This window comes from Streptomyces sp. NPDC049040 (assembly GCF_043197715.1).
Taxonomy (GTDB): domain Bacteria; phylum Actinomycetota; class Actinomycetes; order Streptomycetales; family Streptomycetaceae; genus Actinacidiphila.
Genome location: NZ_JBICTO010000011.1, coordinates 129,630 through 185,552, shown reverse-complemented (window position 1 = coordinate 185,552; position 55,923 = coordinate 129,630). Strand labels below are relative to the sequence as shown.

General features: G+C 73.2%; 51 protein-coding genes and 1 riboswitch (2 of these 52 running past the window's edge). Of the genes, 13 read left to right on the top strand and 38 right to left on the bottom strand.

Annotated elements, in window-relative coordinates:
• The 8 genes from ACGFMP_RS25930 to rimP all read right to left on the bottom strand — a co-directional run.
• Positions 1-1,827, bottom strand: the beginning of a protein-coding gene (locus ACGFMP_RS25930) for a trypsin-like peptidase domain-containing protein (RefSeq protein WP_393675380.1). Its footprint begins 1,923 nt before the window's first position; only the first 1,827 of its 3,750 coding nucleotides appear in the window; it begins with the start codon at positions 1,825-1,827; its stop codon lies off the left edge, out of view.
• Positions 1,828-2,311: 484 nt separating this feature from the next.
• Positions 2,312-3,208, bottom strand: coding sequence for a tRNA pseudouridine(55) synthase TruB (truB, locus tag ACGFMP_RS25925; protein ID WP_393675379.1), 897 nt, complete (start codon positions 3,206-3,208; stop codon positions 2,312-2,314).
• Positions 3,205-3,714, bottom strand: a complete 510-nt coding sequence (rbfA, locus tag ACGFMP_RS25920) for a 30S ribosome-binding factor RbfA (RefSeq protein WP_393675378.1) — start codon at positions 3,712-3,714, stop codon at positions 3,205-3,207. The genes truB and rbfA overlap by 4 nt, the downstream gene beginning before the upstream one ends.
• 34 nt (positions 3,715-3,748) lie before the next feature.
• A complete protein-coding gene (locus ACGFMP_RS25915; RefSeq protein ID WP_393675377.1) occupies positions 3,749-4,042 on the bottom strand; it encodes a DUF503 domain-containing protein in 294 nt (97 codons plus the stop codon).
• A 114-nt stretch (positions 4,043-4,156) separates the two neighbouring features.
• The gene (gene infB / locus ACGFMP_RS25910; RefSeq protein ID WP_393675376.1) at positions 4,157-7,303 is read right to left on the bottom strand and encodes a translation initiation factor IF-2; all 3,147 of its coding nucleotides are present in this window, start codon (positions 7,301-7,303) and stop codon (positions 4,157-4,159) included.
• A gap of 164 nt (positions 7,304-7,467) precedes the next feature.
• Positions 7,468-7,749: a YlxR family protein gene (locus ACGFMP_RS25905; RefSeq protein ID WP_393675375.1), complete on the bottom strand. Its 282-nt coding sequence runs from the start codon at positions 7,747-7,749 to the stop codon at positions 7,468-7,470.
• Positions 7,750-7,852: 103 nt separating this feature from the next.
• A complete protein-coding gene (gene nusA / locus ACGFMP_RS25900) occupies positions 7,853-8,884 on the bottom strand; it encodes a transcription termination factor NusA (RefSeq protein WP_393675374.1) in 1,032 nt (343 codons plus the stop codon).
• A 2-nt stretch (positions 8,885-8,886) separates the two neighbouring features.
• The gene (gene rimP, locus ACGFMP_RS25895; protein WP_393675373.1) at positions 8,887-9,453 is read right to left on the bottom strand and encodes a ribosome maturation factor RimP; all 567 of its coding nucleotides are present in this window, start codon (positions 9,451-9,453) and stop codon (positions 8,887-8,889) included.
• A gap of 113 nt (positions 9,454-9,566) precedes the next feature.
• On the opposite strand from rimP, the gene ACGFMP_RS25890 reads away from it, so the two are divergent.
• Genes ACGFMP_RS25890 through ACGFMP_RS25880 form a run of 3 tightly spaced genes read left to right on the top strand, consistent with a single transcriptional unit; the run spans position 9,567 to position 11,508 of the window.
• The gene (locus ACGFMP_RS25890; RefSeq protein WP_393675372.1) at positions 9,567-10,094 is read left to right on the top strand and encodes a hypothetical protein; all 528 of its coding nucleotides are present in this window, start codon (positions 9,567-9,569) and stop codon (positions 10,092-10,094) included.
• Positions 10,091-10,510, top strand: coding sequence for a ferritin-like domain-containing protein (locus ACGFMP_RS25885; RefSeq protein WP_393675371.1), 420 nt, complete (start codon positions 10,091-10,093; stop codon positions 10,508-10,510). The genes ACGFMP_RS25890 and ACGFMP_RS25885 overlap by 4 nt, the downstream gene beginning before the upstream one ends.
• 47 nt (positions 10,511-10,557) lie before the next feature.
• Positions 10,558-11,508 carry an aminoglycoside phosphotransferase family protein gene (locus ACGFMP_RS25880; protein WP_393675370.1) on the top strand — a complete coding sequence of 317 codons (951 nt, stop codon included), beginning with the start codon at positions 10,558-10,560 and terminating at the stop codon, positions 11,506-11,508.
• A gap of 12 nt (positions 11,509-11,520) precedes the next feature.
• Here ACGFMP_RS25880 and ACGFMP_RS25875 read toward each other — a convergent pair whose 3' ends face one another.
• From ACGFMP_RS25875 to ACGFMP_RS25845, 7 genes are all read right to left on the bottom strand, one after another.
• Positions 11,521-12,054: a GNAT family N-acetyltransferase gene (locus ACGFMP_RS25875; protein WP_393675369.1), complete on the bottom strand. Its 534-nt coding sequence runs from the start codon at positions 12,052-12,054 to the stop codon at positions 11,521-11,523.
• Positions 12,055-12,204: 150 nt separating this feature from the next.
• Complete coding sequence (locus tag ACGFMP_RS25870) at positions 12,205-13,050, bottom strand: GNAT family N-acetyltransferase (RefSeq protein ID WP_393675368.1); 846 nt, start codon at positions 13,048-13,050, stop codon at positions 12,205-12,207.
• A gap of 133 nt (positions 13,051-13,183) precedes the next feature.
• On the bottom strand, positions 13,184-14,338 hold the full coding sequence (gene ispG / locus ACGFMP_RS25865) for a flavodoxin-dependent (E)-4-hydroxy-3-methylbut-2-enyl-diphosphate synthase (RefSeq protein WP_393675367.1): 1,155 nt from the start codon (positions 14,336-14,338) through the stop codon (positions 13,184-13,186).
• A 99-nt stretch (positions 14,339-14,437) separates the two neighbouring features.
• Positions 14,438-15,754 carry a M50 family metallopeptidase gene (locus ACGFMP_RS25860; RefSeq protein WP_393675366.1) on the bottom strand — a complete coding sequence of 439 codons (1,317 nt, stop codon included), beginning with the start codon at positions 15,752-15,754 and terminating at the stop codon, positions 14,438-14,440.
• The gene (dxr, locus tag ACGFMP_RS25855; RefSeq protein ID WP_393675365.1) at positions 15,751-17,004 is read right to left on the bottom strand and encodes a 1-deoxy-D-xylulose-5-phosphate reductoisomerase; all 1,254 of its coding nucleotides are present in this window, start codon (positions 17,002-17,004) and stop codon (positions 15,751-15,753) included. The genes ACGFMP_RS25860 and dxr overlap by 4 nt, the downstream gene beginning before the upstream one ends.
• Before the next feature lie 90 nt (positions 17,005-17,094).
• Complete coding sequence (locus ACGFMP_RS25850) at positions 17,095-19,017, bottom strand: acyl-CoA dehydrogenase family protein (protein WP_393675364.1); 1,923 nt, start codon at positions 19,015-19,017, stop codon at positions 17,095-17,097.
• Positions 19,018-19,132: 115 nt separating this feature from the next.
• Positions 19,133-20,587, bottom strand: a complete 1,455-nt coding sequence (locus ACGFMP_RS25845; protein ID WP_393675363.1) for an aldehyde dehydrogenase family protein — start codon at positions 20,585-20,587, stop codon at positions 19,133-19,135.
• Between the two features lie 221 nt (positions 20,588-20,808).
• On the opposite strand from ACGFMP_RS25845, the gene ACGFMP_RS25840 reads away from it, so the two are divergent.
• Positions 20,809-21,279: a CU044_2847 family protein gene (locus ACGFMP_RS25840; protein WP_393675362.1), complete on the top strand. Its 471-nt coding sequence runs from the start codon at positions 20,809-20,811 to the stop codon at positions 21,277-21,279.
• Positions 21,280-21,575: 296 nt separating this feature from the next.
• Here ACGFMP_RS25840 and ACGFMP_RS25835 read toward each other — a convergent pair whose 3' ends face one another.
• Together ACGFMP_RS25835 and ACGFMP_RS25830 are read right to left on the bottom strand one after the other, a co-directional pair.
• Entirely contained in the window at positions 21,576-23,132 is a 1,557-nt protein-coding gene (locus ACGFMP_RS25835) for a PucR family transcriptional regulator (protein ID WP_393675361.1), read from the bottom strand.
• 100 nt (positions 23,133-23,232) lie between these two features.
• The gene (locus ACGFMP_RS25830) at positions 23,233-25,371 is read right to left on the bottom strand and encodes an ATP-binding protein (RefSeq protein WP_393675419.1); all 2,139 of its coding nucleotides are present in this window, start codon (positions 25,369-25,371) and stop codon (positions 23,233-23,235) included.
• Between the two features lie 277 nt (positions 25,372-25,648).
• On the opposite strand from ACGFMP_RS25830, the gene gabT reads away from it, so the two are divergent.
• Entirely contained in the window at positions 25,649-26,980 is a 1,332-nt protein-coding gene (gabT, locus tag ACGFMP_RS25825; protein WP_393675360.1) for a 4-aminobutyrate--2-oxoglutarate transaminase, read from the top strand.
• A 410-nt stretch (positions 26,981-27,390) separates the two neighbouring features.
• Positions 27,391-28,056: a phosphatase PAP2 family protein gene (locus tag ACGFMP_RS25820; RefSeq protein ID WP_393675359.1), complete on the top strand. Its 666-nt coding sequence runs from the start codon at positions 27,391-27,393 to the stop codon at positions 28,054-28,056.
• Here the strand turns inward: ACGFMP_RS25820 and ACGFMP_RS25815 are convergent.
• Complete coding sequence (locus ACGFMP_RS25815; protein WP_393675358.1) at positions 28,015-29,523, bottom strand: CoA-acylating methylmalonate-semialdehyde dehydrogenase; 1,509 nt, start codon at positions 29,521-29,523, stop codon at positions 28,015-28,017. The genes ACGFMP_RS25820 and ACGFMP_RS25815 overlap by 42 nt on opposite strands.
• A 173-nt stretch (positions 29,524-29,696) precedes the next feature.
• Positions 29,697-30,146 carry a hypothetical protein gene (locus ACGFMP_RS25810; protein WP_393675357.1) on the bottom strand — a complete coding sequence of 150 codons (450 nt, stop codon included), beginning with the start codon at positions 30,144-30,146 and terminating at the stop codon, positions 29,697-29,699.
• Between the two features lie 243 nt (positions 30,147-30,389).
• Here ACGFMP_RS25810 and ACGFMP_RS25805 point away from each other — a divergent pair, with 243 nt between their 5' ends.
• Positions 30,390-31,448 (top strand): adenosine deaminase, encoded by a 1,059-nt coding sequence (locus tag ACGFMP_RS25805; RefSeq protein WP_393675356.1) that lies wholly within the window; start codon positions 30,390-30,392, stop codon positions 31,446-31,448.
• On the top strand, positions 31,439-32,155 hold the full coding sequence (locus tag ACGFMP_RS25800) for a glycerophosphodiester phosphodiesterase (RefSeq protein WP_393675355.1): 717 nt from the start codon (positions 31,439-31,441) through the stop codon (positions 32,153-32,155). Before ACGFMP_RS25805 ends, ACGFMP_RS25800 begins: the two co-directional genes overlap by 10 nt.
• A gap of 63 nt (positions 32,156-32,218) precedes the next feature.
• Here ACGFMP_RS25800 and ACGFMP_RS25795 read toward each other — a convergent pair whose 3' ends face one another.
• Positions 32,219-33,652 (bottom strand): gamma-aminobutyraldehyde dehydrogenase, encoded by a 1,434-nt coding sequence (locus ACGFMP_RS25795; RefSeq protein ID WP_393675354.1) that lies wholly within the window; start codon positions 33,650-33,652, stop codon positions 32,219-32,221.
• Between the two features lie 220 nt (positions 33,653-33,872).
• On the opposite strand from ACGFMP_RS25795, the gene ACGFMP_RS25790 reads away from it, so the two are divergent.
• The 4 genes from ACGFMP_RS25790 (at position 33,873) to ACGFMP_RS25775 (ending at position 37,570) form a co-directional block, all read left to right on the top strand.
• A complete protein-coding gene (locus ACGFMP_RS25790; RefSeq protein WP_393675418.1) occupies positions 33,873-34,340 on the top strand; it encodes an Lrp/AsnC family transcriptional regulator in 468 nt (155 codons plus the stop codon).
• A gap of 188 nt (positions 34,341-34,528) precedes the next feature.
• The gene (locus ACGFMP_RS25785) at positions 34,529-35,257 is read left to right on the top strand and encodes an ABC transporter ATP-binding protein (protein WP_393675353.1); all 729 of its coding nucleotides are present in this window, start codon (positions 34,529-34,531) and stop codon (positions 35,255-35,257) included.
• A 55-nt stretch (positions 35,258-35,312) separates the two neighbouring features.
• Positions 35,313-36,431: a hypothetical protein gene (locus tag ACGFMP_RS25780; protein ID WP_393675352.1), complete on the top strand. Its 1,119-nt coding sequence runs from the start codon at positions 35,313-35,315 to the stop codon at positions 36,429-36,431.
• Positions 36,432-36,457: 26 nt separating this feature from the next.
• Positions 36,458-37,570 carry an LOG family protein gene (locus ACGFMP_RS25775; protein WP_393675351.1) on the top strand — a complete coding sequence of 371 codons (1,113 nt, stop codon included), beginning with the start codon at positions 36,458-36,460 and terminating at the stop codon, positions 37,568-37,570.
• 24 nt (positions 37,571-37,594) lie between these two features.
• Here the strand turns inward: ACGFMP_RS25775 and ACGFMP_RS25770 are convergent, their stop codons facing one another.
• The 10 genes from ACGFMP_RS25770 to rpsB form a co-directional block, all read right to left on the bottom strand.
• Entirely contained in the window at positions 37,595-38,074 is a 480-nt protein-coding gene (locus ACGFMP_RS25770) for a VOC family protein (protein ID WP_393675417.1), read from the bottom strand.
• 148 nt (positions 38,075-38,222) lie between these two features.
• The gene (locus ACGFMP_RS25765; RefSeq protein ID WP_393675350.1) at positions 38,223-39,275 is read right to left on the bottom strand and encodes an ABC transporter ATP-binding protein; all 1,053 of its coding nucleotides are present in this window, start codon (positions 39,273-39,275) and stop codon (positions 38,223-38,225) included.
• A complete protein-coding gene (locus ACGFMP_RS25760; RefSeq protein ID WP_393675416.1) occupies positions 39,272-40,879 on the bottom strand; it encodes an ABC transporter permease in 1,608 nt (535 codons plus the stop codon). Before ACGFMP_RS25760 ends, ACGFMP_RS25765 begins: the two co-directional genes overlap by 4 nt.
• Positions 40,880-41,012: 133 nt before the next feature.
• Positions 41,013-42,122 (bottom strand): thiamine ABC transporter substrate binding subunit, encoded by a 1,110-nt coding sequence (locus tag ACGFMP_RS25755; protein ID WP_393675349.1) that lies wholly within the window; start codon positions 42,120-42,122, stop codon positions 41,013-41,015.
• Positions 42,116-42,245: riboswitch (TPP riboswitch) on the bottom strand. Its footprint overlaps the gene before it by 7 nt.
• 77 nt (positions 42,246-42,322) lie before the next feature.
• Positions 42,323-43,444: a 23S rRNA (adenine(2503)-C(2))-methyltransferase RlmN gene (gene rlmN, locus ACGFMP_RS25750; protein ID WP_393675348.1), complete on the bottom strand. Its 1,122-nt coding sequence runs from the start codon at positions 43,442-43,444 to the stop codon at positions 42,323-42,325.
• Between the two features lie 54 nt (positions 43,445-43,498).
• Positions 43,499-44,497 carry a phosphatidate cytidylyltransferase gene (locus tag ACGFMP_RS25745; protein ID WP_393675347.1) on the bottom strand — a complete coding sequence of 333 codons (999 nt, stop codon included), beginning with the start codon at positions 44,495-44,497 and terminating at the stop codon, positions 43,499-43,501.
• 76 nt (positions 44,498-44,573) lie between these two features.
• Positions 44,574-45,131 (bottom strand): ribosome recycling factor, encoded by a 558-nt coding sequence (gene frr, locus ACGFMP_RS25740; RefSeq protein ID WP_393675415.1) that lies wholly within the window; start codon positions 45,129-45,131, stop codon positions 44,574-44,576.
• Between the two features lie 114 nt (positions 45,132-45,245).
• Entirely contained in the window at positions 45,246-46,025 is a 780-nt protein-coding gene (pyrH, locus tag ACGFMP_RS25735; protein ID WP_393675346.1) for a UMP kinase, read from the bottom strand.
• Between the two features lie 188 nt (positions 46,026-46,213).
• The gene (gene tsf, locus ACGFMP_RS25730; protein ID WP_393675345.1) at positions 46,214-47,050 is read right to left on the bottom strand and encodes a translation elongation factor Ts; all 837 of its coding nucleotides are present in this window, start codon (positions 47,048-47,050) and stop codon (positions 46,214-46,216) included.
• Between the two features lie 111 nt (positions 47,051-47,161).
• On the bottom strand, positions 47,162-48,088 hold the full coding sequence (gene rpsB, locus ACGFMP_RS25725) for a 30S ribosomal protein S2 (RefSeq protein ID WP_393675344.1): 927 nt from the start codon (positions 48,086-48,088) through the stop codon (positions 47,162-47,164).
• A gap of 265 nt (positions 48,089-48,353) precedes the next feature.
• On the opposite strand from rpsB, the gene ACGFMP_RS25720 reads away from it, so the two are divergent.
• Positions 48,354-49,022: a murein hydrolase activator EnvC family protein gene (locus ACGFMP_RS25720; RefSeq protein ID WP_393675343.1), complete on the top strand. Its 669-nt coding sequence runs from the start codon at positions 48,354-48,356 to the stop codon at positions 49,020-49,022.
• Between the two features lie 68 nt (positions 49,023-49,090).
• Here ACGFMP_RS25720 and ACGFMP_RS25715 read toward each other — a convergent pair whose 3' ends face one another.
• The 8 genes from ACGFMP_RS25715 to lepB (ACGFMP_RS25680) form a co-directional block, all read right to left on the bottom strand.
• Complete coding sequence (locus ACGFMP_RS25715) at positions 49,091-49,672, bottom strand: TetR/AcrR family transcriptional regulator (RefSeq protein ID WP_393675342.1); 582 nt, start codon at positions 49,670-49,672, stop codon at positions 49,091-49,093.
• Between the two features lie 30 nt (positions 49,673-49,702).
• Positions 49,703-50,539, bottom strand: a complete 837-nt coding sequence (whiG, locus tag ACGFMP_RS25710; protein WP_393675341.1) for an RNA polymerase sigma factor WhiG — start codon at positions 50,537-50,539, stop codon at positions 49,703-49,705.
• 283 nt (positions 50,540-50,822) lie between these two features.
• A complete protein-coding gene (gene dprA, locus ACGFMP_RS25705; RefSeq protein WP_393675340.1) occupies positions 50,823-52,067 on the bottom strand; it encodes a DNA-processing protein DprA in 1,245 nt (414 codons plus the stop codon).
• Complete coding sequence (locus ACGFMP_RS25700; RefSeq protein ID WP_393675339.1) at positions 52,067-53,704, bottom strand: YifB family Mg chelatase-like AAA ATPase; 1,638 nt, start codon at positions 53,702-53,704, stop codon at positions 52,067-52,069. The genes dprA and ACGFMP_RS25700 overlap by 1 nt, the downstream gene beginning before the upstream one ends.
• Positions 53,704-54,066, bottom strand: a complete 363-nt coding sequence (locus ACGFMP_RS25695; RefSeq protein ID WP_393675338.1) for a YraN family protein — start codon at positions 54,064-54,066, stop codon at positions 53,704-53,706. Before ACGFMP_RS25695 ends, ACGFMP_RS25700 begins: the two co-directional genes overlap by 1 nt.
• A gap of 202 nt (positions 54,067-54,268) precedes the next feature.
• Positions 54,269-54,595 carry a DUF2469 domain-containing protein gene (locus ACGFMP_RS25690; protein WP_033173060.1) on the bottom strand — a complete coding sequence of 109 codons (327 nt, stop codon included), beginning with the start codon at positions 54,593-54,595 and terminating at the stop codon, positions 54,269-54,271.
• 92 nt (positions 54,596-54,687) lie between these two features.
• On the bottom strand, positions 54,688-55,449 hold the full coding sequence (lepB, locus tag ACGFMP_RS25685) for a signal peptidase I (protein WP_393675337.1): 762 nt from the start codon (positions 55,447-55,449) through the stop codon (positions 54,688-54,690).
• Between the two features lie 33 nt (positions 55,450-55,482).
• Positions 55,483-55,923, bottom strand: the 3' portion of a protein-coding gene (lepB, locus tag ACGFMP_RS25680) for a signal peptidase I (RefSeq protein ID WP_393675336.1). It continues 456 nt past the right edge of the window; 441 of the gene's 897 nt are visible here — the last part of the coding sequence; its start codon lies off the right edge, out of view; its stop codon occupies positions 55,483-55,485.

Genomic DNA, 55,923 nt, shown 5'->3' with positions numbered 1-55,923 from the left:
GCCGGCGGCCGGGGCGGCGAACCAGCGGTGGACCAGGGCGTGCAGGGCCGTGCCCAGGTCGAGGTGGGCGGCCTGCAGCCAGTCGGCGGCCTCCTCGTGGGCGAAGCGGTAGCCCGCGCCGGCGGGGACGAGCAGGCCCTCGGTCAGCACCGCGGAGGCCCAGCCCGTGCGCCACGGGAAAAGCTCCTCGAAGGCCTCCCGGTCCAGTTCGCCCTGGCCGGGCCCGAGGCAGCGCCGGGCGGCCTCGTGCACCTGGCCCGCCACCCGCGCGGCCAGCCGGCGCACCCCGGTGCCGCGCACCGGCGGTTTCGCGGCGGCGGCCAGCCGGACGGCGATCCGCAGGCACACCAGGTCGAGGTGGGCGGAGAAGACCTCCGCCCGTGAGGGTGACCCGTCGGCGCCCTCGGGGACTGCCGCGCGCACCTCGGACAGCAGCCGCAGCGTGAGCGGGTGCGCCTCGTCCGCGCCCCCCAGCACGCCCTCGGGCACGCCGTACCGCTCGCGGGCGGCCGCGGCCTGTGCCGGCTCCAGGTCGCCCAGCCGCACGCACGGCGGCAGCGGGGGGCCGCCGTCCCGCGGGGAGTCGGCCGCGGGCCCGTAAAGCAGCCGGGCGGGCAGCAGCCGGCCCGCCTGGTCCCAGAATTCCGGCCGGCAGGCGATGACGAGCCGGGCGGCGCCCGCGCGCAGCCAGCTCGCGGTGCCGGCGGTCCAGTCGGGGAGGGCGTGCGCGAGCACCGGGGGCATCTCCTCCGGTGTGTCGAGCACGATCAGCAGCGGTCGCCCGGCGGCGCGGGCGAGGTCGGCGACGGCGTCGGGCGAGGCGTAGAGCGGCTCCGCTGTGGTGGCGGCGCCGACGATGCGGGCCGCGGTGCGCAGTGAGCGCTCCACCGCGTCCTTGATGCCGCCGTCGGCGGGGCGCAGTTCCGCGCCGCGCAGCCAGACGGTCGGCGCGGGGAGCGAACCGCGGGCCCGGCGGCCGGCGAGCCGGGCCAGCTCGGTGCTGCGGCCGGTGCCGGGCTCGCCGACCAGTGCGAGGACCAGCGGGGCGCTGTCGTCGCGCGGGGCGAGGAAGTCCCGCAGGGCGTCGGCGATGGCCGGGCGGACGACGGGTTCCCGCCACTCGGCGGGGCCTGCGGCGGTGCCGACCGAGGTCGCGGTGAGCTGGAGTGCGCCGGCGAGGTTCAGGTGCGGCCCGTAGCCGGGCACGGTGGCGGCATTGCGCGCCAGCAGGTCGGCGAGCGCGCGCGGGGTCTGCGCGGGTCGCAGCGGCAGTGCGAACCCGGCTGCCCGGTGGCCTGCGTGCAGCGCGGTCGCGACGACGCCGATGACCGCGCCGGTCGCCGCGTCGACCACGGGCGCGCCGGACACCTGCGGTGGGACGCGGCTCATGTCGGCGCCGTCCAAGGCGAGTTCCCAGACGTCGTCCAGCAGGTGGAAGCGGTCGGTCGCGGTGTAGGTGACCGTGGCGGTGCCCAGCACCGTGCCCTCGGTACGGTGCGGCAGCCGCACCCGGATGCGCCGCTCGGGATGTGCGGGGCCGCCGGGGGCGACGGGCAGCGGGGGCACGCTCAGCCCTTCGGTGGCCACCAGGGCGAGGCCCTGCTCGGGGAGTGCGGTGATGGCCGCCGCCTCGACCAGGCACAGCTGCCCGCCGGGTGCGTGCAGGACGAGGCGGGCGAGGCCGTCGACCGCCTCGTGGCTGGTCACCATCGTGCCGTCGCCGTCGGCGAGGAAGCCGGTGCCTCGGGGGCGGCCGGCCAGGTCGCAGATCCGGACGAAGGCGTCGTCCGGTCCGTCGCCCGCCGCGCCCCGTGCCGCAGCCGCCATTCGGGCACCTCCCCCACTGCCGCGCCCAATTCGTCCCGCTTCGACGGTAGTGGGGCGATGATCGCCGCGCCTAGATCACGAAGGGAGAGCGCCCCCTCGTACGCCCACCCTTCACTCCGAGCGCCCCGCCACCCGGGTGACAGTCGCCATGGGGTCTGTCCTGGCGGTTTGCCGATACGCGTGGCCGGCACGCGTGACCTGTACGCGTGGCCTGTCGCGCGCTTCCCGCGCCGCGGCAGGGAGGCCCGCCGACATCGGCGGCAGGTGATCCCAAGGAACGTTGCGGAAGGGCGCGGCACGGCCCGACGACCCGGCAGCCGAACCGCCACCGCGCGGCGGGACCCGCCGGGGGCGCGGGAGAGCGCGGCGAGCCGCACCGGCGCCGCGGGCCACCGCAAGGAGGCAACCCGCGGCAGCGCTCGGCCCCCGAGGCGCGGGCCACGCCGTGACGATGCCCCGCAAGGCCGTACCCAGGGCGGTGCGGCTACGCCGGGAAGCCGGCGACGATGCGGGCCTGGCCTGCGTTCGACTCGATCAGGGCGAGGAGCCGGCCGTCGGGCCCGAAGACGGCGTGCGGGCCGGGGACGAGCTCCGGGGTCCGGATGCGCACCCCGTGCCCCAGCAGCTCGGCCTGCTCGGCGTCGACGTCCCAGCGGGGGAAGGCCGCGGCCGCGGCGTCCGCGATGGGGAGGACCGCGAAGTCCTCGGCCAGCTGCTCCAGCGTGCGGGCGCCGTCCAGGTCGTAGGGCCCGACCCGGGTGCGGCGCAGGGCCGTGAGGTGGCCGCCGACGCCGAGCCCGGCGCCGAGGTCGCGGGCCAGCGCCCGGATGTAGGTGCCGGAGGAGCAGACGACCGTGACGTCGAGATCGAGGGTGTCCCCGTCCCCCGGCCGCACGTCCTGGACGGTGAAGGACGAGACCGTCACGGGGCGGGCCGCGAGCTCGAAGTCCTCGCCCTCGCGGACCCGCGTGTAGGACCGCACGCCGTCGACCTTGATCGCGCTGACCTTGGACGGCACCTGCTGGATGGGGCCGGTGAGCGCGGCGATCCCTGCGTCGACGGCCTCCCGCTCGAGCGCGGCGACGGCGCCGGCCGGCGCCGTCGCGGTGACGTCGCCCTCCGCGTCGTCGGTGACGGTGGTCTGGCCGAGCCGGATGGTGGCGGCGTACTCCTTCTCGGTCAGCGCGAGGTGGCCGAGCAGCCTGGTGGCCTTCTCCACGCCGATGATCAGCACGCCGGTCGCCATCGGGTCGAGCGTGCCCGCGTGGCCGACCCGCCGGGTGCCGGCCAGCCGGCGCATGCGGGAGACGACACCGTGCGAGGTGAGCCCGCCGGGCTTGTCGACGACGACGAGCCCGGAGGGGGTTGCGGTACCGGTCATGCGGGCGACGTACCGCCCTTGTCCTCGCCGGGCCCGCCGGCCTCGCCGGCCTCGTCATCGAGGGCGTCGTCGAGCTCGCCGTCCTCGTCCGCGGGCTTGCGGTAGGGGTCCGCGTCGCCCGCGTACTGCGCGTCGGTGGCGGTCTTGCGGACCTCCTCGTCGGCGGCGCGGGCCTTGGCCAGCAGGTCGTCGATGGTCCGGGCGTTGTCGGGCAGGGCGTCGGCGACGAAGGCCAGCGTGGGGGTGAAGCGCACCCCGGTCTGCCGGCCGACCTCGGAGCGGAGCACTCCCTTGGCGCTCTCCAGCGCCGCCGCCGAGGCGGCGCGCTCCTCGTCGTCGCCGTAGACCGTGTAGAAGACCGTCGCCTCCCGCAGATCGCCGGTGACCCGGGTGTCGGTGATCGTCACATAGCCCAGCCGGGGGTCCTTGATCCGCCGCTGGAGGGTCTCCGCGACCACGACCCGGATGCGGTCGGCCAGCTTGCGCGCCCGCGCGGTGTCGGTCATCGTCTTCTTCTCTCTGTGTCCTGGGTCGTTCGTCTCAGTCGTCGTCGCCGTGGATGCGCTGCCGAGCGGACAGCAGCTCCACTTCCGGACGGGCGATCATCCAGCGTTCGCACCGGTCGAGTACGTCCTTGAGGTGCCCGAGCTCTCCCGACACCACCGCGATTCCTATCTCGGCCCTGCGATAGAGGTCCTGGTCGCCGGTCTCCGCCACGCTGACCCCGAACTTCCGGTGCAGCTCGGCGACGATCGGACGGACCACGGACCGCTTCTCCTTCAGGGACCGTACGTCACCCAGGAGCAGGTCGAAGCACAATGTGCCTGCATACATGGGTACGACGTTACAGGCGACGGCCGGGGCCGATCGACGGGATTTCCCCGCCGACCGGCCCCGGCCCTGGCCTGCGCCCGGCCGTACGGGATCCCGTACGGCCGGCCTGCGGCGTCAGCCGCGCGGCTTCTCGCGCATCTCGTACGTCGCGATGACGTCGTCGATCTTGATGTCGTTGTAGTTGCCGAGGTTGATACCGCCCTCGTAACCTTCACGGATCTCGGTGACGTCGTCCTTGAAGCGGCGCAGCCCCTCGATGTTGAGGTTCTCCGCGATGACCTTGCCGTCGCGGAGCAGCCGTGCCTTGGTGTTGCGCTTGACCTCGCCGGAGCGGACCAGCACACCGGCGATGTTGCCGAGCTTGGAGGAGCGGAAGACCTCGCGGATCTCCGCGGTGCCCAGCTCGACCTCCTCGTACTCGGGCTTGAGCATGCCCTTGAGCGCCGCTTCGATCTCCTCGATGGCCTGGTAGATCACCGAGTAGTAGCGGACGTCCACGCCTTCGCGTTCGGCCATCTGCGCCGCGCGGCCGGCCGCGCGGACGTTGAAGCCGATCACGATGGCGTCGGAGCCGGTCGCCAGGTCGATGTCCGACTCGGTGACCGCACCCACGCCGCGGTGCAGGACGCGGATGTCGACCTCGTCGCCGACGTCGAGCTGGAGCAGCGAGGACTCGAGAGCCTCCACCGATCCGGACGCGTCGCCCTTGATGATGAGGTTGAGTTCCTGCACCAGACCGGCCTTGAGTGCCTCGTCCAGGTTCTCCAGGGAGAACCGCACGCCCTTGCGGGCGAAGCGGACGTTGCGCTCGCGGGCGGCGCGCTTCTCGGCGATCTGACGGGCCGTGCGGTCCTCGTCGACGACCAGGAAGTTGTCGCCTGCGCCGGGCACGTTGGTCAGACCGAGGACGAGCACCGGAGTCGACGGGGTCGCCTCCTCCACGTTCTCGCCCTTGTCGTCGAGCATGGCGCGGACGCGGCCGTACGCGTCGCCGACGACCATGGTGTCGCCGACCCGCAGGGTGCCGCGCTGGACCAGGACGGTCGCCACGGCGCCGCGCCCCTTGTCCAGGTGGGCCTCGATCGCGATGCCCTGTGCGTCCTGCTCCGGGTTGGCCCGCAGGTCGAGCGAGGCGTCCGCGGTGAGGATCACGGCCTCGAGCAGGCTGTCGATGTTCAGACCCTGCTTGGCGGAGATGTCGACGAACATGGTGTCGCCGCCGTACTCCTCGGCCACCAGCCCGAACTCGGTGAGCTGTCCGCGCACCTTGGTCGGGTCGGCGCCCTCGACGTCGATCTTGTTGACCGCGACCACGATCGGCACCTCGGCCGCCTTGGCGTGGTTCAGCGCCTCGATCGTCTGCGGCATCACACCGTCGTTCGCCGCGACCACCAGGATCGCGATGTCGGTGGACTTCGCACCACGGGCACGCATGGCGGTGAACGCCTCGTGACCGGGGGTGTCGATGAAGGTGATCGCGCGCTCTTCACCGTTGACGTCGGTGGCCACCTGGTAGGCACCGATGTGCTGGGTGATGCCGCCCGCCTCGCCCGCGACCACGTTGGTCTTGCGGATCGCGTCGAGCAGGCGGGTCTTGCCGTGGTCGACGTGACCCATGACGGTCACGACCGGCGGCCGGGAGACGAGCATCTCCTCGCCGCCCTCGTCCTCGCCGAACTCGATGGAGAACGACTCGAGCAGCTCGCGGTCCTCCTCCTCCGGGCTGACGATCTCCAGCACGTAGTTCATCTCGCCGGCCAGCAGCTCCAGGGTGGAGTCCGAGACCGACTGGGTGGCCGTCACCATCTCACCGAGGTTGAGCATCACCTGGACGAGCGACGCCGGGTTGGCGTTGATCTTCTCGGCGAAGTCGGTGAGCGAGGCACCGCGCGACAGGCGCACGGTCTGGCCGTTGCCGCGGGGCAGCAGCACGCCGCCCACGGACGGGGCCTGCATGGCCTCGTACTCCTGGCGCCTCTGACGCTTGCTCTTGCGGCCGCGCGCCGGACGTCCGCCCGGGCCACGCCCGAACGCGCCCTGCGTGCCGCCACGGCCGCCCGGACCACCGGGACGCCCGCCGAAGCCGCCGGGACGGGGGCCGAAGCCGCCGCCACCGCCGGGGGCGCCGCCACCGGGACGGGGACCGCCGAAGCCGCCGCCGCCACCACCGGGACGACCGCCGCCACCGGGACCCGCGGGACGGCCGGCGAAGCCGCCGCCGCCGCCGGGACGCCCGCCGGGGCCGCCACCGGGACGTCCGCCGGGACCGCCGGTGCGGCCGCCGGGGCCGCCACCCGGGCGACCGCCCGGGGAGGGGGCGGGACGCTGCGGCATCATGCCCGGGTTGGGACGGGGACCCGCGGACTGCGGACGGGGCATGCCGCCCGGCGAGGGACGGGCACCGCCCGCACCGCCGGGACCGCCCTGGCCGCCGCCGGGACGCGGGGCGCCACCGGGGCGCGGAGCGCCGCCGCCGGGACCCGCGGGACGCGGGGCACCGCCCTGGCCGCCGCCGGGACGCGGCGCGCCACCGGGGCGCGGCATGCCGGTGGAGCCGGACGTGAAGGGGTTGTTGCCGGGACGCGGGCCCGCGGGCCGTGCGCCGCCGGGCCGTGCGGCGCCACCCTGGCCGGGCGCGGGGCGCCCGCCCTGGCGGGGACCGCCGTCGCGCTGACCTGCGTCGCGCTGGCCGGAATCGCGCTGGCCTGCGTCGCGCTGACCTGCGTCGCGCTGGCCGCCGGCCGGAGCCGGGCGGGCGGGACGCGGGCCGGGGGTGGCGGAGCCGGGCCTGGACGGCTGGCTCGCCGGGGGTGCGGCGGGCGGCGCCTGGAACTCCGCGGCCGGCACGGGTGCGGCCGGGGCGGGCTTGGGCGCGGCCGGAGCCGGCTTGGGCGCGGCGGGACCCGGACGCGGGCCGGGCGCCGGCGTGGAGCCGGTGCTCGGCGCGGCGGGGGCCGCGGGGGTGACGGGGCCGCCGGCCGCCGGCTTGGGTGCCGGGGCAGCGGGACGGGCCGGCGCACCCGGGGTGGGGGCCGGCCTGGCGGGGACGCTCTTGCGGGGTGCCGCCGGCTTCGCAGCGGACTTGCCGGCGCTGCCACCGCCCGGTCCCTGGAATGCGTCGGTCAACTTGCGGACTACCGGCGCCTCGATCGTCGAGGACGCAGAACGGACGAACTCGCCGAGTTCTTGGAGCTTGGCCATGACGACCTTGCTCTCGACTCCCATCTCTTTGGCGAGTTCGTAGACCCGGACCTTAGCCACTTCGCTCCTTTTAGGTCCGGGGTGATCGTCCGCCGGACCGTCGCTACTTCATGGGCGTACTCATCGCGTACTCATCGAGTGCTCATCGCAATCTCGACCTACTTCCATCTCGCGAGGTACCTGATCGCACGGGGCTGGCCCGTGCCGTACTTCTTCTTGCCTTCTTACGGGGCTGCCTGCTGCTCGACAAACCGGCGTACTTCCGCGGTATCGGGCGTCACCTGGCCTCGGAAGGCCCGGCCGAACGCCCGGCGGCGGACCGCCAGGTCGAGGCAGGCAAGGGCGGGATGCAGATACGCACCCCGACCGGGCAGCGTACCGCGATGATCGGGAACGCACACATCCCCACTCATCACCACACGCAGCAGATCGCTCTTGGCCGCTCGCTGACGGCAGCCGACGCACGTACGCTCCGGGCATGCTGGCGACAGCGTCCGACCAGACACTCTTCAGTCTACCTCCCCGCGCGGACCTCACTCCTTCGAGTGTGCCGACGCACGGTTGTTCGTTTGATGTGAGCCGGGGATTCGGCCACACGTAGGTCAGGTTTCAGCCTTCCGGACGCGCCTGCACCGGTGACCTGGGGGCGTCCGGAGCCTGATCGGCGTCCTCGGTGTCGGGGCGGATGTCGATCCGCCACCCGGTGAGCCGGGCGGCGAGCCGGGCGTTCTGCCCCTCCTTGCCGATGGCCAGTGACAGCTGGTAGTCGGGCACCGTGACCCGCGCGGAGCGGGCGGCGGCGTCAACCACCTCGACCCGGGACACCCGGGCGGGGGACAGCGCGTTCGCCACCATCTCGGCCGGGTCGTCCGACCAGTCCACGATGTCGATCTTCTCGCCGTGCAACTCCGCCATCACCGCGCGCACCCTTGCGCCCATGGGGCCGATGCAGGCGCCCTTGGCGTTGAGCCCCGAGCGGGCCGACCTGACCGCGATCTTGGTGCGGTGACCGGCCTCGCGGGCGATCGCCTCGATGACGACGGAGCCGTCGGCGATCTCGGGCACTTCGAGCGCGAAGAGCTTCTTGACCAGGTTCGGATGGGTGCGCGACAGCGTCACGGAGGGGCCGCGCACACCCTTGGCGACCCGTACGACATACGTACGCAGCCGGATGCCGTGCTTGTACTCCTCGCCGGGCACCTGCTCCTGCACCGGCAGGATGGCCTCCAGCTTGCCGATGTCGACCAGCACGTTCTTGGGGTCCTTGCCCTGCTGGACGACACCGGTCACGATGTCGCCCTCGCGGCCGGCGTACTCCCCGAAGGTGATGTCGTCCTCCGCGTCCCGCAGCCGCTGGAGGATCACCTGCTTGGCGGTCGACGCGGCGATCCGCCCGAAGCCGGAGGGGGTGTCGTCGAACTCGCGCGGCTCGGCGCCCTCGGCGACCTCCTCGGGGTCCTCGGTCGCCCACACGGTCACGTGTCCGCTGGTGCGGTCGAGCTCCACCCTGGCCCGCCGGTGGCTGCCCGGCTCGCGGTGGTAGGCGATCAGCAGCGCCGACTCGATGGCCTCGACCAGCAGCTCGAACGAGATCTGCCGCTCCTGCACCAGGCCCCGCAGGGCCTTCATGTCGATGTCCACGGCTACGCCTCCTCTGTGGTCTCGTCGGTGTCGATGTCCTGGCTGTCGCCGTCGTCCGTGCCGCCGTCCGCGAGGTCGTCGTCGGGCTCGCCGGCCTTGCGGTTGAACTCGACCTCGACCCGGGCCTTCGCGATCTCCGCGAAGTCCGCGCGGGCGGGCTTGGGCTTGCGGCCCTTGACGCCCGGCACCTCCAGGTCGAGACCCGTCTCGTCCACCGCCATGATCCGTGCGATCAGCTCGCCGCGCTCCTCGAGCGTCAGCTTCACCAGCCGTCCGGCGTTGCGCCGGAAGTGCCGGGGTTCGGTCAGCGGCCGGTCGGTGCCGGGCGAGGTGACCTCCAGGAGGTACTCCGTCTCGCCCATCACGTCCGAGTCGTCCAGTGCCTGGGAGACCGAGCGGCTCAGTGCGGCCACGGCGTCCAGTTGCACCCCGTCCTCGGAGTCCACGACGACCAGCAGCTGGCGCCGCCGGCCCGACGCGGTCAGCGTGACGTCCTCCAGGTCGAGACCGGCCTCGCCGGCAAGCGGCTCAAGCAGCGCGCGCAGCCTCTCGCTCTGGGTGGTGCTCATCCGGGTGACTCCTCGGCCGCGTGTGCTGTTGTGATGGAAGGTCGCGTGTAAGGGCAAGGCTACCCGAGCCGGGGCAGCGCACCGCGCCACGCAGGCACCCGTACACTCCCCCCATGATCCCGGAGGCGGCCGCTCGACTGAGCAGGCGGAGTGTGGTGGCGGCAGCGGTCGTGACGGTCGGCGCCGGATGTGGCAAGGGTGCTGACGGACCGTCGGGCGACCGGGCGGACAAGGCGCCCGCGGTGCTTCCCGGGGTCGCGGAGCAGGCGCGGGCGGTTCGGGACAGCACGGAATTGATCGGGCGTTACGACGCCGCGGCCGCGGCCCACCCCTCGCTCGCCGCCCGGCTGCGGCCGCTGCGGGCGGAGATCGTCCGGCACATCCAGGCCTTCGGCGGAACGCTTCCCGCCACGCCCGCGCCGGCCGCGACGGCGCCCCCCGCGACCGCCGCGCGGGCCCTGTCCGGCCTCGCCGCCGCAGAACGCGCCCTGGCCGACCGCAGGGCCGCCGCCGTCCTGACCGTGCCGGGCGAGCTGGCCCGGCTGATGGCCTCGGTCGCGGCGGCCGGCGCCGGTCACGCGGCGCTGCTCGGCACCGTGTCAGGCGGCAAGCGAAAGAACGAGGGGACGGGCGGGGAATGAACGCGGTCATCGACGCGGTGCAGGCGGCGCTCGCCGCGGAGCACGCCGCGGTCTACGGCTACGGCGTCGTCGGGGGCCACCTGACGGGCAGCAGGCAGGCCGAGGCCCGGCAGGGCTACGACGCCCACCGGGCCCGCCGCGACGACCTGATGCGTACCGTCGCCGACCTCGGCGCCTCCCCTGTCACCACCGCGGCCGGCTACGAGCTGCCCTTCCCGGTCACCGACGCGGCGTCCGCGGTGCGGCTCGCGGTCCACGTCGAGGAGCGGGTGGCGGGCGCCTACGGCGACGTGGTGCGCGGCACCATCGGCGACCTGCGGCGGGACGCGACCGGTGCGATGCGGGACGCGGCGGTGCGAGCCGTGCGCTGGCGCGGCGGCAGCGTAGCCTTCCCGGGTCTGGCGGAACGCGGCTGAGCGTCGCTGCCGGGCGCAACGGGCCGCACGGAGGGCAGGGCACAGCGATGGGTTCAGCAGCGCACCACGGGCGGCCCGCCGCCGCGGACCTCCGGCCGCCGGAGCGGCTGGTCCGCACCGTCACCGCTTGGGAGGGCGAGGCGGGCCTGCGGTGGCTGGCGCGGCTGCCGGACCGGGTGGCGGACTGCCTCGGACGCTGGGGTCTGACCGTGGAGCGGGTCGTCGCCGCCGGCGGCCAGATCAGCATGATCGTGCTGGTCCGCGACGCGGAGGGCGAGCCCGCCGTGCTCAAGGTCGGCATGGTGAACCGCGAGACGGAGCAGGAGCACGCGGCCCTCGCGCACTGGTCGGGGCGTGGCGCGGCACGCCTGCTGCGCGCGGAGCCTGCCGAGGGCGCGATGCTGCTGGAGCGGTTGCGGGCGGACGTGTCGCTGCGCTCGCTCGCGGAGCCGAAAGCGATGCTGGAGGCCGAGGCGGTGCTCCAGCGGCTGTGGGTGCCGCCGGCCGAGGGGCACCCCTTCCGCTCGGTCGAGGGCGCGACCGCCGAGCTGGCCGCCCTGCTGCGGGAGCGGCGCGCGGAGCCCTACGCGGCGGACGCCGGCCCGGTGATCGACGAGGCGCTCGCGGCGCAGGCCGAACTGGCGGGCTCGGCGGGGTCGGTGGAGTGCGTGCTGCTGCACGGCGACTACCACCACGGCAATGTGCTGGCGGGCGAGCGGATGCCGTGGCTGGCGATCGACCCCAAACCGCTCGTCGGTGAGCGGGCCTACGACCTGGCGTGGCTGGCCAGGGACCGGCTCGCCACGCTGGCGGCGCAGCCCGGTTCGCGGGCCACCGCAAGGCGGCGGATCGCGAAGCTGGCCGAGGCGCTGGAGGTGGACGCCGGGCGGCTGCGCGGCTGGTCGGTCTTCCGCGCGGTGGAGGCGGGCGTCTGGTGCCTGTCGGTGGGCGCCAGGGAGGACGGCGAACTGCTGCTGGAGTTCGCGAGTTGGCTGTAGCCGGCGGCTGGGTCAGCGCAGCAGGGGCAGCGGGGCGCCCATCACCGCGTACGGGCGGGCGGCGCTGGGGAAGTGGACCGGGCGGGCCAGGTCGCGGTAGCCCAGGGCGTGGTAGAGCCGCCGGGCGGGGGTCTCGCCGTCGATCGCGGACAGGATGCTGCGCGGCTCGGTGGCGGTGTCGGTGATCCCGGTGATCAGCCGGCGCCCGATGCCGTGGCCCTGGAAGTCGGGCAGCACGTGCAGTTCGGTGATCACGAAGGAGTCGTCGAGCCAGTCGTCGTTGCCCTCTCGGCTCAGATACGGCTGCACGACGCTCGACCACCAGTGCGTACGGTCGTTGGGCAGCCCGTAGACGAACCCGACCAGCCGCCCCTCCGCCGTCCTGGCCTCGAGCGCCCGCGCCCCGCGGCCGGCCAGGTGGCGCAGCACGATCTGCCGGCGGATCGCCACTTCCTCGGGTCCGAGCCCGAAGGCGAGCGCCTGCACGGCGAGCGCCTCGTCGACGTGCGCGGCAAGATCGCCCGTCCCGACCACCACGTTCTCCATGAGCCGCGAGACTACTGCTTCTTCAACCTCTCCCGCCTCCGGGCGCCTTCCCTCCGGAGTCGGCGGTCGATCGTGCGCGGCCGCTCTCCCCCTGGGCTTCACCTGCGTCGTGTGGATCTCCGCGGCGTCGCGACGCCCGGCCGGCAGGCCCTAGAAGAGAACGCTCATGAAGGCGCCGACCTCGGTGAAGCCGACGCGCTGGTAGGCGGCGCGGGCCGGGGTGTTGAAGTCGTTGACGTAGAGGCTGACCACCGGGGCGACGTCGCGCAGGGCGTAGTGCAGGACGGCGGCCATGCCGGACTCGGACAGCCTGCGGCCGCGGTGGGAGGGGGCGACCCACACGCCCTGGATCTGGCAGGTGTGCCGGGTGACGGCGCCGATCTCCGCCTTGAAGACCACCTCGCCGTTCTCGATCCGGGCGAAGGCCCGCCCGGTGGAGACGAGTTCGGCGACCCGGGCCTGGTAGAGCAGGCCGCCGTCGCCGGCCAGCGGCGAGACGCCGACCTCCTCGGTGAACATCGCCACGCAGGCCGGCATGATCACCTCCATCTCGTCCTTGCGCACCCGGCGCACCCCGGGGTCGGGCGCGATGTCGGCGGGCAGCGACCTGGTGGTCATCAGCGGCTGGTGGCGGCGGATCTCGCGGGCCGGGCCCCAATGCGGTTCGAGCCGGGACCACAGGTCGGCGGTGGCGTCGGCCGGGCCGACGATGGACGAGCAGCGGCGCCCCGACCTGCGGGCGCGTTCTGCGAACGCGGCGACCGCCTCGGGGGTGGCGCAGATCGGGACCAGGTTGGCGCCGGCGTAGCACAGGGACGTGAGCCGGCCGGCCGCGTACCAGCCCCACATCTCTCCGCCGAGCCGCCACGGGTCGAGCCCTGCGACGTTGACGCGGGAGGTGACGAAAGCGTTGGCGACCGGGTCGCTGTGCAGGACGGCCAGCGCCGCGTCGAGGTCACCGGGTTCCAGGACGCGGGCAGTCGAGTGGGTCAGCACGTGGACGCCTCACCGTCTTCGCCTTCTGGGCCGCTCGTGCAGGCGGGGGATGGTCTGCGCACTTTACCTCGCACGGCTGTGCCACGCCCCGCGCCGGTGGTTCCCGGACGCGGGGCAGACCGGAATCGGTCGGTCAGGAGACGCTCACCTGGGGTTCGCCGGAGGCCACTCCTGCGTCCTCCATCTGCTCGGCCAGCTTCATGGCCTCCTCGATCAGCGTCTCGACGATCTTCGACTCGGGCACGGTCTTGATGACCTCGCCCTTGACGAAGATCTGCCCCTTGCCGTTGCCCGAGGCGACGCCGAGGTCGGCCTCGCGGGCCTCGCCGGGGCCGTTGACGACGCAGCCCATGACGGCGACCCGCAGCGGCACCTCCATGCCCTCGAGACCCGCGGTGACCTCGTCGGCGAGCTTGTAGACGTCGACCTGGGCGCGGCCGCAGGACGGGCAGGAGACGATCTCCAGGCGGCGCTGGCGCAGGTTCAGCGACTCCAGGATCTGGATGCCGACCTTGACCTCCTCGGCCGGCGGTGCGGACAGCGAGACCCTGATGGTGTCGCCGATGCCCTCGGCGAGCAGCGCGCCGAAGGCGACCGCGGACTTGATGGTGCCCTGGAAGGCGGGGCCCGCCTCGGTCACGCCGAGGTGCAGCGGGTAGTCGCACTTCTGGGCGAGCAGCCGGTAGGCGGCGACCATGACCACCGGGTCGTTGTGCTTGACGGAGATCTTGATGTCGCGGAAGCCGTGCTCCTCGAAGAGCGACGCCTCCCACAGCGCGGATTCCGCCAGCGCCTCGGGGGTGGCCTTGCCGTACTTCTCCAGCAGGCGGCGGTCGAGCGAGCCGGCGTTGACGCCGATCCTGATCGGGGTGCCCGCGTCGGAGGCGGCCTTGGCGATCTCCCGGACCTTGTCGTCGAACTGCTTGATGTTGCCCGGGTTGACCCGGACCGCGGCGCAGCCGGCGTCGATCGCGGCAAAGACGTACTTCGGCTGGAAATGGATGTCGGCGATGACCGGGATCTGGGACTTCCTGGCGATGGTGGCCAGGGCGTCGGCGTCGTCCTGGGTCGGGCACGCGACCCGGACGATCTGGCAGCCGGAGGCGGTCAGCTCGGCGATCTGCTGGAGGGTGGCGCCGATGTCGGAGGTCCGCGTGGTGGTCATGGACTGGACGGACACCGGGGCGTCGCCGCCCACGGCGACGGTTCCCACCTGGATCTGACGGCTCTTGCGGCGTTCGGCGAGCTTGATCGGAACATCCGGCATACCGAGCGAAATCGCGGTCATCTGCGTTGCTTCCCCAAGGTGTGACACAAGTCCCGACGAGGGCGGGCTCCGCTTCGAGGTTACGGCACCCGCCCCACGTCTCTCACTCGGCTCAGGGCATTACGAACTGAGTTTGACCGGGTTGACCACATCGGCGATCAGAACCAGCAAGGTGAAGGACACGAAGATTCCGGCCACGACATAGGCGACCGGCATGAGCTTGGCCACGTCGAAGGGCCCGGGATCGGGCTTGCGGAAGACCCGGGCGGTGTGCCGCCTGATCGACTCCCACAGCGCGCCTGCCACGTGGCCGCCGTCCAGCGGCAGCAGCGGCAGCATGTTGAACAGGAACAGCGACAGGTTGAAGCCTGCGACGAGCATCACCATGGTGGCGATCCGGTCGATGGCCGGCTCCTTCAGCGAGAAGACCTCGCCGCCGACCCGGGCCGCGCCGACCACGCCCATCGGGGAGTCCGCCTTGCGCGGGGCGCCGTCGAAGGTGGCCCGCCACAGGTCGGGGATGCGCTGCGGCAGCCGCAGCAGCGAGTCGAGGCCCTGCCTGGCCATGTCGCCCATGTGGCCGACCGAGCTGGTGAAGCCCTGCGGCTGGATGTGGCTGGCCGGGCTGAAGCCGAGGAAGCCCGCGGTCACGGTGCCGTCCTGGACCTCGCCGTGGCTGTCGGTCTTCGCGACGACGTTCTTGGTGATCACCGGGTGCAGGGTGACCCGCTTGCCGGCCCGCTCCACCACGATGACGGCGGGTCCCACGCCGGTCCTGATGTCCTTGGAGAGGTCGGCCCACCCGTCCACCGGCTTGCCGTTGAACTCCAGGAACTTGTCCCCGGGCCGGAAGCCGGCGGTCTTGGCGGGCGCGATCGGATCGGCGGCCGTGCAGGGGTTGTCCGGGTTGCGCTTGGCGGTGTCGGCCTGCGAGATCACGCAGTCGCTGATCGAGCCGACGACCGTGGTCTGCTGGGCGATGCCGATGCCCATGAAGACCGAAAGGGCCAGCGCGAAGGCCAGGATGAGGTTCATGAAGGGCCCGGCGAACATCACGATGACGCGCTTCCACGGCTTGCGCGTGTAGAACAGCCGCGTCTCGTCGCCCGGCTGGAGCTCCTCGAACGCGGCGGAGCGCGCGTCCTCGATCATGCTGCGCCAGGGCGAGGTGGAGCGGGCGGTGATCCGGCCGTCCTCACCGGGCGGGAACATCCCGATCATGCGGATGTAGCCGCCGAGCGGGATGGCCTTGAAGCCGTACTCCGTCTCGCCCTTCTTGCGCGACCAGATGGTGGGCCCGAAGCCCACCATGTACTGCGGCACGCGGATCTTGAACAGCTTGGCCGTGGAGAGGTGGCCCAGCTCGTGCCAGGCGATGGAGACCATCAGACCCACGGCGAAGACCACTATGCCGAGGATCGTCATGAGAGCGGTCATACCCCTGCTGCCTCCGATGCCTGCGCCAGTTCCACGGCCCGGGCGCGCGCCCAGGCCTCCGCTTCGAGGACGTTCTCGACCGTCAGCGAAGTTCCCGGGTCGGGTGTGCCGTGTTCCTCGACGACCCTCGCGACGGTGTCCACGATCCCGGTGAACGGCAGCCGGCCGGCGAGGAAGGCGTCGACGCACTCCTCGTTGGCGGCGTTGAACACCGCGGGTGCGGTGCCCCCGAGGCTACCGACATGGCGGGCCAGTGCGACCGACGGGAAGGCGTCGTCGTCCAGCGGGAAGAACTCCCATGTCGACGCCTTCGACCAGTCGAAGGCCGGCGCGGCGTCCGGCACCCGGTCGGGCCAGCCCAGGCCGAGCGCGATCGGCATCCGCATGTCGGGCGGGCTGGCCTGCGCGATCGTGGAGCCGTCGACGAACTCCACCATGGAGTGGATGTAGGACTGCGGGTGCACGACGACCTCGATGCGGTCGAAGGGCACGTCGTAGAGCAGGTGCGCCTCGATCACCTCGAGGCCCTTGTTGACCAGTGTCGCCGAGTTGACGGTGATCACCGGGCCCATCTCCCAGGTGGGGTGGGCCAGCGCGTCCTCCGGGGTGACCCGGGCAAGCTCCGCCCTGGTGCGGCCGCGGAAGGGGCCGCCCGACGCGGTGACCAGCAGCTTGCGGACCTCCTGGCGGCGGCCGCCCAGCATCGCCTGGAAGAGCGCGGAGTGCTCGGAGTCGACGGGCACGATCTGGCCGGGCTTGGCGAGGGCCTTGACCAGCGGGCCGCCGGCGATCAGCGACTCCTTGTTGGCCAGGATCAGCACCCGGTCGGCGCGCAGCGCGGCGAGCGTCGGCCGCAGACCGATCGAGCCGGTGATGCCGTTGAGCACGGAGTGGCACTCCAGCGCCGCGGCCTCGGTGGCGGCGCCGGGCCCCGCGATGATCTCGGGCAGCGTCGCGCCGGGCCCGTAGAGGCCGGCCAGGGCTTCGCGCAGCGGGCCGACGGCGGCCTCGTCCGCGACGGCGACGGTCCGCACCCGGAGCCGGTGGGCCTGCTCGGCGAGCAGGGCGACGCGACTGCCGGCGGCGGAGATCGCGGTGACCCGGAAGCGGTCCTGGTTGCGCAGCACCACGTCGATGGCCTGGGTGCCGATCGACCCGGTGGAGCCGAGGATCACGATGTCGCGAGGGCCGTCCACCGGATCGCCGGTGACATACGGGCGGTAGTGCGGGTCTGCGAGGGCATCCGTCATGGGCCCATTGTGTCGTGCGCGGGCCGTGCGCCGTCCACTGCCCCGCAGGGGCGTCGGACGGCGCACGGGTGCGTCAGGGCGGTGGCAGGGCTAGTGGACGGGCCGGTGCACGTTGGTGGTCTGCGAGGGGCCGGGCTCGGCCTCCGCGATCCACGGGCCTTCCCTGCTCGGGTCGACGATGCCCGCTTCCAGCCACTCGTCGGAGCCGCGGAGCACCGCCTTGGTCAGCGCCCGGTCGGCGCTGTCGGTGTTGGTCCACAGCCGGTCGAAGAGCTCGTCGGTGCGGACCCGCGCCTGCCGGCAGAAGGTGTCGGCGAGCTGCCGCGCCTCCGGCCCGTGGTCGCTGGACGCCCCGAGGTGCTGGGCGCGTACGCAGGCCGCGCTCATCGCGAACAGCTCGGCCCCGATGTCCACGATGCGGGCGAGGAAGTTCTGCTTGGTCTCCATCCGGCCCTGCCAGCGCGACATGGCGTAGAAGGTGCAGCGGGCCAGCTTGCGCGCGTTGCGCTCCACGTACCGCAGGTGGGTGGCGAGGCCGTCGAACTCGGCGTACGCGTTCGGCAGCTGCCCGGGTCCCGCGACCAGCTTGGGCAGCCACTTGGCGTAGAAGCCGCCGGCCTTGGCGCCGGCCCTGGCCTTGTCGCCGAGGGAGGCGTCGGGGTCGATGAGGTCGCCTGCCACCGACAGGTGGGCGTCCACGGCCTCCCGCGCGATCAGCAGGTGCATGATCTCGGTGGAGCCCTCGAAGATCCTGTTGATGCGCAGGTCGCGCAGCATCTGCTCGGCGGGTACTGCCCGCTCGCCGCGGGCGGCGAGCGAGTCGGCGGTCTCGAAGCCGCGGCCGCCGCGGATCTGGACCAGCTCGTCGGCGATCAGGCAGCCGGCCTCCGAGCCGTAGAGCTTGGCGAGCGCCGCCTCGATCCGGATGTCGTTGCGCTCCTCGTCGGCCATCTGCGAGGACAGGTCCACCACGGCTTCGAGCGCGAAGGTGGTGGCGGCGATGTAGGCGATCTTGGAGCCGACGGCCTCGTGCTCGGCGATCGGCCGGCCCCACTGCTCGCGGGCCGCGGACCACTCCCTGGCGACCTTCAGGCACCATTTGGCGGCGCCGACGCAGCCCGCGGGCAGCGAGAGGCGGCCGGTGTTGAGGGTGGTCAGGGCGATCTTCAGGCCGGCGCCCTCCGGGCCGATCCGGTTCGCGGCGGGGACCCGGACCCGGTGGAAGCGGGTGACGCCGTTCTCGATCCCGCGCAGCCCCATGAAGGCGTTGCGGTGCTCGACGGTGACGCCTTCGGCCGCGGCCTCGACGACGAAGGCGGTGATGCCGCCCTTGTGGCCCTCGGAGGCGGGCACCCGGGCCATCACGACCAGCAGGTCGGCGACGACGCCGTTGGTGGTCCACAGCTTCACGCCGTCCAGCACGTAGTCGTCGCCGTCGGGGACGGCGGCGGTGGCGAGTCGTGCGGGGTCGGAGCCGACGTCGGGCTCGGTGAGCAGGAAGGCGCTGATGTCGGTGGTGGCGCAGCGCGGCAGGAACGCCTGCTTCTGCTCGGCGGTGCCGAACATCTTCACCGGCTGGGGTACGCCGATCGACTGGTGGGCGGACAGCAGGGCGCCGACCGCGGGGCTGGCGGTGCCGACCATGGCGAGCGCCTTGTTGTAGTACACCTGGGTGAGGCCGAGACCGCCGTAGGCGGGGTCGATCTTCATCCCGAGCGCGCCCAGCTCCTTGAGGCCCAGGATCGTCTCGTCCGGGATCCGCGCCTCGCGGTCGATCCTGGCGCCGTCGATCGAGGTCCTGCAGAACTCCCGCAGCCGGGCGAGGAACTCCTCGCCCCTGGCGGCAGCCTCCGGTGCCGGGACCGGGTACGGGTGGATCAGGTCGAGGCGGAAGCGGCCGAGGAAGAGCTCCTTGGCGAAGCTCGGCCTGTGCCAGTCACGCTCGCGGGCGGCCTCGGCCACCTGGCGTGCTTCGCGTTCGGAGACCTTTCGTGCTGCGACGGGTGCGGACACGGTTGCGTCACCTCCGGGTAGCCGGTTACCGACCGGTGCTACCAGTCCGTACTACCCGATTTCCGCCGACCCCACCAGACGAGCCGTCAGCGGTCGGCGCTTCCGCCGCCCCCGGTCACAGGTCCAGGCCGGTGAGAACCAGCACCCGCTCGTAGGTGTAGTCGTCCATCGCGTACTTCACGCCCTCGCGGCCGCTGCCGGAGTCCTTCACGCCGCCGTAGGGCATCTGGTCGGCCCGGTAGGAGGGCGCGTCGCCGATGATCACGCCGCCGACCTCGAGCTCGCGGTGGGCGCGGAAGGCCAGCCGGATGTCGTGGGTGAAGACGCCCGCCTGGAGGCCGAAACGGGAGTCGTTGACGGCCGCGAAGGCTTCCTCTGCGCCGTTCACCCGATGCAGTGACAGGACGGGGCCGAACGCCTCCTCGGTGGCCAGCACCGCGTCGGCGGGCAGGTCGGCCAGTACGGTCGGGGCGTAGCTCGCCCCGTCGCGGGTCCCGCCGGCCAGCAGTTTCGCGCCCTTGCCGACGGCGTCGTCCACCCACTGCCCCACGCGTATCGCCGCCGATTCGCTCACCAGCGGGCCGACGTCGGTGGCGTCGTCGGCCGGGTCCCCTGTGACCTGGTCGCGGACCTTCGCGACGACGCGCTCGGCCAGGGCGTCGTAGACGGCCGTGTCGGCGATGACCCGCTGCACCGAGATGCAGGACTGGCCGCCCTGGTAGTTGGCGAAGGCGGCGATCCGGGCCGCCGCCCAGTCCAGGTCGGCGTCCGACGACCAGTCGGCCAGCACCACGGCCGCCGCGTTGCCGCCGAGTTCGAGGGTGACGTGCTTGCGCGGCACCGAGTCCGCGATGGCGTACCCCACGGTGTCGGATCCGGTGAAGGAGATCACCGGCAGCCGCGGGTCCTGCACCAGAGCGGGCATCCGGTCGTTGGGCACCGGCAGGACGCTCCAGGCGCCGGCCGGCAGCCCCTCGGTCTCGGCCAGGATCCCGCCGAGCAGCAGCGCGGTCAGCGGGGTCGCGGGCGCGGGCTTGAGGATGATCGGCACGCCGACCGCCAGAGCGGGGGCGACCTTGTGCGCCACCAGGTTCAGCGGGAAGTTGAACGGCGCGATGCCCAGTACGGGGCCGCGCCCGAAGCGCCGGGTCAGTGCGAGCCGCCCCACCCCGCCCTGGTCGGTGTCCAGCCGCTGCGCCTCGCCCGAGTTGAAGCGGCGGGCCTCCTCCGCCGCCCAGCGGAAGACCGACACCGCGCGGCCGACCTCGCCACGCGACCACTTCAGCGGCTTGCCGTTCTCCGCGGTGATGAGCCGGGCGATCTCCTCCGCCCGCTCTGCCAGCCGCTTCGAGACGTGGTCGAGCGCGGCGGCCCGCACATGCGCGGGCGTCGCCGAGAGCTCCGCCTGCGCCGCCACCGCCGCGGCGACCGCCTCCTCGACCTGCGCGTCGTCCGGCACGCTCGCCCGGGCGACCAGGGCGCCGTCCCAGGGGCTCGTCACGTCGAAGGCGTCCGTCCCGGTGGCCTGGCGGCCCGCCAGCCAGAACGCGTACGGAGCTGCGGTCGTCACTGTGGTTCCGCCCTTCAGTCGCGGGTGTCGCTCCCCGCCACGGTAGGCACCGGCCAGGACCGGCCACGTTGTCCACGGCGGAGTGCGCGTGCGCCCGGGTGCTACGGAATGGCCAGCACCGCCGCGGACGTCGCGGGAAAGGGGGTGGCCGCGTCCGGAACCGCCCCCGGGTGACGGTCCCCGGCCCTATCCTGGCGCCCCGGCACGGGGAGGGGACGGGGATGGCGCAAACGGTCACGATCGCACTGGACGACGGCTCGACGGTGGAGGCGGAGATCGTCGGTGAGGTGCCCTTCCAGCACCCCGACGAGACCGGCGGCTACGACGACGTCGGCGTACGCGCCAGGGCCGCCGCGATGGGCTCCGCGGTCACCCTGACCCTGGAAGGGGTACGGGACACCGTCCGCAGCATCGGCCGCTGGGCCGCGCAGACCGTCACCGAGGGCGGCGCCGCCGGCTCCCCCGACGCCTTCGAGGTGGAATTCGGCCTCAAGCTCGCCGTGAAGTCGGGCCAGCTGCTCGGCATCATCGCCGAGGCGGGCACGGAAGCGGGCCTGACCGTGCGCCTCTCCTGGGACCTCGCCTCCCGCCGCGCGGCCGCCCCCCTCCCGGGCCCCGACACCACGGCCGGCACCGACACCGCAACCGGCCCGGCCGGTCCGGAGGCCACCGGCGGCCCGGTGGCACCGTAGCGGTCCCGCGGCGCCGCGGGGACCGGCCGGCGTACGTCGGGCACGCCCTGCCCGGCCAGGGCAACGGAAGCGCCCCCGAGCGGCATGGAGACGCGCCGTAGCGCGGCCTTCGCCCGCCGGGCCCCGGGCGCGGCGGGCGAAGGCCGGGCGCGTGGAAGGGGGCGCACCCCTGTGGTGGGACACGCGAGGGTCACCCGCCGGGCCAGCGGTCGGCCCACCGGGGCGTATGGGCCACCCGGCGGCCCGGCCGCGGCGGCCCCCGGCACCCTCGGCGCGGGCGCCGCGGGGCGCGGGCTTCAGGCGCCGGGCTCGGCCTCGGCTGCGGTCTTGAGGGCCAGCCACAGCTCCATCCGCACATCCGGGTCGTCGAGGGAGCGGCCGAGGATCTCCTCCACCCGCCGCATGCGGTAGCGCAGGGTGTGCCGGTGCACGCCGAGGTCGGCCGCGGCCGCGTCCCACTGGCCGTGGTGCGAGAGCCAGGCGTGCAGCGAGGCGACCAGGTCGCCGCGCGAGGTGGCGTCGTGCTCGCGCAGCGGCCGCAGCAGGCCCTCGGCGAAGGCCTGTACGGCGTCGTCGGCGAGCAGCGGCACCACGGAGCCGGCCCCGACCTCGCCGTGCTCGACCAGGTTGCGGCCCCTGCGGACCGCGACGGCCAGCGCCCGCTCGGCCTGCCGGTGCGCCTCCGGCACCTGCTCGGGTGTCACGGCCGCCGACAGCCCGGCGGCGAGCGCGTCCTCGGCCTCCGCGAGGTCGGCGGCCGCGGCCAGCGCGGTGGCGTCCTGCGCGGCCAGCACGATCAGCCGGTCGCCCTCGTGGATGGCCAGCAGCGGGTCGCCCGAGCGGGCGGCGGCGGATTCGACGTGCTCCGCCAGCCGGGTCAGGGCCTCGGGGCCGCGCTCTGCGTCGGAGGGTTCGGCGATCAGCACCCGCACCGGGTGGTCGAGCAGGGTGCGGTAGAGCGCGCCCGCGACGCTGCGGGCGTGTCCTGCCTCACCGGCGAGCAGCATCCGCAGCAGCGCGGCGGCCAGCCGGGCGTGCGCGTCCTGGAGGGTGCGGGACTGTTCGAGGGAGAGCGTCAGCAGGGCGACGGCGGCGTGCACGACGTAGCGCGCCGAGGTGTCGAGGCGCTCCTCGGTGCCGACGGCGAGATAGCCGCGCGGGCGGCGCCCGGTGCCGAGCGACTGGATCTCGACCCGGTCCTCGCTGCCCGACGGCCCTGCCACGGCGGCGCCGGCCGGCCCCTGGATGCCCCGCATCCGGTCGATCTCGCCGGCCAGCCGGGCGGCGCGGCGGCCCGCCCAGTCGGGGGCGGCGGCCAGGACGGTGCCGGAGGAGTCATAGAGCGCGGCCCAGCCGTCGAGGTGTGCGGCCAGCCGGGCCAGCAGCGCAGCGGTGCCGTCGGGGGCGAGCGCGGCCCTGGTGAGCTCCCGCTGGGCCTCGAAGCCCGCGGTCACCGACTTGTAGCGGTCGGCCGCGAGAGCCGCGGAGACCGTCTTGCTGATCGCGATGAAGGGTGTCCTGCGGGGCACTTCGAGCAGCGGCAGGCCCGCCCGCTCGGCCGCTGCCACCAGAGTGTCCGGCACCGAGTCGTGCCCGACGCCCACCCCGAAGCCGAGCCCGACGACCTTGGCCGCGGTCAGCCGGCGCACGTAGCCGCGGACGGCCTCCTGGTCGCGGACGTCCAGCTTGAGCCCGGTGGTCAGCAGCAGCTCGCCGCCCTCGAGATAGGGCCCCGGGTCGTCCAGTTCGCTGGTGTGCACCCAGCGGACCTCCGGGTCCAGCCGGTCCTTGCCGGCGAGGACGGTCAGCTTGAGCGCCGAGTGGTGCACGAGGGACGCGAGGGTGAGCGGCATACGGACCAGATACCGGCAATCGCTGGATTCTTGGCCGACCGGGAGTGGTCGCCCCCCTCAATTGTGCCGCACCGTCCATCCCGCTCCGCTCGTCGGCCCCTCACCCCCGCAGGTCCAGCAGGATCGGCGGCGCGTGCTCGCCGGTCGTCGCGGTCAGCGACAGCACCGCGTGCCCCGCGGGCACCGCGTGCGCCAGGTCCGAGGCGGACCACCGCTCCCGCTCCACTTCCCTGACGGTGACCGACTCGGTGGTGACCGCTTCGCCGGTGAACAGCTTCCGCACCCCGCGGCTCAGCCGCCGCGGCAGGCCGCCGGACTGGTCGGGGGTCCTGGTGATGTCCCGGGTCTCGACCCAGGTGGTCCCCCAGGCCTCGGCGAAGCGCTTGCCGTCCCAGGTGGTGACCCCGGACATCGCCATCCGGCAGCCCATCGCGCCGAGCAGTGCCGTCCGCAGTTCCTCCGGTGCGTCGTCCAGCGTCCGCAGGGCCATCACGACCCCGGCATTCGCCGAGCGCAGCCGTGCGAAGCCGCGTACCGACTCAGGGGTGACCGTGTGGGCGGCGTCGTCCAGCACCAGGCAGGCGAAGAGCGAACGGTCCCGCCGCGCGACGGCTGCGGCCGTGAACTGCGCGAGCACCAGCCGGACCAGGATCCTGGCGGCTTCCGCGTGGCCGTGCCTGGGCAGGTCGATGCGCACCCGGATCGGGTGTTCCAGCGCGCGCATGGAGAAGGGCCGGGTGCGGCCTGTCACGTCGAAGAACCCGGCGAAGGCGGGCCGGTCGAGCAGCGAGACGCGGTCGGCGAGCAGCGCGCCGATGTCGCCGCGCTGGGCGGTCTGCCGTTCGCGGGCGTTCAGCTCCCTGACCATCCCCGGGGCTCCCGCGGCGTCCAGCGCGTCGCGCAGGGCGGCGAAGGCGTGCGGGGTGCCGTCGAGCAGTTCGCGCAGCTCGGGGATGGCGGGGAAGCGGCCGCGGGCGGCGAGGAAGGGGCCGAGGATCTGGCTGAGTGCGGTCGCCGCCCTGCGGACGTCCCCGCTGCCGCCGCTGTGTGCGTCGACCAGCGCCTCCGCGAGGGTCCCGGCGGCCGCGTCGGGGTCGTCGGTGCCGTAGAGGTCGAGGTCGTAGCGGGACGCCGGGTCGGCGAGCGAGATGACCACGTCGTAGGCGTCGGCGGGGCCGAGGTCGCTTCCCGCGGTGCCGACCGCGACCACCGCCGCCTGTCCCGCCAGTGCCTGGAGGCACAGCGACTCCGCGGCCGGGCGGACCACCTGGCGGGTCTTGCCCGAGCCTGACGGCCCGACCACCAGGAGCCCGGTGCCGAGGAGTGTCGGGTCGAGGGCGATGCCGGACCCGCGGTGCTGGTAGGGGTTGCGCTCGTCCTCGATGCCGCGGCCGATCCGCACCTGCCGGGTCAGCAGGTCGTGGGGCGCGCCGCGGTGGGGCACGTCCCGGGCGCCCGAGGGGTGGCCGCAGGCCTCTCCCCCGTCACGCAGCACCCCGTCGGTGAAGGCCTGCAGCCTGCCGGGGTCGGCCAGCACGTCGGCCCACGCCCGGCGGATCCTGGTGTAGTCGACGTCGTTCATCCGCCCGGTGCGCACCTCGGCGGCGAGCCGGTCGGCGAGCGCGTGCTGTTGCGCCGCCCGCAGTTCCGGCCACTCGACGAGGTCGGGGACCCCGGCCTCCGCGGCGGCGGGCCCCTCGGGTTCGTCGACGAGCCGGCCGAGCGCCGGTGTCACGAAGCGCCGCCACACCTGGCCCCAGTTGCCGATCCTGGCGCAGACCCAGGCGAGCGCGAGGGTGCACACCCACGCCCAGACGCGGGTGACGACGTTGAACGCGTTGGTGTCGCCGCCGGCTCCGCTGCGCCAGTGGTCGGGCGTGACCCATATCGCCGGCCAGATCCAGAAGTCGAAGTAGCCGTCCCTGAACATCGACCAGACCAGCAGTCCGACCAGCAGGCTCAGGAGCGCACCGCCGAGCAGCCGCCTGGCGGGCAGCTGCTTGGGATCGGGCTTGGGGCGCGGCCGGTGCCCGAAGCCGTAGATGCCGGGTGCGTCGGCGGCGCGCGGGGTGCGCAGCCAGATCTCCAGGGCGGAGGCAGGCGGCGCCTTGGCCGGCATCGGCGGGGGCACGGTGGGCCGGGGTACGGGGCTGGTGGGCCGGGGCGGCGCGGACGGCTGGCCGGGCGGGCCGGTGCCGGGCCGCCCGTGGCCGTAGCGTTGCGTGCCCTCGTGATCCATGGCATCCATGGCGCGTCTGCCCCTCGTCGCCGCCGATGCGCACAATGTAGTCGAGCCGCTACACCCAAAGAAAGGATCTTGGCCGGACGCCGGCCCCCGCACGCGGGTGTCGGGGTGGTGGGGGCGAGGCCCGCCGAGGCGGGTGGCACTGTCCGTTCCGGCGAAGACCCGCCGGGCAGTGTGACCGTTCGGCGTATGCGGGTGGTGGGCGGGGCGGCCTAGCCTCGTGGGAGGTCCGGATGGAGCAGGGTCGAGCAGTTCGAGGAGAATGCCCGTCATGAGCGAATTGCCGCAGGAGCGCAGGCTGGTCACCGCCGTGCCGGGGCCGCGGTCGCAGGAGTTGATGGCCAGGAAGTCCGCCGCGGTCGCCGACGGGGTCGGGGTGACGCTGCCGGTGTTCGTGCGGCGTTCCGCGGGCGGGATCGTCGAGGACGTGGACGGGAACCGGCTGATCGACTTCGGGTCGGGCATCGCCGTGACGTCGGTGGGGAACAGCGCGCCCGCGGTGGTGCGCCGCGCCACCGAGCAGCTGGCCGACTTCACCCACACCTGCTTCATGATCACCCCCTACGAGGGCTATCTGGAGGTCGCCGAGCAGCTGAACGCGCTCACCCCCGGCGACCACGCCAAGAAGTCCGCGCTGTTCAACTCCGGCGCCGAGGCGGTGGAGAACGCGGTGAAGATCGCCCGCGCCCACACCAAGCGCCCGGCGGTGGTCGTCTTCGACCACGGCTACCACGGCCGCACCAACCTGACGATGGCACTGACGGCGAAGAACATGCCGTACAAGGAGGGCTTCGGCCCCTTCGCCCCCGAGGTCTACCGGGTCCCGCTGGCCTATGGCTTCCGCTGGCTGACCGGTCCCGAGCATGCGGCGGAGGAGGCCGCGGCGCAGGCCATCGACATGATCACCAAGCAGATCGGCGCCGAGCACGTGGCGGCGATCGTGATCGAGCCGATCGCGGGCGAGGGCGGTTTCATCGTGCCGGAGAAGGGCTTCCTGCCCCGGATGGCGCAGTTCGCGAAGGACAACGGGATCGTCTTCGTGGCGGACGAGATCCAGACCGGCTTCTGCCGGACCGGCCAGTGGTTCGCGTGCGAGGACGAGGGCGTGGTGCCTGACCTGATCACCACCGCCAAGGGCATCGCCGGCGGGCTGCCGCTGGCCGCGGTCACCGGGCGGGCGGAGATCATGGACGCGGCCCACTCGGGCGGCCTCGGCGGCACCTACGGCGGCAACCCGGTGGCGTGCGCGGCGGCGCTGGGGGCGATCGAGACGATGAAGGAGCTCGATCTGGCCGCGCGGGCGCGGCGGATCGGCGAGGTAATGACGCCCCGGCTGCGGGCGTTGCAGGAGAAGTACCCGGCGATCGGCGAGGTCCGCGGGCGCGGCGCGATGATCGCGGTGGAGCTGGTGCGGCCCGGCGGCACGGAGCCCGACCCGGCCCTGACCGCGAAGGTGGCCAAGGCGTGTCATGCAAACGGCCTTGTGGTGCTCACCTGTGGGACGTACGGGAACGTACTCCGCTTTCTGCCGCCGCTGGTCATCGGGGAGGATCTGTTGAACGAGGGTCTCGACATCATCGAGGAGGCCTTCGCCGCGGCGTGAGCGACGGCAGGAGGCGGGGGCTCGTGAAGAACGTGTGGGGGCCTGATGGCGGAGGGGTGATCGGGCGCCTCGCGCCCCTCGCGGTGACGTACGGTTTCACCAGAACACCCCGCTCGTGGGCGGCTCCGCAGGAGGCGACCACGGGTGACAACGGGCCGGTGATTCCCCATCACCGGCACGGCAGTGCCCTCGCGCACGAAACCGCCGGGTCCGATGGTGGCCCCGGCACACCTCGCCGATCGGCCGACCGCCCGTCCCACACCCCCCGGGACCTGCGGCACGGCGATCGACATGGCCGCCCCGGAACCATTCCCCCTGTTCCGGGGCGGCGCTCTGCTGTCAGGACCCTGGCCGCGCTCGCCGCGCTCTTCGCCCTCGGCGCCGCCCTTTTCGTCACGCTCACCTGGCAGGTGTCGGTCGACGGTCCCGTGGTGGACCGGGACTGGGCGGTGCTCGGCTGGTTCCGCGACGCCTCGGCGGCCCATCCGGCGCTGACCGGCCCCGCCCAGGTGCTGTCGGACATCGGGAACGTGCAGGTCGCGGTGCCGCTGCTGCTGGCCGCCGTACTGTACGCGGGGGTGCGCGGCCGGGCGGCCCGCCTGCCGCTGTGGTGGCTGCCGCCGCTGACCGCAGCCGTGGCCATGGCCGCGGTGCCGCTGGTGGTCGGCGGTGTGAAGTCGGCGGTGGCCAGGCCCGCGCCCGGCAAGGTGCATCTGGGCCCCAACGGCTACGCGGGCTTCTTCCCCTCGGGTCACACCGCGACCTCGTCGGTCGCGATCGGCGCGGCGGCGCTGCTGGTGCTGCCCTTCGTCCGGCACGCGGTGCTGCGCTGGACGCTGGCCGCCGCCGCGGTAGTGCTCGCCGCCGCCGTGGGCGCCGGCCTGGTGTGGCACGGCTACCACTGGCCGCTGGACGTGGTGGCCAGCTGGTGCCTCGCCTGCGCCCTGCTGTCGGCGGTCGCGGCGGCGGGCGTGCCCGCGCGCCGCGCGGCCCGCGGGGGCGGCGGTCCTGCCGGGGCCGCCGCCGGCGGCGGGTCAGCTGTTGGTGGGGAAGCCGAGGTTGATTCCGCCGTGTGAGGGATCCAGCCAGCGCTGGGTGACGGCCTTGCCGCGGGTGAAGAACCGCACGCCGTCCTCGCCGTAGGCGTGGGTGTCGCCGAAGAGCGAGGACTTCCAGCCGCCGAAGGAGTAGTAGGCGACCGGCACAGGGATGGGCACGTTGATGCCGACCATGCCGACCTCGACCTCGTGCTGGAAGCGGCGGGCGGCGCCGCCGTCGTTGGTGAACAGCGCGGTGCCGTTGCCGTAGGGGTTGGCGTTGATCAGTGCCAGGCCCTCGTCGTAGGACGGCACGCGCACCACGGAGAGCACCGGGCCGAAGATCTCGTCGTCGTAGACGGACATGCCCGGGCGCACCTGGTCGAAGAGGGTCGGGCCGAGCCAGAAGCCGCCGTCTGCCGCCTCGTCGGTCAGCGGGTGCTTGCGGCCGTCGACGGCGAGTTCCGCGCCGTCGGCGACGCCCGAGTCCAGGTAGGAGGTCACCTTGTCGCGGTGGACGCCGGTGACCAGCGGCCCCATCTGGGAGCCGGGCGCGGATCCGGGGCCGACGGTGAGGCGGGCGATGCGCTGCTTGATCCGCTCGACCAGGTCGTCGCCCACCGGGTCGACGGCGACCAGCACCGACACCGCCATGCAGCGCTCCCCCGCCGCGCCGAAACCGGCGTTGACCGCCGCGTCGGCCGCCAGGTCGAGGTCGGCGTCGGGCAGGACCAGCATGTGGTTCTTGGCGCCGCCGAGCGCCTGCACGCGCTTGCCGTGCCGGGCCGCGGTCTCGTGCACGTACCGGGCGATCGGGGTGGAGCCGACGAAGGAGACCGCCTTGATGTCGGGGTGCTCGAGCAGCCGGTCGACGGCGGGCTTGTCCCCGTGCACGACGTTGAAGACACCGTCGGGCAGCCCGGCCTCGCGCCACAGGGCGGCCAGGAAGTTCGCCGCCGAGGGGTCCTTCTCCGACGGCTTGACCACGACGGTGTTGCCGGCGGCGATGGCCAGCGGGAAGAACCACATCGGGACCATCGCCGGGAAGTTGAAGGGGGAGATGACGGCGACGGGGCCGAGCGGCTGGCGGAGGGAGTAGACGTCGACACCGCTGGACGCCTGCTCGGTGAAGCCGCCCTTGAGCAGGTGCGGGATGCCGCAGGCGTACTCGACGACCTCCAGGCCGCGGGCGATCTCACCGAGCGCGTCCGCATGCACCTTGCCGTGCTCGGCCACGATGATCGCGGCCAGCTCCTCGCGGCGGGCGTTGAGCAGTTCGCGGAAAGCGAAGAGCACCGTGGTGCGCTTGGCGACCGAGGCGTGGCGCCACCGGCCGAAGGCGTCGAGCGCGGCGCCCACCGCTTGGTCGACGACGTCGCCGTCGGCGAAGTCGACCTGCCCGCTGACCGCGCCGGTGGCGGGGTCGTAGACGTCGCCGCGCCGCTCCGCGGTGCCGGTCCAGGGTCGGCCGGCGATCCAGTGGGTGATGTGCTGGGGGCTCGTCACGGGCTGACCCTTCCGTCGTCGTACCTGCCAGTGTCGCCACGTCGGGCACCGCGCCACAAGCACCACGCGGCCGTCGGACGGCGGACGCGTCAGACGGGACGCCTGGTGGTGCGGGGCCCTGGTCGCATCGGACACCTGGTCGCATGGGACGCCTGCGGGACGCGGGACGGCGCTCAGCCGCCGGCCTGCTGTGCCGCAGCCTCGTGCATGGCCAGTTCGAGCACCACCGGGTCGGTGAGGTTGCCGGTGCCGTCCGGCGGCACCAGCCAGCGCACCCCGCCGGTGGGCCGCCCGGGGTAGGGCACGACGATCCAGGTGCCGCGGCCCACCGCCCGCACACCGGTGCCGAGCCAGCGGGCGGCGGTGCCGGGCGGCACGAAGAAGCCGATCCGCGCGTCGCCGAAGTCGGCGAGCACGGGCCCCGGCCGGTCCACCAGCCGGGTGAGGACGTCCAGGGTCGGGTAGCCGAGCACGGCGCGCAGGATCAGCACGTCCCACAGCCGCCCGGCGGGCAGCAGCGTCACCCCGAGCGGGTTGCTCTCCCACTCCCGGCGCACCCCGTCCGGGTCCTGCGCCACCGACGCCAGCCATCCGACCGCACTCTTCCCTCCGGCGCTGCCCATGCCGGCCTCCCCTTCTGCCCCTGACGACCGCTGTCACGGGAGAGAGGGCGGGAACGCGCGGTCATTACTCGCCTTCCGGCACCGTCCGGAGGTGAGACGGCTCACACGGCACCGGAACGCGCGCCCCTCGTTCACGCGGTTGGCCGGCCGTGCCGTGGCCGCGGGGGCAGTGCCTGGCCGGCCGGTCCCCGCACCCGGGGTTCTACGATGAGCCGCACTGCTCAGTTCCCAGGAGGAGACCGAATGACCCACACCGTGCCCGACACCGGCGGCTCTGCCACCGCGAGCGGCCTCGACGCCTTCATCGCCGGGCTGCCGAAGGCGGAGCTGCATGTCCACCACGTGGGGTCCGCCTCCCCGCGGATCGTCGCGGAACTGGCCGCACGGCACCCGGACTCGGCGGTGCCGACCGACCCCGCCGCGCTCGCCGACTACTTCAGCTTCCAGGACTTCGCGCACTTCATCCAGGTCTACCTTTCCGTGGTCGACCTGATCAGGGACGCCGAGGACGTGCGGCTGCTCACCTTCGAGGTGGCCAGGGACCTGGCCCGGCAGAACGTCCGCTACGCCGAGCTGACGGTGACCCCGTACAGCTCGACCCGGCGCGGAATCCCGGACCGGGAGTTCATGGCGGCGATCGAGGACGCCCGCAGGGCAGCGGAGGCCGAGCTGGGGGTGACGCTGCGCTGGTGCTTCGACATCCCGGGTGAGGCGGGGCTCGCCGCGGCGGAGGAGACCACCAGGCTGGCGCTCGACCTGCGCCCCGAGGGGCTGGTGTCCTTCGGGCTCGGCGGGCCGGAGATCGGGGTGCCGAGGCCGCAGTTCAAGCCGTACTTCGACCGGGCGCGGGCGGCCGGGCTGCACAGCGTGCCGCACGCGGGCGAGACCACGGGCCCCGAGACGATCTGGGACGCGCTGCGCGTGCTGGGCGCCGAGCGGATCGGCCACGGCACCAGCGCGGCCCGCGACCCGCGGCTGCTCGACCACCTGGCGGAGCACCGCATCCCGCTGGAGGTGTGCCCGACGTCCAACATCGCCACCCGGGCGGTCGCCACGCTCGACGAGCACCCGATAAGGGCCATGGTCGAGGCCGGCGTGCTGGTCACCGTCAACAGCGACGACCCGCCGATGTTCGGCACCGACCTCAACACCGAGTACGCGGTCGCCGCGCGGCTGCTCGGGCTCGACCACGCGGGCGTGGCGGGCCTGGCCAAGAACGCCGTGGAGGTCTCGTTCCTCGACGCCCCGGGCAAGGCGCGGCTCGCCGCCGAGATCGACGCGTACACCGCCGCATGGCGCTGACCGTCGCCCACCGGGGCGATCCCTACGTGCACCGCGAGAACACCCTGCCCTCGGTGCGCTCCGCGCTGCTCAAGGGCGCCGACGCGGTGGAGGTCGACGTGCAGGTGACGCTCGACGGGGTGCCGGTACTGCTGCACGACCCGTCGCTCGACCGTCTGTGGGGCCACCCGCGGCCGGTGTCCGGGCTCACCTCGGGCGAGGTCGCCGAGCTCACCGGCGGCAGGCTGCCCACGCTCGCCGACGCGCTCGCCGAGCTGGGACGCCACGCGCACGGCCGGATGCTCCTCGACCTGACCGACATCGGCCAAGCCGCCGCCACCGTTGCCGCGGTCCGGGCCGCGGGCGCGCAGGAGCGGGTCTACTACTGCGGCGGGGCGACCGCGATGTGGGCGGTGCGGACGGCGGACCCGGACGCGGAGATCGCGCTGACCTGGAAGACGTCGGCGTATCCGGCACCCGCGCTGCTCAGGGCGGTCGCGCCGCGCTGGCTCAATCTGCGCTTCGGCCTGATCGACCCGGACACCGTCGCCTTCGCCCGCGAGTACGGCCTGCTGGTGGCGGCCTGGACCGCCGACTGGAAGCGCTCGATGCGCCGCTTGCTGGCACTGGGCGTCGACTCCATCACCACCAACCGGCTGAGCGCACTGCAACGCCTGACGGGCCACCCCGCACCAGGCCTCACGCGGAGGGCGCCGGACGGCCCCTGACCGCCGGGACGGGGCAGGCCCCGGTCCCGGCGCGGGCCACGGGGCCGCCCCTGCGGACGGTTCCTAGTCGAGGGACGTCATCACGTGCTTGACCCGCGTGTAGTCCTCGAATCCGTATCCCGACAGGTCCTTGCCGTAGCCCGACTGCTTGAAGCCGCCGTGCGGCATCTCGGCGACCAGCGGGATGTGCGTGTTGATCCAGACGCAGCCGAAGTCCAGCCGCTTGGACATCCGCATGGCGCGGGCGTGGTCCTTGGTCCACACCGAGGAGGCGAGGGCGTAGTCCACGCCGTTGGCCCATGCGAGGGCCTGCTCCTCGTCGGTGAAGGACTGCACTGTGATGACCGGGCCGAAGACCTCGCGCTGGATGATCTCGTCGTCCTGGCGCAGCCCCGACACGACGGTCGGCGCGTAGAAGTAGCCCTGCTCGCCGACCCGGTGGCCGCCGGTCTCGATCCTGGCGTGCGCGGGGAGGCGGTCGATGAACCCGCTGACCTGGTCGAGCTGGTGCGCGTTGTTGAGCGGGCCGTAGAGCACGTCCTCGTCGTCTGGCCTGCCGGTCCTGGTGTCGGCGGCGGCCTTGGCGAGAGCGGCGGTGAACTCGGCGTGGATCGACTCGTGCACCAGGACGCGGGTGGCGGCGGTGCAGTCCTGGCCGGCGTTGAAGTAGCCGGCCACCGCGATGTCCTCGACGGCGCGCGGGATGTCGACGTCCTCGAAGACCACCACGGGCGCCTTGCCGCCCAGTTCGAGGTGGACGCGCTTGAGGTCCTTGGCCGCGGAGCCGGCGACCTCCATGCCGGCCCTGATCGAGCCGGTGATGGAGGCCATGGCGGGTACGGGGTGCTCGACCATGAGCCGGCCGGTGTCGCGGTCGCCGCAGACCACGTTGAAGACGCCCTTGGGCAGGTGCTCGCCCAGGATCTCGGCGAGCAGCACGGTGGAGGCCGGTGTGGTGTCGGACGGCTTGAGCACCACGGTGTTGCCCGCGGCGATGGCCGGGGCGAACTTCCACACCGCCATCATCATCGGGTAGTTCCAGGGTGCGACCTGCGCGCAGACCCCGACCGGTTCGCGCCGGACCATGGAGGTCATGCCGTCCATGTACTCACCCGCGGACCGGCCCTCCAGCATCCGGGCGGCGCCGGCGAAGAAGCGGATCTGGTCGACCATGGGCGGGATCTCCTCGGTCGTGGTGAGACCGATCGGCTTTCCCGTGTTCTCGCTCTCGACCGCGACGAGTTCGGCCGCCCGTGCCTCGACCGCGTCCGCGATCCGCAGCAGCGCCTTCTGCCGGTCCGACGGAGTGGTGTCGCGCCAGCCGGGGAAGGCCGCGGCGGCGGCGGCCATGGCCGCGTCGACGTCCTCGGCGCCGGACAGCGGCGCGGTGGCGTACGCCAGGCCGGTCACCGGGTCGACCACCTCGGTGGTCCTTCCGTCCGCGGCGGCGCGGAATTCTCCGTCGATGTAGTTGCGCAGAGTACGCAGTTCGGTCACGGCGATTGCTCCCTGGTCGTCCGGATCATGGTGCTGTGTCGGGTGTCCACGCACTGAGACAGCACCCAGCTTAGCCGCAGCGCTGCGGTATTCGACATACCCGACTTCCGCCGACAACCGGATCAGTGCCCACAGTGAGATCCGGCAACTGATTCCGTCGCCGATGGCTTGCGACACCGTCGACCTCTCCTGCACAGTGGGGCCCGTGGCCACACGTGACATGAACGGCACGCCGCCCTCGACGGACGCGGTGTCGAGGGCGATCATCGAGCAGCTCCGGGAGGACGGACGCCGTCCCTACGCGGCGATCGGCAAGGCCGTGGGCCTGTCGGAGGCCGCCGTACGGCAGCGGGTGCAGAAGCTGCTCGACCAGGGCGCCATGCAGATCGTCGCGGTGACCGACCCGCTCGCCGTGGGATTCCGGCGGCAGGCGACGGTCGGCATCACCGTCGACGGCGACACCGACCCGGTCGCGGAGGCCCTGGCGGCGCTGGACGAGGTCGAGTACGTGGTGGTCACCGCGGGCTCCTTCGACCTGCTCGCCGAGGTCGCCTGCGAGGACGACGCCCATCTGCTCGAAGTGCTCGGCAAGCGGATCCGCGCGCTGCCGGGCGTGCGGTCCACCGAGAGCTTCGTCCACCTCGGGGTCCGCAAGCAGACCCATGCCCGCGCCGCCAGACGGCACTGACCTGCGCGCCCCGCCAGGACGCCCGCGGGCGCGCTCACCCGTACGGACGGATCGGCACGGCCGGCCGACGCGCCTGCGGGCGTACGAGGCCACCGCCTGCCTACGGTGCCGGGGAGTGACCGCCCACTCCCCGGCGTCGGCGACACACCGCCGCCCGCCGCCGGGGGGACGACTCGCGGAGGAACGGCATGGTGGCCCCGCCCGACAACGACCTGCTCCTCGCCAGCTCCCTGCGCCACTCCCACCGGGGCTCACCGGCCCTGCTCGGCGTCTCCGTCGGGGTGCGCGAAGGCGAGATCCTCGGCGTGGTCGGGCCGCGCGGCTCCGGCAAGACGACGCTGCTGCGCTGCCTGTCCGGGCAGCTGGTGCCCGACCAGGGCGAGGTGTGGTTCAACGGGGCGCCCGTGCACACCCTGTCCGCCGCCTCCCGCGACCTGCTGCGCAGGGAGCGCTTCGGCTGGGTCGGCAGCGAACCGCAGCTGCTGCCCGAATTGTCCGCGTGGGAGAACGCCGCGCTGCCGCTGCTGATGCGCGGGGTCAGGTCACGTGCCGCCCGCGCCAAGGCACAGGAGTGGCTGGAGCGGCTCGACGTCGGCGGCGTCGCGCGCAAGCACCCCGGGGCGCTGCTCCAGTCGGAGCGGCAGCGCGTCGCGGTGGCCCGCGCCCTGGTCTCGGTGCCTGCCGTGGTGTTCGCCGACGACCCGGCCGCGCCGCTGCACCACGCCGACCGCGCCCAGGTGCTGCGCACCCTCGCCAGTGCCGCCCGCTCGTACGGCATGACCGTGGTGCTCGCCGGCACCGACCCGGGCACCGTCCGCTACGCCGACCGCACGCTGACCCTGCACGACGGCCACCAGGACACCGCGAGGTCCGCCCAGGACCGCGAGACCCCCGACCCCGCGCCGGCGAACGCATGAGGCGCGCACACGGACGGCACACCGCGGGCGGCCCGGCAGGCATCGGGGCGGCCCCATGCTGAGCTGGCGGATGGTGCGCGGGGCGCGTCTGGGCGCCATGGGCAGGTGGCTGACGGTGGTCGCCGCGGCCGCGGGCACCGGACTGCTGCTGCTGTCGGCGCTCGGCTGGGCGCTGGGCCACACGCAGTCCGGCACGGGGGCAGGGGTACGCCTGGCGTGGTGCCTGCTGCCGGTCGCGATGACCGCGCACATGGCGGCCGCGGTCGGCCGGGCCCAGCCGTCGGGCTGGCCGCGTGCCGGGCTCGCGGCCGTCGGCCTCGGCAGGACCGCGACCGTGCTGATCGGTGCCGTGGCCGCAGCGCTGGCCTGCGCCGCCGGCAGCGCGCTGGCCCTGCTGCTCTTCCTCTACCTGCGCGGCGACCTGGACGGTGTGCCGTACGCGGGCTCCGCCTCAGGCGTGCTCGGCGCGGGCCACCGGCTGCCCGTCGCCGGCGCCGGGACGCTGCTGGCGGTGCTGCCGCTGGCCACCGCCGCCGTGGGCGCCGCCCACCTGTGGCAGCCGCCGCGCGCGAAGCCAGGCGCCTCGCCCGCGGGGCTGCCCTGGGGCGTCGCGCTGACCGCGGTCGGACTCGCCGTGCAGGTGAGCGCACCGCGCGGCGACACGCTGCCGCTGCCCAGCGGGCTCGGCTCGGTCTCGCCCGCGACGGTGGCCGGCTGGCTGGTCGCCTGCGTCGGCATGGTCATCGCGGGTCCCGGCCTGGTGCACCTGTGCGGGCGGCTGCTCTGCCTGCACCGTCCCGGTGCGCTGCGGCTGCTCTCCGGGCGGGCGCTCCAGCAGGAGGCGCGCAGGATCGGCCACCCGCTCGGCCTGCTGTGCGCGACGGCGACGGCGGCCGTGGCCGCGCACGGTCTGCAGGGCGGCGGCCACAAGCTCGGCCCGGTGACGACCTTCGCCGCGGCGCTGATCGGGTTGTGCGTGCTGGCCATCGCGGGCACGGCGGTGCTTGAGGCCAGGAGCGCCAGGGCCAGGTCCACCGCCGCGCTGCGTGACGTCGGCGCCTCCCCCGCCCTGCTGCGCGGGGCCGTCGCGCTGCGCGCCGGGGTGCTGCTGGCGGTCGTGGTCCCGCTGACGGCACTGATCGCGGGGCTCGCGACCGTACCGGCGACCCGGTGAGCCGCCCGGCGGGCTATCGTGCTGGCGTGCCCGCCGACGCTGCTCCCCCGCCCGCCCGTGAGATCGAGACCCTGGAGGAATTCGACCGGGTCGCCCTCACCGGATCCTTCGCCGGATACCGCCTCCAGGCCGTCGACCTGACGGACCGTACCTTCGCGCTGCTGGTCGCCGACACCACGCAGGCGGTCTTCCTCGGCTGCCCGATGGAACCGCAGGCGCTCGCCCATGTCAGGGCCGGCGGCGCGCTGGTCTTCCCGCCGGTCCCGCACCTGCCCTTCGACCCCTACCGGGCCTCGCTCTACAGCCCGGCCGAGCTGTACGCGGACCTGTCCGGCGGCTATCAGCACACCCCTGACGCGCGCGCCTACGAGTGGTTCACGAAGACCTCGGCGAACGGCGACATACTGGCGTCGATGCTGCGGTCCATCCACGACGACGCCGTGGCCGACGCGCTGGACGAGCATCTGTCGGGCGCCAGGGTGGTCGGGGTGATGGGCGGCCACGCCATAAAGCGCGGCACGGACGCCTACGCGGGCGCCGCCAGGCTCGGCAGGACCCTGACCCGCGACGGCATGACGGTGGCCACGGGCGGCGGCCCCGGCGCGATGGAGGCGGCGAACTTCGGCGCCTACGCCGCGCCGCACGACGACGTGATGCTCGGCAAGGCGCTGTCGGTGCTCGGCGCCGCGCCGTCCTTCCGGCCGTCGGTCGGCGAGTGGGCGCAGACCGCCTTCGAGGTACGCGACCGCTGGTCCGAGGGCGGCACCTCGCTGGGGGTGCCGACCTGGTTCTACGGGCACGAGCCGCCGAACGCCTTCGCCTCGCACATCGCGAAGTTCTTCGCCAACGCGGTGCGCGAGGACACCCTGCTGGCCCGCTGCAACGCCGGTGTGGTCTTCCTGCCGGGCGCCGCGGGCACCGTCCAGGAGATCTTCGACGCGGCGACCCCGAACTACTACTCCTCACGCGGCGAACCGACCCCGATGGTGCTGGTCGACCGCGTGCACTGGACGGAGCGGCTGCCGGCCTGGCCGCTGCTGAGCGCGCTGGCGCGCGACCACCCGATGGCATGGCGCATCGCGCTGGTCGATTCGGTGACCGAGGTGCCCGACGCGCTGTCCAGGCTCGCCGAGAAGTGAGCGCCGCCCGTCGCGGGGCCGCGCTCAACCGGCCTGCGCGACGGCGTCCTCCACCTCCTTGACCACGATCTTCCCCATCCCCAGCATCGCCTTCACCGCGGCCTGGGACCTGGCCGGGTCGGAGTCGGCGATCAGCTCCTCCAGGCGGCGCGGCACGATCTGCCAGGAGACGCCGTAGCGGTCCTTGAGCCAGCCGCAGGGGCCCGGCTCGCCGCCGCCCTCGGTGAGCGCCGCCCACAGCCGGTCGACCTCGTCCTGGTCCTCGCAGTCGACGGACAGCGACATGGCCTCGTTGAAGGTGAATTCGGGGCCGCCGTTGAGCGCCAGGAAGCGCTGCCCCGCCAGCTCGAACTCCACGATCATCACGCTGCCGGGGGTGCCGGGGCCCGCCTCGCCGTACCGCTGCTCGCTGACGATCCGCGAGTCGTCGAAGAGCGAGGTGTAGAAGGCCGCGGCCTCCTCGGCCTTGCCGTCGTACCAGAGGAATGTGGTGATCTTCTGCATGGTGTGGCTCCGATTCCCGTCGGCCTGCGAGACGCCCTCGCGCCTCCAGCAGATACGACGGCCCGGGGCGGCGAAACTCATCGGTGCCCATCCGTGTGGTCCCGCGGGGCCGTACGGTCAGGCCGGCGGTGCCGGCCGGCCGCGCCCGTCAGCGGGGCAGGACGACGACGTCCTCCGGGTCGAAGGCCACCGTCACCGACTCGCCCTCGCGCGGGGCGGCGCGCAGCGCGCACTCCGCCTCCAGCAGCGGGCCGTGCTCGGGGCGCAGCCGCACCGCGACATGGCCGCCGCGGAAGGTGCGGGCCACGACCTCGCAGCGCAGCGCGCCCTCGGCGGACAGCAGGACCCCGGTAGGGCGCACCAGCAGCCGGCAGGGCCCTTCCGGCGCCCCGGCAGGCGCCGGCAGCTTGCCCCAGTCGGTGACCGCGACAGCGCCGGTGACCACGGCGTCGGCGATGGTGTCGAAGCCGAGGAAGCGGGCGACGAACTCGTCGGCCGGGCGCTGCCAGACATCGAGCGGGGTGCCGGTCTGGGCGATCCTGCCGTCCCGCATCACCACCACCCGGTCGGCAAGCGCGAAGGCCTCGCCCTGGTCGTGGGTGACGGCCAGGACCGTGGTGCCGAGCCTGCCGAACAGCTGCCGCAGCTCCACCACCAGGCGTTCGCGCAGCGAGCGGTCGAGCTGGCCCAGCGGCTCGTCCAGCATCAGCAGCCGCGGCTCGGGAGCCAGCGCGCGGGCCAGCGCGACCCGCTGCTGCTCGCCGCCCGACAGCGCGGCCACCGCGCGGGCCTGCGCCCCCGGCAGGCCCACCAGGTCGAGCAGTTCCGCCACCCGGGTCTCCCGCCGCTCCCGCGGCGCCTTGTGCATCCGCGGCCCGAAGCCGACATTGCCGCCGACGTCGCGCTGCGGGAAGAGCTGGTGGTCCTGGAACATCAGCCCGACCCCGCGGCGGTGCGCCGGCACACCGCGCTGGTCGGCGCCCCCGAGCAGCACCCGCCCCGCGTCCAGCGCCGTGAGGCCGGCGACGGCCCGCAGCAGGGTGGACTTGCCGCTGCCGCTGGGGCCGAGCACGCTGACGATCTCGTGCTCTGCGACCTCCAGATCGACGGCGTCCAGCGCGGTCCTGTCCCCGAACCGTACGGTCGCGGCGTCCAGCCGCAGCAGCGCCCCGGCCGCGGCCCTGCTGGTGGTTGCGGTCACAACTCCCCCGATCCGTTGGTGCGCAGCGATTCGAGCGCCAGCAGCGAGGCGGCGCAGACCACCATCAAGATGGTGCTCAGGGCCATCGCCTGGCCGTGGTTGAGGGTGCCGGCCCTGCCCAGCAGCCGGGCGACGGCGACCGGCAGGGTGGGGTCGTCGGGGCGGGCGATGAAGACGGTGGCGCCGAACTCGCCCAGCGAGACGGCGAAGGCGAATCCCGCGGCGATGGCCACGGCCCGCGACACCATCGGCAGTTCGACCTCGCGCCAGACCCGCCACGGTGACGCGCCGAGCACGGCCGCCGCCTCCCGCAGCCGCTCGTCGACGGCTCGCAGGACGGGCAGCATCACCCGCACCACGAAGGGCGCGCCGACCAGCGCCTGGGCGAGCGGCACCAGCAGCCAGGAGTCCCGCAGGTCCAGCGGCGGCTTGTCCAGCGCGATCAGGAAGCCGAAGCCGACGGTGACGGCCGAGGTGCCGAGCGGGAGCATCAGCAGCGCGTCGAAGCCGCGCAGCACCCGGCCCGCCCTGCGCACCAGCGCCGCCGCGGCCAGCCCGCCGACGGTCAGCGCGATGACGGTGGCCAGGGCGGCGAAGCGCAGCGAATTCCCCACCGTCTCCCACGGGGCGACGCTGAAGGTGCCGCCGTCGCTGGAGCCGAGCGCCCGGTAGAAGGCCAGGCCGTAACCGCCGGGGGTGTCGAAGGAGCGGGCCGCGAGCACGCCGAGCGGCAGCGCGATGAGCAGCCCGATCACCGCGAGCACCCCGCCCAGCAGGATGCGTTCCGCCGCCCCGCGCGGCCGGTGCGCGGTCAGGCCCGGGTCTACCAGCCGCAGCGCGGACTCCCGGCGCTTCACCGTCCAGCCGTGCAGGGCCAGGATCGCGGCGACCGCGGCCAGTTGCAGCAGGGTCAGGACCGCCGCGGTCGGCAGGTCGAAGATCTCCGCGGTCTGCCGGTAGATCTCCACTTCGAGCGTGGAGTACATCGGGCCGCCGAGGACCTGGATCACGCCGAAGGAGGTGAAGGTGAACAGGAAGACCATCAGCGCTGCCGCGGCAACCGACGGGCCGAGCGCGGGCAGTGTCACCCGCCGCCAGGCGGCGAGCCGGCCCGCCCCGAGCATCCTGGCGGCTTCCTCCTGCGCCGGGTCGAGCTGCGCCCACAGCCCGCCGACGGTGCGGACCACGACGGCGTAGTTGAAGAAGACATGGGCGATGAGGATCGCCCACACGCTGGTGTCCAGCCGTACCCCGAACAGCGAGTCGGTGAAGCCGTCGCGGCCGAGCAGCGCCAGGAAGGCGGAGCCGGCGACGACGGTCGGCAGCACGAAGGGCACGGTGACGACCGCGCGCAGCAGCCGCCGCCCGGGGAAGTCCAGCCGGGCGAAGACGTAGGCGCCGGGCAGCGCCACAAGCAGCGTCAGCGCGGTGGACGCGGCGGCCTGCCAGCAGGTGAACCACAGCACGTGGCGGATCCCGCCGTCGCCCAGGACGTCGCCGATCCGGCCGAACTGCCAGCTGCCGCCCTGGTGCAGGCCCCGAGTGACGATCGCCGCGACCGGATAGGCGAAGAAGGCGGCGAAGAACAGCAGCGGGAGCGCCATCAGGGCGGCGCGGACGGCGGCGCCGCGCCTTCCCGCGGCGCCGCCGGGGCCGCGGACGCGACCGGTGCCGCCGGGTTCGCCCTCCCCGCCGGCCCCGCGGTCGTACGCCGTCCGCAGCGTGCTCACCGTGCGCTCACTTCAGGACGATCGAATTCCACGCGCCGACCCAGTCGTCGCGCTTGGCGGCGATCTTGTCAGGCGCCAGTGTGGCGGGGTGGTCGATCTTCGCCCCGTACTTGACGAACACCGGCGGCTCGACCGCGTCCTTGCGCACCGGGTCGACGTACATCTGCAGCGGCATGTCCTGCTGGAAGGTCTTGCCCAGCATGAAGTCGATCAGCGCCTTGCCGCCCGCGGTGTTCTTCGCGCCGTGCAGCAGTCCGGCGAACTCGATCTGCCGGAAGCAGGTGCCGGTGGCCACCCCGACGGGTGACTGGGCGGGCTCGGGGGTGACGCCGACGACCTCGGCGGGCGGGCTGGAGGCGTAGGAGACCACCAGCGGGCGGTCGCCCTTGGCCTGCTTGCCGGCGGAGGAACCGGAGAAGCGGTCGTCGTAGGCCTGCTCCCAGCTGTCGACGACCTCGACGCCGTTGCTCTTGAGCTGCTTCCAGTACGCCTGCCAGCCGTCGTCGCCGTAGGTCGCGGCGCTGCCCAGCAGGAAGGCGAGGCCCGGCGAGGACGTCGAGACGTTCTCGGTGACGAGCAGGTTCTTGTACGCCGGCTTGACCAGGTCGGCGAAGGTCTGCGGCGGGGCCAGGTGGTGCGCGGTGAAGTAGGCCCGGTCGTAGTTGACGCACACGTCGCCGGAGTCGATCGGGGTGACGCGGTGCCGGGCGGCGTCGAGCTGCACATCGGCCGGCACCTGCGCGAGGTCCTTGGCCGCGTACGGGGTGAAGAGGCCGTTGTCGAGCGCCCGGGACAGCAGGGTGTTGTCGACGCCGAAGAAGACGTCACCGCGCGGGTGGTCCTTGGTGAGGATGGCCTGGTTGACGGCCGCGCCGGCGTCACCGCCGCGCAGCACCTTGACCGTGTAGCCGGTCTCCTTGGTGAACTCGGCCAGCACGGACTTGGAGGCCGCGAAGGAGTCGTGGCTGACCAGGGTGACGGTCTTGGAACCGCTCCCGGTGGACCCGGAGCCCGCCGTGTCCTTCGCCTTGGAGTCGCTGCCGCAGGCGGACAGTACGGTCGCCGCGGCGGTGGCCAGGACCAGCGCGCCGACGGCACGCCGAGGTGTGGTTCTCATCTGCGATGACTCCCTACGCCGGTATGACCCGGATCAGGTGGGAGGGTCTGCGGCCTGGGACCCCACGATCGGATCCCTCGCCGCACTCTCAGCGCCGTCGCAGGCGCTCCCCTGTCGGAATGTTCTTTTGTACGACCGAACGGTCGTCACGCCCTGGGCCGGTGTGCCCCGCAGGTCGCCGACCGTACGATAGCAGCAGGTCAGCGCGAAGCGGCCGCGAGCTGCCCGCAGGCGCCCTCGATCTCCTGGCCACGGGTGTCGCGCACGGTCACCGGCACTCCGTGCGCTTCGAGCGCGGCGACGAAAGCGCGCTCGTCCTCCGGCCTGGAGGCCGTCCACTTGGAGCCGGGCGTCGGGTTGAGCGGGATCAGGTTGACGTGCACCCGGTGGTTCTTCAGCATCCTGCCCAGCCGGTCGGCCCGCCACGCCTGGTCGTTCACGTCGCGGATCAGCGCGTACTCGATGGAGATCCGGCGCCCTGAGACCTCGGCGTAGTGCCAGGCCGCGTCCAGCACCTCGCGGACCTTCCAGCGGGTGTTGACCGGCACCAGGGTGTCGCGCAGCTCGTCGTCGGGGGCGTGCAGGGAGACCGCGAGGCGGCACTTGAAGCCCTCGTCCGCGAAGCGGTACATCGCGGGCACCAGGCCCACCGTGGACACGGTGATGCCGCGCTGCGACAGCCCGAGGCCGTCAGGCTCGGGGTCGGTGAGCCGGCGGATCGCGCCGACCACCCGCTTGTAGTTCGCCAGCGGCTCGCCCATGCCCATGAAGACGATGTTCGACAGCCGGGACGGCCCGCCCGGGCCCGCGGCCCCGGGAACCTCCCCGTCGCGCAGCGACCTCATGCCGGCGACGATCTGGTGCACGATCTCCGCGGTCGACAGGTTGCGGTCCAGCCCGGCCTGTCCGGTGGCGCAGAACGGGCAGTTCATGCCGCAGCCGGCCTGTGACGAGATGCACATCGTCACCCGGTCCGGATAGCGCATCAGGACCGACTCGACGAGCGTGCCGTCGAAGAGCTTCCAGAGCGTCTTGCGGGTGTCGCCGTCGTCGCACGAGGCGTGCCGGACCACGGTCATCAGCTCGGGCAGCAGGTCCTCCGCGAGCTTGCCGCGGGCCGCCGCAGGTATGTCCGTCCAGGCGGCGGGGTCGTCGGCGAACCGCGCGAAGTAGTGCTGCGACAGCTGCTTGGCCCGGAACGGCTTCTCCCCGAGCGCGGCCACCGCCTCACGTCGTTCGGCGGGCGAGAGGTCGGCAAGATGCCGCGGGGGCTTCTTGGCCCCGCGCGGCACGGCGAAAGTCAGTTCTCCGGGTGCAGGCATGATTCGTCCAGTGTCTCACCCTCCGGAGGAAGGGTTCACCGGTCGAGGGTGGGCTCAGCCCTTGCCGACGAAGGCGACCAACAGCAGCCAGACCACAGGGGCCGTCGGCAGGAGGCTGTCGAGGCGGTCCATGATGCCGCCGTGGCCGGGCAGCAGCGTGCCCATGTCCTTGATGTCGAGGTCCCGCTTGATCATGGACTCGCCGAGGTCGCCGAGGGTGGCGCTGACGGCGGCGGCCAGGCCCAGCAGCAGTCCCTGCCACCAGCGGCCGTCATCGATGAAGTACTGCATCAGCAGGGCGCCGGCCACCATGGCGAAGGCGATGGCGCCGAGCAGGCCCTCGCGGGTCTTGCCGGGGCTGATGCGCGGGGCGAGCTTGCGGCGGCCGAAGCGCCAGCCGACGGCGTAGGCGCCGGTGTCGCTGACCACGGTGAGCAGCAGGAAGACCAGCACGCGGCGGGGGCCGTCGTCCGCGGCGAGCATCATCGTCACGAAGGTGGCGAGGAAGGGCACGTAGAAGGCGGCGAAGACGCCTGCCGTGACGTCCTTGAGGTAGTCGTGCGGAGGCTCTGTCATCCGCCAGACCAGGATGGCAAGCGACGTCAGCGCCATCGCCACCCAGGCGCCGTCGGCGCCGCGCAGGTAACCGGCGACCACCATCGCCGCGCCGCCGACCGCGAGCGGGACCAGCGGGACGTGGATGCCCTTGCGCTCGGCGAGCCGCGAGGTCAGTTCCCAGACGCCGACGACCACGGCGGCCACGACGACGCCGACGAAGACCGCCTTGACGATGAAGAGCGCCGCGACGACGACCACGCCGAGCCCGACCCCGACCCCTATCGCGGCCCGCAGGTTCCGCCCTGCGGACTTCTTCGCGGGGGCGGGCGGCTGCGCCGGCGGCTGGGGCGCCGAGGCCGGGGGTGGCGGTGGCATAGGAGGAGTCTTCCCTCCTCCCCCGTTTTCCACGGCGGAACCCGCCGTGGCGGTGACCGTGTCCTCGGGCGCTCCCCAGTGACCGGCGCGCGGCGAAGCGCCCCAGGAAGAGTCGTTCACTGAGCTTCGCCTCGCGTCGTCGTCGGGGGCATGAGGGCCGGGAAAGGGGTCGGGCGGCGGGATGCGGGACGGGAGGTCAGACCTCCAGCAGCTCCGCTTCCTTGTGCTTGAGCAGTTCGTCGACCTGGGCGACGTACTTCGTCGTGGTGTCGTCCAGCTCCTTCTCCGCGCGGCGCACCTCGTCCTCCCCGGTGTCGCCGTCCTTGACGAACTTGTCCAGGGTCTCCTTCGCCTTGCGGCGGATGCTGCGGATGGAGATCTTGGCGTCCTCGCCCTTGGTCTTGGCGACCTTGATGTACTCCCGCCTGCGCTCCTCGGTGAGCTGCGGGAAGACCACCCGGATGATACGTCCGTCGTTGCTCGGGTTGACGCCGAGGTCGGAGTTGCGGATCGCCTCTTCGATGTTGCGCAGGCTGCTGTTGTCGAAGGGGGTGATCACCGCCATCCGCGGCTCGGGCACCGCGAACGAGGCGAGCTGGTTGATCGGCGTGATGGTGCCGTAGTACTCGGCCACGATCTTGTTGAACATCGCCGGGTGCGCACGGCCGGTACGGATCGCCGCGAAGTCGTCCTTGGCGACGGCGACAGCCTTCTCCATCTTCTCCTCGGCTTCGAGGAGGGTTTCTTCAATCACCATGTGCTCCTGGTATTCAGAAGGCGGAGCCCTGGAGGCGCGGCCCCTGCGTGCGTCTGTCCTGCACGGTGTCCGACCGGCAGCGTGTTGTCCATCCCCCGTGGCGGCTTGTGGCTAGTCCCGGGTGCCGTGGGTGTTGACCAGTGTGCCGATCTTCTCACCCTTGACCGCCCGTGCGATGTTGCCCTCGGCGAGCAGCTCGAACACCAGGATCGGCAGCTTGTTGTCCTGGCACAGGGTGATCGCGGTGAGGTCGGCGACCCGCAGGTCGCGGGCGATGACCTCGCCGTACTCCAGCGCGTCGAACTTGACCGCCCCCGGATTCAGCTTGGGGTCGGCGTCGTAGACCCCGTCCACGCCGTTCTTGCCCATCAGCATCGCGGCGGCGTCGATCTCCAGCGCGCGCTGCGCGGCGGTGGTGTCGGTGGAGAAGTACGGCATGCCCATACCCGCGCCGAAGATCACCACACGGCCCTTCTCCAGGTGCCGTACGGCCCGCAGCGGGATGTACGGCTCTGCGACCTGGCCCATGGTGATCGCCGTCTGCACCCGGGTCTCGACGCCCTCCTTCTCCAGGAAGTCCTGGAGGGCCAGGCAGTTCATCACGGTGCCGAGCATGCCCATGTAGTCGGAGCGGGCCCGGTCCATGCCGCGCTGCTGCAGTTCCGCGCCCCGGAAGAAGTTGCCGCCGCCGACGACGAGAGCGATCTCGTAGCCGTCGGCGACGACCGCGGCGACCTCGCGGGCGATGGCGTGCACGACATCGGGGTCGACACCGAGGCCGCCGCCGCCGGCGAATGCCTCGCCGGACAGCTTGAGCAGGAAGCGGCGGCTCGGGCCGCCGCTGCCGGCGGCGGACACGGTGGTCGGGGCCTGTTCGGCGCCTTCGTTCATGGAGGTCTCCTCGTGCACGTACAAAGGAGGCCATTGCCGTGGGTCCTTGTGGGTTCCCGGTACGGCAATGGCCTCCTTGTCACATCTGCGGCCGGCCGGCGGGCGGCCGACCGCATACGACCCTAGCGGGGCCGCCGGTCATCCGCTGCCCGGTGGCACCCGGTACCGGTCAGGACTGGCCGTCCCGGTCAGACGCCGACGCGGAAGCGGGCGAAGCGCACCAGCTTCACACCGGCCTCGTCCAGCACCTTCTGGACGGACTTCTTGGCGTCCTTGGCGAAGGCCTGCTCGAGGACGACGTTCTCCTTGAAGAAGCCGTTCACCCGGCCCTCGACGATACGCGGCAGGGCGGCGTCGGGCTTGCCCTCCTCGCGGGCGGTGGCCTCGGCGACCCGGCGCTCGTTCTCGACGGTCTCGGCGTCGATCTCGTCGCGGGTCAGGTACTTCGGCGCGAAGGCGGCGATGTGCTGGGCGACGTCCTTGGCGGTCTGGGCGTCGGCCTTGTCCAGCTCGACCAGCACGCCGACCTGCGGGGGCAGGTCCGGGCTGGTGCGGTGCAGGTAGGAGGCCACGTAGCCGCCGGCGAACTGGGCGAAGCGGTCCAGCACGATCTTCTCGCCGAGGGTGGCGTTCGCCTCGTCGACGAAGGCCTGCACGGTCTGGCCGGGCTTGATCTCGGAGCCGAGCAGCACCTCGATGTCGGCCGGCTTGGTGCTCGCCACGTGGGTGGCGACGGCGTCGGCGACGGCGACGAACTTGTCGCCCTTGGCGACGAAGTCGGTCTCGCACTTCAGCTCGACGAGGACGCCCTCGGAGTTGTCGTCGGCGATCAGGGACACCACGGCGCCGTTGGAGGCCGAGCGGCCCTCGCGCTTGGTGACACCCTTCTGGCCCTTGACCCGAAGGATCTCGACGGCCTTGTCCAGGTCGCCTTCGGCCTCCACAAGGGCGTTCTTGCAGTCCATCATGCCCGCGGCGGTCAGCTCGCGGAGCTTCTTGACGTCAGCGGCGGTGAAGTTCGCCATGGGTTTGAGTCTCTTCCCGAATGGTCGGTGGATCCACGGGTGGACGGCGGGGGCATGCGCCCCCGCCGTCGTCACGCGTGGTGCCGGCGGCGACGGGCCGCCGGCCTCAGGTCAGGCCTGCTCGGCGTCGCCCTCGGCGGCCGGAGCGGCGTCGGCCGGGGCGTCCTCGGCCGGAGCCTCGGTCGCGGGGGCGTCGGCCGCAGGGGCCTCGGTCGCGGCCGGAGCCTCGGCAGCGGGGGCCTCGGTCGCGTCGTCGGCCTTCTTCTCGCCTTCGAGCAGGTCGCGCTCCCACTCGGCCAGCGGCTCCGCCGGGGCGCCCTCGGCCTTCTTGTCGCTCAGCGCGGCACCGGAGCGGGAGATGAGGCCCTCGGCGACGGCGTCGGCGATCACGCGGGTGAGCAGCGTGACGGAGCGGATCGCGTCGTCGTTGCCCGGGATCTTGTAGTCGACCTCGTCGGGGTCGCAGTTGGTGTCGAGGATCGCGACCACCGGGATGCGGAGCTTGCGCGCCTCACCGACGGCGATGTGCTCCTTCTTGGTGTCGACGATCCACACCGCGCTGGGGACCTTCTGCATCTCGCGGATGCCGCCGAGGGTCTTCTCCAGCTTGTCCTTCTCACGGGAGAGGACGAGGAGCTCCTTCTTGGTGAGGCCGGAGGCGGCCACATCGCCGAAGTCGATCTCCTCGAGCTCCTTGAGACGCTGGAGGCGCTTGTAGACGGTCGAGAAGTTGGTGAGCATGCCGCCCAGCCAGCGCTGGTTGACGTAGGGCATGCCGACGCGCGAGGCCTGCTCGGCGATGGCCTCCTGCGCCTGCTTCTTCGTACCCACGAACATGATGGAGCCGCCGTGCGCGACGGTCTCCTTGACGAACTCGTAGGCACGGTCGATGTACGACAGCGACTGGAGCAGGTCGATGATGTAGATGCCATTGCGCTCGGTGAAGATGAAGCGCTTCATCTTCGGGTTCCAGCGACGGGTCTGGTGCCCGAAGTGGACGCCGCTCTCGAGCAGCTCCCGCATCGTGACGACGGCCATGGCCGTACTCCTTGATGTGCTCGGTTATCGCGGCCGCCGGACGGCGGTCGCGCCTGACGCCCCGACGCGCCGTGCCACGAGGGACCGAGGGGCGCGGCCACCGTCCCGGTGAAGGGAGTGGGTGGCGGGGCGTGCGAAGTCGATCCGGTGACCCGGATCGCCAGAGAAAGTGTACGGGACCGGCGGAGCCACCGGCGACACCCGAGTTATCCACAGGCCGCGACCATGATCATCTCTTGGCCGCGGAATGCGGGATCGTCGTGTCATGGCATTCACGGTGGTGTGGTTGACGGTGGTCGCGGCGCTGCTGGCCGGAGCGGACGGAGGCGCCCCGGCAGGCAGCACCCGCGCGGACGGGGGCGCCCCGACCGCCGCCGCACGCGACGACGGGGGTGCCGCGGCGCCCGGGTCGGGGACCGGGGCCCGGTCGGGGGCCGGGGACGGGTCGGGGACCTCCGCTCCCGCGGGCGGGCGGAGCTGGCCGGTGTCGGGGCCGGGGCCGCGGGGGCGGCCGATGGTGCTGCGCACCTTCGACCCACCCGCGACGCAGTGGGGGGCCGGGCATCGCGGGGTCGACCTGCGGGCGGGCCCGGGGGCTGCGGTGCGCGCGGCGGCGCCCGGTGAGGTGGTCTTCGCCGGGCAGGTGGGCGGCACGGGCGTGCTGGTGCTGCGGATCGGCCCGAGCCTGCGGATCAGCTACGAGCCGGTGCGGGCGTCGGTGCCGGTCGGCGCCCGGGTGGCGGCAGGACAGCAGGTCGGCCTGCTGGAGGGCGGGCTCGCGCACTGCCCAGGGGACTGCCTGCACTGGGGGCTGCTGCGCTCGGGGCCGGACGGCGACGTCTACCTGGATCCGCTGTCGCTGCTGCCCGCCTGGATGCGCCGTTCGGGCCCGTCCCGGCTGCTGCCGGTCCACGGGGTCGCGGCGCCCGCGTGAGGCGGGCGCGCACGCAGGGGGGCGGCGGAGGCGAGGAGAGGAGAGGAGAGGAGAGGAGGAGGCCGGAGTCAGCCGGTGACGCCGTGCAGGGCCATGGTTATCGCGGCCCTGGTGATCCGCTCGGGATCCTCCGCGGCGCCCAGTTCGATCCTGCGGACGGCCGCGTCGACCACGCCCTGGAGCAGCATGGCGGTCAGCCGCGGCTCGTCGTGGCCGAGGTCGGACAGGGCGGCGACCACCATGGCGATCAGGCCGCCGTGCGCGGCGCGGATCTTCTCCCGTGCGCCGGAGTCCAGCTCGCCCGCGGAGATCGCCGCGACGGCGCGGTGCCTGCGGTCCCCGACCAGGGTCAGCTGGCTGCGGACGTACGCCTCGATCCGCCCCTCCGCGCTGCCGGCCGTCTCCATCGCGGCTTCGACCTCGGCGGCCCAGACCGGGAAGTCGACCGCGCACAGCTCCTCGACCACCGCGGCCCGTGAGCGGAAGTACTCGTAGACCGACGAGCGGGCCAGACCGGTGCGCTCGGCCAGGGCCGGGAAGGTCAGTGCCTCCGTGCCGCCCTCGGAGAGCAGTGCGCGGGCGGCGTCCAGCAGGGCCCGGCGCTGCATCGTGCGGTGTTCGGCCACCGAGGCCGCTCGAATCCTGGGCATCACACCACTGTAGACAGTGCGGCGGTGCGGTCACCTGCCGACGTCGGCGAGCTTTGCCCGCAGTTGAAGCACCGACTTGGTGTGGATCTGGCTGACCCTGCTCTCCGTGACGCCCAGTACCTGGCCGATTTCGGCCAGCGTCAGGCCCTCGTAGTAGTAGAGGGTGACGACGGTCTTCTCCCGCTCGGGCAGGGTGTTGACGGCCCGGGCGAGCAGCCGGCGCAGCTCGCGGTCCTCGGCGACCTCGACCGGGTTGTCGGCCCCGGTGTCCTCGAGGGTGTCGACCAGGCTGAGCCGGTCGCCGCTGTCCGCACCGACGTGCAGCAACTCCTCAAGGGCGACCACGTTGGCCAGCGACAGCGCGCTGAAGACGCCGTGCAGTTCCTCCAGGCCGACGCCCATCTCGGCGGCCACCTCCGGCTCGCTGGGGGTGCGGCGGAGCTTGGCCTCCAGGGTCGCGTAGGCGCGCTCCACCGCCCGCGCCTTCTGCCGCACCGAGCGCGGGATCCAGTCGAGGGCGCGCAGTTCGTCGATCATGGCGCCGCGGATCCTGGTGATGGCGTAGGTCTCGAACTTGATCGCCCGGTCCGGGTCGAACTTCTCGATCGCGTCGATCAGCCCGAACACTCCGGACGACACGAAGTCCGCCTGCTCGACGTTGGCCGGAAGTCCCACGCTGACCCGGCCTGCCACGTATTTCACCAGCGGCGAGTAGTGCAGGATCAACTGCTCGCGCAGCCGGGCGTCCCCCGTGGACTTGTAGGTCCGCCACAGCGCGTCGAGAGCTGTGGGTGGGGCGGGCCGCGCGGAGGCGGGGGCGGTGGTCGCGGCCGTCGCCCGTTCGGACCCGGGGGTGTACTGGGGCATGCGTCGTTGTGCGCCGTTCTGCCGTGACATGGACGGGAAATCGAGCCTCCGAGAGCGTAGCGTGACCATAGTGTCGCTTATTGCTACATCATCCGTATGGGACATGCGCAGATACGTTCCTCTACGGGTGCGTGATCGCGGGGCCGACCGCGGGGTCCGGGCGTGGGGGCCGCCGAACGTCCGCATCGAGCCATGATGGGGCGCCGCCGGGACCCGGACTCCGCGTCCTGCGATCACCCCAGGTCACGGGCTTCCACTGTCACCTGATGGTGTACCGGCCACGTCAACCGCGGTGCCGCGCGCGGTCGTCCCGTGCGGTACGGACCAACTGCCACCTCCCGTCCAGCCGTTCGACGAAGCCGAGGGCCTGCAATTCGTAGAGCCTGCTCAGCGTGTCGTCGCAGGTGGACCCGGCAGCGTCGGCGATCTGCCGCTCGTCGGCGAAGCCCCGGCCCGGCAGCGCTTCGAGCACCCTGGACGCCGCGGGTCCGAGCACATCGCGGGGCAGCACCGGGCCGCGCCGCTGCGGGGCGAGGTCGGCGCCGATCTCGCCGACGAGTTCCACGACTTCTGCCGCGTCGGTCACCATCGCCGCGCCCCCGCGCAGGAGTTCGTGCACGCCCTCGGACAGGCCGCTGGTGCAGGGCCCCGGCACTCCCATGGTGACCCGGCCGAGTGCCGCGGCCCGGCGCGCCGTGATCAGCGAACCGCTGCGGTAGCGGGCCTCGACCACCACTGTGCCGCGGGTCAGGGCGGCGATCACCCGGTTCCGCAGCACGAAGCGGCTTCTGGTGGGGTGGTCGCCGGGCGGCAGCTCGCCGACCAGCAGGCCGCATTCTGCGATCTGCCCGATCAACTCCGCGTTGCCCGGCGGATACGCCACGTCCACCCCGCTCGCCACCACCCCGATGGTGGCGCCACCCGCCGCCAGGGCGCTGCGGTGCACCACGCCGTCCACCCCGTAAGCCGCCCCGGAGACCACCACCCAGCCGGCCTCGGCCAGCCCCGCGCCGAGCCCGGCCGCCATATGCGCCCCGTAGTCCGTGCAGGCCCTGGCGCCGACCACCGCGACCGAGCGCAGCGCCCACAGCCGCAGCGACGGGCGCCCGCGCACCCACAGCCCGTAGGGGCGCTGCGGTCCCAGGTCGTCGAGCTGACCGGGCCAGTCACCGTCCCCCGGGCAGACGAAGCGCGCCCCTGCCCGGTGGGCGGCGGCCAGGTCGGCCACCGGGTCGGCGCGGACGGCCCGCCGGGCATAGCCCGCCGTCCGCCGCGGGCTCGCCCCCGGCAGCGGCCGGCCGCCGCGCGCGTCCCGCAACACGTCCGGTGCCCCGCGGTCCCGCACCGCCCGCCCCATCACCTCGTCACCCGGGTCGGCGATCCGGGTCAGCGCCGCCCTGGCCAGCCGCTCCCGCCATCCGGTGCACTGCCCGAGCCCCTCGGCGGCCGGCCCCTCGCCTCCCCCGCCCTCGTACACGCGGCGCATCGCCTCCGCCACGCAGTCCGGCTCCTGTGCCCGCGCCGGCATCACCGGCTCCCCGCCGGTGCCGCGACTCGGCCGACCCCGGTGCGCAGCTGCAGGGCGGTCCTGACGTCCTCGGCGTCGGGGCGGGGGTGCCCGGCCAGGTCGGCGAGTGTCCAGGCGACCCGCAGCACCCGGTCCAGGCCCCTGGCGGTGAGCAGACCCCGCTCCATGTCCCGCTCCGCCGGGTGCATGGCCCCGGGGGCGACGGGCCAGCGGATGCGCAGCTCATGGCCGGGGATGTCGCCGTTGGCCCGCCACGGGGTGTCGGCATATCGGGCGGTGGCCCGCTCCCTGGCCTCCAGCACCCGGGCGGCGACCACGGCGCTGCTCTCCCCCGGGCCGCGGCCGAGCAGCTCGGATCGGCTGACCGCCTCGACCTCCACCCGCAGATCCACCCGGTCGAGCAGCGGCCCTGACAGCCTGGCCTGGTAGCGCCGTACCGCCGTGGGCGAGCACTCGCAGCCCGCGCCCAGCAGCGAATAGCGCCCGCAGGGGCACGGGTTCGCCGCGAGCACCAGCATGAAGCGGGCCGGCAGCCGCATCACGCCGGCCGAGCGGGCGACCACCACATGCCCGGACTCCAGCGGCTGCCGCAGCGCTTCCAGGGCTTTCACGGTGAATTCTGGCGCTTCATCGAGAAAGAGCACCCCGCGGTGGGCGAGCGAGACCGCTCCGGGCCGCGGCAGCCCGCTCCCACCGCCGACCAGGGACGGCATGGTGGCCGAGTGGTGCGGTGCGCAGAAGGGCGGCGTCCCCACCAGCGGGCGGCCCGCGGGAAGGATGCCGGCGACCGAGTGGACGGCGGTGACCTCCAGCGACTCCTGCCGGCTCAGCGCGGGCAGGATGCCGGGCAGCCGCTCGGCCAGCATGGTCTTGCCCGCGCCCGGCGGGCCCTTGAGGTAGAGGTGGTGGGCGCCGGCCGCGGCGACCTCGAGGGCCAGTCGCGCGGCGGACTGCCCCGCCACGTCGGCCAGGTCGGGCCCCGCCGCCGGGCCTCCCGACGCGCCGCCGCCCAGGCTGGTGGCCAGGCCGGAACCCATCCCGCCGCCGGGCACGGCCAGGCCTGCCAGCATCGGATCGGGCCGGCCCTCGCGGTACGGCCCCTCGTCCTCCTCGTCGGGGACCGGCTCGCCGTTGAGCACCGCCACCAGCTGGCGCAGGCTGCGCACGCCGAGCACCGCGACGTCCGGCACGAGCGACGCCTCCGCCGTGGTGCGTTCCGGGACCACGACATGGCGGTATCCGGCGTCGGCGGCCGCGAGCACCGCGGGCAGCACTCCCCGCACCGGGCGCACCCGGCCGTCGAGGCCCAGCTCGCCGATCATCATCAGGTCGGCGATGGATCTGGGGGCGATCCGCTCGTTGGCGGCGAGCACCGCACAGGCCACCGCCAAATCGAACCCGGAGCCGCCCTTGGGCACCGACGCCGGGCTGAGGCCGACGGTGAGCTTCTTCTGCGGCCAGGTCTCACCGCTGTTCACGATCGCGGCGCGCACCCGGTCCCGGCTCTCGATCAGGCTCTTGTCGGGCAGGCCGACCAGGGTGAAGGCGGCGAGGCCGGGTTCCAGATCGGCCTGGACCTCGACGACCACGCCCTCGACTCCGACCAGCGCGACCGAGCACGTACGGGCGAAGCCCATCACGCCACCCCCCGCACATGCTCGACCGACGGGGCGCCGCGGGCGGGCAGCACCACGCCCACCAGGTCGATCCGCACCCCGCCCGGCGGCGCCCCGCCCTGCTCCGCCGTCCACTGCTCGGCCAGCGCCCGCAGCCGGTCCAGCTTCGCCGGGGGCAGCGCCTCCATCGGCTGCTGGAAGGACCCGGCCCGCCGGGTCTTGACCTCGCACACCACCAGGGCGTCGCCCTCGGTCGCCAGGATGTCGATCTCACCCCGGCGCCCATGCCGCCAGTTGCGGCCCACCACGGTCAGGCCCGCCGCCTGAAGGGCGCGGACCGCGACATCCTCGCCGTACCGCCCCAGCGCACCACGTGCGTTCATGAGTACCACCTCCGTCACTCACTGTGACAGAGGTGGGCCCGCCCAAGATGATCTTGCTCTCAAGCCTGTGGATAACTTCCCGCGACCGGCAGCGCACCGCCCGCGAACCGGCCGCAAGCCCACCGCGAACCGCCCGCAAGCCCGCCACGAAACTGCCGCAGCCCGCCCGAACACCCCCGAGCCGGTCCCGCCTGGCCCGACCTCAGCTGTTGAACCCGGAGTCGTCCGACGGCAGATCAAGGTCCGCCTTGTTGAGCTCCTCGATATTCACGTCCTTGAACGTGAGCACCCGTACCTGTTTCACGAAGCGGGCCGGCCTGTACATGTCCCAGACCCAGGCGTCAGCCATCGAGACCTCGAAGAACACCTCGCCCTGTACCGAGTGCACCTGCATCTCGTAGTCATTGGTGAGGTAGAAGCGCCGTTCCGTCTCGATCACGTACTTGAACAGGCCGACGACGTCGCGGTACTCCCTGTAGAGCTTCAGCTCCATCTCGGTCTCGTACTTTTCGAGGTCCTCGGCGCTCATCGTGTGTCCCCTTCAGCCGTGCGTTCCCCCATTGTGCGTCACACCGTCTCACGACCGCGCGGAACTTCCCCGCACCCGCCCGTCCGCGCTGATCACCTGCGCCTGAACAGTTTTGCGAGCGGATCGTAGGCGGCCCCGCCCAGGATCAGCACGACTCCGACGACCACCGCGATCATCAGCAGGCCGAGCGGCCCCTGCCCCGGGGACCCACCGCCCGGGACCACGCCGAAGGCGGAGGTGCGCGACAGCAGGCCCATCCGGGACGAGGGCCAGGCGACGCCGTCCACTCGGGCGCGGACGTCGGAGGCGGGGACCGAGCCGCCCTGCGCGTCGTCGAGGTGGATCCTGGAGTCCTCGGAGACCGCGCGGTTGTCGCCGAGCAGGAATATCTGGCCCGCCGGCACCCGGGTGCTGAACGGTTCCACCGAGGCCGGGCCGCCGCCCTTGAGGTAGGTCTCGTCGATCGGCTTGCCGTTGACCGTCAGCCGCCCCTGGGCGTCGCAGCAGGCCACCACGTCGCCGCCGACCCCGACGACCCGCTTGACCAGCGGCTTGGTGCCCCACAGCTTGTCCTTGAAGACGACCACGTCACCGCGGTGCACCTCGGAGCCCGACACCTTCTGCGCCAGCAGCCGGTCACCCGGCTGGACGGTGGGCACCATCGAGGTGGTCGGCACGGTGTAGGGGCGGTAGACCAGGGCACCCCACACCGCCGCGCCGAGGAAGAGCACACAGCCGACGGCGATGGCGATCCCGGACACCCGGTGTCCGATCCCGCCACCGCCGCCGGCGGTACCGCGTCCTACGGTGCTGCTCCCTGTGGTGCCGGTCATCGCACCGCTGCTGCTGCTCATGGACCGGAACCCTACCGGGCGGTACGCCCCAGGTCAGCAGTCTTCTGCGCTCTCCCGCACCGGATCGGCTGACATCAGCCGCCGCCTGCGCCACAGCACCAGCGGCAGCGCGCCGGCCAGGCCGGCAGCCGCGGGGACGGCCGCGCCAGCCGCGTTGATACCGGGCTGCGAGAAGGTGCCGGGGATGGACAGCACGTCCCAGCGGTTGACCGGCCAGGCCACCACGACCGCGCGGCCGACCACATCGCTGTTCGGGACGGTGCCGCCGCCCGGGAGCATGGTGTGGAAGCGGGAGTCCAGCGAGTCCTGGCGGTGGTCGCCCATCACCCAGATCCGGCCCTTGGGCACATGCACGGTGAAGGGCATGTCGGGGCTGCAGGCCGTGTTGCCAGGGAAGACATACGGCTCGACCAGCGCCTTGCCATTGACCATCACCGGCCCGGTGCCCTTGCAGGACACGGTGTCGCCGCCGAC

What these genes read in the sequence shown, in the direction of transcription:
- ACGFMP_RS25760 (WP_393675416.1), bottom strand. Translation starts at nt 40,879, where the DNA reads ATGGCGCTCCCGCTGCTGTTCTTCGCCGCCTTCTTCGCCTATCCGGTC.
- ACGFMP_RS25810 (WP_393675357.1), bottom strand. Translation starts at nt 30,146, where the DNA reads ATGGGCAGCGCCGGAGGGAAGAGTGCGGTCGGATGGCTGGCGTCGGTG.
- ACGFMP_RS25805 (WP_393675356.1), top strand. Translation starts at nt 30,390, where the DNA reads ATGACCCACACCGTGCCCGACACCGGCGGCTCTGCCACCGCGAGCGGC.
- ACGFMP_RS25800 (WP_393675355.1), top strand. Translation starts at nt 31,439, where the DNA reads ATGGCGCTGACCGTCGCCCACCGGGGCGATCCCTACGTGCACCGCGAG.
- ACGFMP_RS25890 (WP_393675372.1), top strand. Translation starts at nt 9,567, where the DNA reads ATGATCCCGGAGGCGGCCGCTCGACTGAGCAGGCGGAGTGTGGTGGCG.
- ACGFMP_RS25860 (WP_393675366.1), bottom strand. Translation starts at nt 15,754, where the DNA reads ATGACCGCTCTCATGACGATCCTCGGCATAGTGGTCTTCGCCGTGGGT.
- ACGFMP_RS25875 (WP_393675369.1), bottom strand. Translation starts at nt 12,054, where the DNA reads ATGGAGAACGTGGTGGTCGGGACGGGCGATCTTGCCGCGCACGTCGAC.
- ACGFMP_RS25755 (WP_393675349.1), bottom strand. Translation starts at nt 42,122, where the DNA reads ATGAGAACCACACCTCGGCGTGCCGTCGGCGCGCTGGTCCTGGCCACC.
- ACGFMP_RS25880 (WP_393675370.1), top strand. Translation starts at nt 10,558, where the DNA reads ATGGGTTCAGCAGCGCACCACGGGCGGCCCGCCGCCGCGGACCTCCGG.
- ACGFMP_RS25830 (WP_393675419.1), bottom strand. Translation starts at nt 25,371, where the DNA reads ATGGATCACGAGGGCACGCAACGCTACGGCCACGGGCGGCCCGGCACC.
- ACGFMP_RS25715 (WP_393675342.1), bottom strand. Translation starts at nt 49,672, where the DNA reads ATGCCCAGGATTCGAGCGGCCTCGGTGGCCGAACACCGCACGATGCAG.
- ACGFMP_RS25885 (WP_393675371.1), top strand. Translation starts at nt 10,091, where the DNA reads ATGAACGCGGTCATCGACGCGGTGCAGGCGGCGCTCGCCGCGGAGCAC.
- gabT (WP_393675360.1), top strand. Translation starts at nt 25,649, where the DNA reads ATGAGCGAATTGCCGCAGGAGCGCAGGCTGGTCACCGCCGTGCCGGGG.
- ACGFMP_RS25915 (WP_393675377.1), bottom strand. Translation starts at nt 4,042, where the DNA reads ATGTATGCAGGCACATTGTGCTTCGACCTGCTCCTGGGTGACGTACGG.
- truB (WP_393675379.1), bottom strand. Translation starts at nt 3,208, where the DNA reads ATGACCGGTACCGCAACCCCCTCCGGGCTCGTCGTCGTCGACAAGCCC.
- dxr (WP_393675365.1), bottom strand. Translation starts at nt 17,004, where the DNA reads ATGACGGATGCCCTCGCAGACCCGCACTACCGCCCGTATGTCACCGGC.
- rpsB (WP_393675344.1), bottom strand. Translation starts at nt 48,088, where the DNA reads ATGGCCGTCGTCACGATGCGGGAGCTGCTCGAGAGCGGCGTCCACTTC.
- whiG (WP_393675341.1), bottom strand. Translation starts at nt 50,539, where the DNA reads ATGCCCCAGTACACCCCCGGGTCCGAACGGGCGACGGCCGCGACCACC.
- ACGFMP_RS25780 (WP_393675352.1), top strand. Translation starts at nt 35,313, where the DNA reads ATGCTGAGCTGGCGGATGGTGCGCGGGGCGCGTCTGGGCGCCATGGGC.
- tsf (WP_393675345.1), bottom strand. Translation starts at nt 47,050, where the DNA reads ATGGCGAACTTCACCGCCGCTGACGTCAAGAAGCTCCGCGAGCTGACC.
- lepB (WP_393675337.1), bottom strand. Translation starts at nt 55,449, where the DNA reads ATGAGCAGCAGCAGCGGTGCGATGACCGGCACCACAGGGAGCAGCACC.
- ACGFMP_RS25720 (WP_393675343.1), top strand. Translation starts at nt 48,354, where the DNA reads ATGGCATTCACGGTGGTGTGGTTGACGGTGGTCGCGGCGCTGCTGGCC.
- rlmN (WP_393675348.1), bottom strand. Translation starts at nt 43,444, where the DNA reads ATGCCTGCACCCGGAGAACTGACTTTCGCCGTGCCGCGCGGGGCCAAG.
- ispG (WP_393675367.1), bottom strand. Translation starts at nt 14,338, where the DNA reads ATGACCGCGATTTCGCTCGGTATGCCGGATGTTCCGATCAAGCTCGCC.
- rimP (WP_393675373.1), bottom strand. Translation starts at nt 9,453, where the DNA reads ATGAGCACCACCCAGAGCGAGAGGCTGCGCGCGCTGCTTGAGCCGCTT.
- ACGFMP_RS25770 (WP_393675417.1), bottom strand. Translation starts at nt 38,074, where the DNA reads ATGCAGAAGATCACCACATTCCTCTGGTACGACGGCAAGGCCGAGGAG.
- rbfA (WP_393675378.1), bottom strand. Translation starts at nt 3,714, where the DNA reads ATGACCGACACCGCGCGGGCGCGCAAGCTGGCCGACCGCATCCGGGTC.
- ACGFMP_RS25695 (WP_393675338.1), bottom strand. Translation starts at nt 54,066, where the DNA reads ATGAACGCACGTGGTGCGCTGGGGCGGTACGGCGAGGATGTCGCGGTC.
- ACGFMP_RS25840 (WP_393675362.1), top strand. Translation starts at nt 20,809, where the DNA reads ATGGCGCAAACGGTCACGATCGCACTGGACGACGGCTCGACGGTGGAG.
- ACGFMP_RS25690 (WP_033173060.1), bottom strand. Translation starts at nt 54,595, where the DNA reads ATGAGCGCCGAGGACCTCGAAAAGTACGAGACCGAGATGGAGCTGAAG.
- ACGFMP_RS25790 (WP_393675418.1), top strand. Translation starts at nt 33,873, where the DNA reads ATGAACGGCACGCCGCCCTCGACGGACGCGGTGTCGAGGGCGATCATC.
- ACGFMP_RS25835 (WP_393675361.1), bottom strand. Translation starts at nt 23,132, where the DNA reads ATGCCGCTCACCCTCGCGTCCCTCGTGCACCACTCGGCGCTCAAGCTG.
- pyrH (WP_393675346.1), bottom strand. Translation starts at nt 46,025, where the DNA reads ATGAACGAAGGCGCCGAACAGGCCCCGACCACCGTGTCCGCCGCCGGC.
- ACGFMP_RS25700 (WP_393675339.1), bottom strand. Translation starts at nt 53,704, where the DNA reads ATGGGCTTCGCCCGTACGTGCTCGGTCGCGCTGGTCGGAGTCGAGGGC.
- ACGFMP_RS25785 (WP_393675353.1), top strand. Translation starts at nt 34,529, where the DNA reads ATGGTGGCCCCGCCCGACAACGACCTGCTCCTCGCCAGCTCCCTGCGC.
- dprA (WP_393675340.1), bottom strand. Translation starts at nt 52,067, where the DNA reads ATGCCGGCGCGGGCACAGGAGCCGGACTGCGTGGCGGAGGCGATGCGC.